63 protein-coding genes and 2 pseudogenes (2 of these 65 cut by a window edge) are annotated in these 55,709 nt (G+C 39.3%); 28 read left to right on the forward strand and 37 right to left on the reverse strand.

From position 1 onward, the window contains the following. The 7 genes from GNE10_RS00245 to hypB form a co-directional block, all read left to right on the forward strand. Positions 1-160 carry the end of a hypothetical protein gene (locus tag GNE10_RS00245; protein ID WP_185563126.1) on the forward strand. Its footprint begins 1,052 nt before the window's first position, so 160 of the gene's 1,212 nt are visible here — the last part of the coding sequence; the start codon falls outside the window, past its left edge; the stop codon is at positions 158-160. 24 nt (positions 161-184) lie between these two features. Continuing rightward, entirely contained in the window at positions 185-2,560 is a 2,376-nt protein-coding gene (hypF, locus tag GNE10_RS00250; RefSeq protein WP_185563127.1) for a carbamoyltransferase HypF, read from the forward strand. A 33-nt stretch (positions 2,561-2,593) separates the two neighbouring features. Continuing rightward, complete coding sequence (locus tag GNE10_RS00255) at positions 2,594-2,854, forward strand: HypC/HybG/HupF family hydrogenase formation chaperone (RefSeq protein WP_099066402.1); 261 nt, start codon at positions 2,594-2,596, stop codon at positions 2,852-2,854. 117 nt (positions 2,855-2,971) lie between these two features. Continuing rightward, positions 2,972-4,156, forward strand: a complete 1,185-nt coding sequence (gene hypD, locus GNE10_RS00260) for a hydrogenase formation protein HypD (protein WP_185563128.1) — start codon at positions 2,972-2,974, stop codon at positions 4,154-4,156. A 61-nt stretch (positions 4,157-4,217) separates the two neighbouring features. Then, complete coding sequence (gene hypE / locus GNE10_RS00265; protein ID WP_185563129.1) at positions 4,218-5,270, forward strand: hydrogenase expression/formation protein HypE; 1,053 nt, start codon at positions 4,218-4,220, stop codon at positions 5,268-5,270. Positions 5,271-5,290: 20 nt separating this feature from the next. Then, positions 5,291-5,632 (forward strand): hydrogenase maturation nickel metallochaperone HypA, encoded by a 342-nt coding sequence (gene hypA / locus GNE10_RS00270; RefSeq protein ID WP_185563130.1) that lies wholly within the window; start codon positions 5,291-5,293, stop codon positions 5,630-5,632. After that, a complete protein-coding gene (gene hypB / locus GNE10_RS00275; RefSeq protein WP_185563131.1) occupies positions 5,623-6,480 on the forward strand; it encodes a hydrogenase nickel incorporation protein HypB in 858 nt (285 codons plus the stop codon). The genes hypA and hypB overlap by 10 nt, the downstream gene beginning before the upstream one ends. Before the next feature lie 41 nt (positions 6,481-6,521). Here hypB and GNE10_RS00280 read toward each other — a convergent pair whose 3' ends face one another. The 7 genes from GNE10_RS00280 to GNE10_RS00310 form a co-directional block, all read right to left on the reverse strand. Then, positions 6,522-7,370: an Rpn family recombination-promoting nuclease/putative transposase gene (locus GNE10_RS00280; RefSeq protein WP_185563132.1), complete on the reverse strand. Its 849-nt coding sequence runs from the start codon at positions 7,368-7,370 to the stop codon at positions 6,522-6,524. Between the two features lie 249 nt (positions 7,371-7,619). Continuing rightward, on the reverse strand, positions 7,620-7,994 hold the full coding sequence (locus GNE10_RS00285; protein WP_099066396.1) for a hypothetical protein: 375 nt from the start codon (positions 7,992-7,994) through the stop codon (positions 7,620-7,622). Continuing rightward, positions 7,984-8,991, reverse strand: coding sequence for an LLM class flavin-dependent oxidoreductase (locus GNE10_RS00290; RefSeq protein ID WP_185563133.1), 1,008 nt, complete (start codon positions 8,989-8,991; stop codon positions 7,984-7,986). The genes GNE10_RS00285 and GNE10_RS00290 overlap by 11 nt, the downstream gene beginning before the upstream one ends. Before the next feature lie 228 nt (positions 8,992-9,219). After that, positions 9,220-9,555 carry a hypothetical protein gene (locus GNE10_RS00295; protein WP_099066475.1) on the reverse strand — a complete coding sequence of 112 codons (336 nt, stop codon included), beginning with the start codon at positions 9,553-9,555 and terminating at the stop codon, positions 9,220-9,222. 485 nt (positions 9,556-10,040) lie between these two features. Further along, the gene (locus GNE10_RS00300) at positions 10,041-10,352 is read right to left on the reverse strand and encodes a hypothetical protein (RefSeq protein WP_099066394.1); all 312 of its coding nucleotides are present in this window, start codon (positions 10,350-10,352) and stop codon (positions 10,041-10,043) included. Positions 10,353-10,354: 2 nt separating this feature from the next. Then, on the reverse strand, positions 10,355-10,621 hold the full coding sequence (locus GNE10_RS00305) for a hypothetical protein (protein WP_185563134.1): 267 nt from the start codon (positions 10,619-10,621) through the stop codon (positions 10,355-10,357). 83 nt (positions 10,622-10,704) lie between these two features. After that, positions 10,705-11,112 carry a hypothetical protein gene (locus GNE10_RS00310; protein ID WP_185563135.1) on the reverse strand — a complete coding sequence of 136 codons (408 nt, stop codon included), beginning with the start codon at positions 11,110-11,112 and terminating at the stop codon, positions 10,705-10,707. A gap of 971 nt (positions 11,113-12,083) precedes the next feature. On the opposite strand from GNE10_RS00310, the gene cysK reads away from it, so the two are divergent. Then, on the forward strand, positions 12,084-13,043 hold the full coding sequence (gene cysK / locus GNE10_RS00315; RefSeq protein WP_099066391.1) for a cysteine synthase A: 960 nt from the start codon (positions 12,084-12,086) through the stop codon (positions 13,041-13,043). Between the two features lie 179 nt (positions 13,044-13,222). Here the strand turns inward: cysK and GNE10_RS00320 are convergent, their stop codons facing one another. The 9 genes from GNE10_RS00320 to fdxB form a co-directional block, all read right to left on the reverse strand. Next, positions 13,223-13,735: an ArsC/Spx/MgsR family protein gene (locus GNE10_RS00320; RefSeq protein ID WP_185563136.1), complete on the reverse strand. Its 513-nt coding sequence runs from the start codon at positions 13,733-13,735 to the stop codon at positions 13,223-13,225. A gap of 99 nt (positions 13,736-13,834) precedes the next feature. Further along, the gene (locus GNE10_RS00325) at positions 13,835-14,446 is read right to left on the reverse strand and encodes a cupin (protein ID WP_185563137.1); all 612 of its coding nucleotides are present in this window, start codon (positions 14,444-14,446) and stop codon (positions 13,835-13,837) included. 5 nt (positions 14,447-14,451) lie between these two features. Next, positions 14,452-14,619, reverse strand: coding sequence for a hypothetical protein (locus GNE10_RS00330; protein WP_185563138.1), 168 nt, complete (start codon positions 14,617-14,619; stop codon positions 14,452-14,454). Between the two features lie 206 nt (positions 14,620-14,825). Then, on the reverse strand, positions 14,826-15,308 hold the full coding sequence (locus GNE10_RS00335) for a hypothetical protein (protein ID WP_185563139.1): 483 nt from the start codon (positions 15,306-15,308) through the stop codon (positions 14,826-14,828). A 153-nt stretch (positions 15,309-15,461) separates the two neighbouring features. Beyond that, positions 15,462-16,058 (reverse strand): heme-copper oxidase subunit III, encoded by a 597-nt coding sequence (locus tag GNE10_RS00340; RefSeq protein WP_185563140.1) that lies wholly within the window; start codon positions 16,056-16,058, stop codon positions 15,462-15,464. A 47-nt stretch (positions 16,059-16,105) separates the two neighbouring features. Further along, a complete protein-coding gene (locus GNE10_RS35315) occupies positions 16,106-16,447 on the reverse strand; it encodes a hypothetical protein (protein WP_221642681.1) in 342 nt (113 codons plus the stop codon). A gap of 199 nt (positions 16,448-16,646) precedes the next feature. Then, positions 16,647-18,338 (reverse strand): cytochrome c oxidase subunit I, encoded by a 1,692-nt coding sequence (gene ctaD, locus GNE10_RS00350; protein WP_185563142.1) that lies wholly within the window; start codon positions 18,336-18,338, stop codon positions 16,647-16,649. A 69-nt stretch (positions 18,339-18,407) separates the two neighbouring features. Further along, the gene (locus GNE10_RS00355; RefSeq protein ID WP_185563143.1) at positions 18,408-19,394 is read right to left on the reverse strand and encodes a cytochrome c oxidase subunit II; all 987 of its coding nucleotides are present in this window, start codon (positions 19,392-19,394) and stop codon (positions 18,408-18,410) included. Between the two features lie 603 nt (positions 19,395-19,997). Continuing rightward, positions 19,998-20,291 (reverse strand): ferredoxin III, nif-specific, encoded by a 294-nt coding sequence (gene fdxB / locus GNE10_RS00360; RefSeq protein ID WP_185563144.1) that lies wholly within the window; start codon positions 20,289-20,291, stop codon positions 19,998-20,000. Between the two features lie 1,063 nt (positions 20,292-21,354). Here fdxB and GNE10_RS00365 point away from each other — a divergent pair. Beyond that, positions 21,355-22,944, forward strand: a complete 1,590-nt coding sequence (locus GNE10_RS00365; protein WP_185563145.1) for a helix-turn-helix domain-containing protein — start codon at positions 21,355-21,357, stop codon at positions 22,942-22,944. A 323-nt stretch (positions 22,945-23,267) separates the two neighbouring features. Here the strand turns inward: GNE10_RS00365 and GNE10_RS00370 are convergent, their stop codons facing one another. Then, the gene (locus GNE10_RS00370; protein ID WP_185563146.1) at positions 23,268-24,245 is read right to left on the reverse strand and encodes a sucrase ferredoxin; all 978 of its coding nucleotides are present in this window, start codon (positions 24,243-24,245) and stop codon (positions 23,268-23,270) included. 1,100 nt (positions 24,246-25,345) lie between these two features. Here GNE10_RS00370 and GNE10_RS00375 point away from each other — a divergent pair. From GNE10_RS00375 to GNE10_RS00390, 4 genes are all read left to right on the forward strand, one after another. Further along, positions 25,346-25,705 (forward strand): hypothetical protein, encoded by a 360-nt coding sequence (locus GNE10_RS00375; RefSeq protein ID WP_260446695.1) that lies wholly within the window; start codon positions 25,346-25,348, stop codon positions 25,703-25,705. Then, entirely contained in the window at positions 25,702-26,109 is a 408-nt protein-coding gene (locus GNE10_RS00380) for an HNH endonuclease (RefSeq protein ID WP_185563147.1), read from the forward strand. Before GNE10_RS00375 ends, GNE10_RS00380 begins: the two co-directional genes overlap by 4 nt. Positions 26,110-26,251: 142 nt before the next feature. After that, positions 26,252-27,013 (forward strand): Mut7-C RNAse domain-containing protein, encoded by a 762-nt coding sequence (locus GNE10_RS00385; RefSeq protein WP_185563201.1) that lies wholly within the window; start codon positions 26,252-26,254, stop codon positions 27,011-27,013. Continuing rightward, positions 27,004-27,945, forward strand: coding sequence for an ROK family protein (locus GNE10_RS00390; RefSeq protein ID WP_185563148.1), 942 nt, complete (start codon positions 27,004-27,006; stop codon positions 27,943-27,945). Before GNE10_RS00385 ends, GNE10_RS00390 begins: the two co-directional genes overlap by 10 nt. An 11-nt stretch (positions 27,946-27,956) precedes the next feature. Here the strand turns inward: GNE10_RS00390 and GNE10_RS35645 are convergent, their stop codons facing one another. Then, on the reverse strand, positions 27,957-28,082 hold the full coding sequence (locus tag GNE10_RS35645) for a hypothetical protein (protein WP_260446696.1): 126 nt from the start codon (positions 28,080-28,082) through the stop codon (positions 27,957-27,959). 187 nt (positions 28,083-28,269) lie between these two features. On the opposite strand from GNE10_RS35645, the gene GNE10_RS00400 reads away from it, so the two are divergent. Beyond that, positions 28,270-28,692 (forward strand): hypothetical protein, encoded by a 423-nt coding sequence (locus GNE10_RS00400; protein WP_185563149.1) that lies wholly within the window; start codon positions 28,270-28,272, stop codon positions 28,690-28,692. Positions 28,693-28,765: 73 nt separating this feature from the next. Here the strand turns inward: GNE10_RS00400 and GNE10_RS00405 are convergent, their stop codons facing one another. Continuing rightward, the gene (locus tag GNE10_RS00405) at positions 28,766-29,512 is read right to left on the reverse strand and encodes a GNAT family N-acetyltransferase (protein WP_185563150.1); all 747 of its coding nucleotides are present in this window, start codon (positions 29,510-29,512) and stop codon (positions 28,766-28,768) included. Between the two features lie 55 nt (positions 29,513-29,567). Between GNE10_RS00405 and GNE10_RS00410 the strand changes: the two genes are divergently transcribed. Genes GNE10_RS00410 through GNE10_RS00420 form a run of 3 tightly spaced genes read left to right on the forward strand, consistent with a single transcriptional unit; the run spans position 29,568 to position 30,793 of the window. Further along, entirely contained in the window at positions 29,568-29,804 is a 237-nt protein-coding gene (locus GNE10_RS00410) for a hypothetical protein (protein WP_185563151.1), read from the forward strand. Further along, positions 29,801-30,271 carry an HNH endonuclease gene (locus GNE10_RS00415; protein ID WP_185563152.1) on the forward strand — a complete coding sequence of 157 codons (471 nt, stop codon included), beginning with the start codon at positions 29,801-29,803 and terminating at the stop codon, positions 30,269-30,271. Before GNE10_RS00410 ends, GNE10_RS00415 begins: the two co-directional genes overlap by 4 nt. A 27-nt stretch (positions 30,272-30,298) precedes the next feature. After that, entirely contained in the window at positions 30,299-30,793 is a 495-nt protein-coding gene (locus tag GNE10_RS00420; protein ID WP_185563153.1) for a hydrogenase maturation protease, read from the forward strand. Positions 30,794-30,867: 74 nt separating this feature from the next. Here GNE10_RS00420 and GNE10_RS00425 read toward each other — a convergent pair whose 3' ends face one another. From GNE10_RS00425 to GNE10_RS00440, 4 genes are all read right to left on the reverse strand, one after another. Further along, positions 30,868-31,245 carry a hypothetical protein gene (locus GNE10_RS00425; RefSeq protein WP_099066366.1) on the reverse strand — a complete coding sequence of 126 codons (378 nt, stop codon included), beginning with the start codon at positions 31,243-31,245 and terminating at the stop codon, positions 30,868-30,870. Positions 31,246-31,263: 18 nt separating this feature from the next. Next, the gene (locus GNE10_RS00430; RefSeq protein WP_185563154.1) at positions 31,264-32,550 is read right to left on the reverse strand and encodes a SagB/ThcOx family dehydrogenase; all 1,287 of its coding nucleotides are present in this window, start codon (positions 32,548-32,550) and stop codon (positions 31,264-31,266) included. Continuing rightward, entirely contained in the window at positions 32,537-32,989 is a 453-nt protein-coding gene (locus tag GNE10_RS00435; protein WP_185563155.1) for an ankyrin repeat domain-containing protein, read from the reverse strand. The genes GNE10_RS00430 and GNE10_RS00435 overlap by 14 nt, the downstream gene beginning before the upstream one ends. Before the next feature lie 255 nt (positions 32,990-33,244). After that, a complete protein-coding gene (locus tag GNE10_RS00440) occupies positions 33,245-33,841 on the reverse strand; it encodes a CBS domain-containing protein (protein WP_185563156.1) in 597 nt (198 codons plus the stop codon). 990 nt (positions 33,842-34,831) lie between these two features. Between GNE10_RS00440 and GNE10_RS00445 the strand changes: the two genes are divergently transcribed. Then, the gene (locus GNE10_RS00445) at positions 34,832-35,041 is read left to right on the forward strand and encodes a molybdopterin-binding protein (RefSeq protein WP_185563157.1); all 210 of its coding nucleotides are present in this window, start codon (positions 34,832-34,834) and stop codon (positions 35,039-35,041) included. A gap of 259 nt (positions 35,042-35,300) precedes the next feature. Here the strand turns inward: GNE10_RS00445 and GNE10_RS00450 are convergent, their stop codons facing one another. The 12 genes from GNE10_RS00450 to nifK form a co-directional block, all read right to left on the reverse strand. After that, positions 35,301-35,552: a FeoA family protein gene (locus tag GNE10_RS00450; RefSeq protein ID WP_185563158.1), complete on the reverse strand. Its 252-nt coding sequence runs from the start codon at positions 35,550-35,552 to the stop codon at positions 35,301-35,303. Positions 35,553-35,652: 100 nt separating this feature from the next. Beyond that, positions 35,653-35,952: a 2Fe-2S iron-sulfur cluster-binding protein gene (locus tag GNE10_RS00455; protein WP_099066361.1), complete on the reverse strand. Its 300-nt coding sequence runs from the start codon at positions 35,950-35,952 to the stop codon at positions 35,653-35,655. Positions 35,953-36,026: 74 nt separating this feature from the next. Beyond that, positions 36,027-36,398: an iron-sulfur cluster assembly accessory protein gene (locus GNE10_RS00460; protein ID WP_099066360.1), complete on the reverse strand. Its 372-nt coding sequence runs from the start codon at positions 36,396-36,398 to the stop codon at positions 36,027-36,029. A 151-nt stretch (positions 36,399-36,549) separates the two neighbouring features. Next, the gene (locus GNE10_RS00465; protein ID WP_185563159.1) at positions 36,550-37,353 is read right to left on the reverse strand and encodes a HesA/MoeB/ThiF family protein; all 804 of its coding nucleotides are present in this window, start codon (positions 37,351-37,353) and stop codon (positions 36,550-36,552) included. A 10-nt stretch (positions 37,354-37,363) separates the two neighbouring features. Beyond that, the gene (gene nifW / locus GNE10_RS00470; RefSeq protein ID WP_185563160.1) at positions 37,364-37,681 is read right to left on the reverse strand and encodes a nitrogenase-stabilizing/protective protein NifW; all 318 of its coding nucleotides are present in this window, start codon (positions 37,679-37,681) and stop codon (positions 37,364-37,366) included. Next, positions 37,678-37,896, reverse strand: a complete 219-nt coding sequence (locus tag GNE10_RS00475) for a CCE_0567 family metalloprotein (RefSeq protein WP_099066473.1) — start codon at positions 37,894-37,896, stop codon at positions 37,678-37,680. Before GNE10_RS00475 ends, nifW begins: the two co-directional genes overlap by 4 nt. A 179-nt stretch (positions 37,897-38,075) precedes the next feature. Continuing rightward, positions 38,076-38,552 (reverse strand): NifX-associated nitrogen fixation protein, encoded by a 477-nt coding sequence (locus GNE10_RS00480; RefSeq protein ID WP_185563161.1) that lies wholly within the window; start codon positions 38,550-38,552, stop codon positions 38,076-38,078. Beyond that, positions 38,549-38,962 (reverse strand): nitrogen fixation protein NifX, encoded by a 414-nt coding sequence (nifX, locus tag GNE10_RS00485; protein ID WP_099066356.1) that lies wholly within the window; start codon positions 38,960-38,962, stop codon positions 38,549-38,551. Before nifX ends, GNE10_RS00480 begins: the two co-directional genes overlap by 4 nt. 287 nt (positions 38,963-39,249) lie before the next feature. Continuing rightward, entirely contained in the window at positions 39,250-40,587 is a 1,338-nt protein-coding gene (gene nifN / locus GNE10_RS00490) for a nitrogenase iron-molybdenum cofactor biosynthesis protein NifN (RefSeq protein ID WP_185563162.1), read from the reverse strand. Further along, a complete protein-coding gene (gene nifE, locus GNE10_RS00495) occupies positions 40,588-42,027 on the reverse strand; it encodes a nitrogenase iron-molybdenum cofactor biosynthesis protein NifE (RefSeq protein WP_185563163.1) in 1,440 nt (479 codons plus the stop codon). 235 nt (positions 42,028-42,262) lie between these two features. Beyond that, a complete protein-coding gene (locus GNE10_RS00500; RefSeq protein WP_099068248.1) occupies positions 42,263-42,610 on the reverse strand; it encodes a Mo-dependent nitrogenase C-terminal domain-containing protein in 348 nt (115 codons plus the stop codon). A gap of 157 nt (positions 42,611-42,767) precedes the next feature. After that, positions 42,768-44,303 carry a nitrogenase molybdenum-iron protein subunit beta gene (nifK, locus tag GNE10_RS00505; RefSeq protein ID WP_185563164.1) on the reverse strand — a complete coding sequence of 512 codons (1,536 nt, stop codon included), beginning with the start codon at positions 44,301-44,303 and terminating at the stop codon, positions 42,768-42,770. Positions 44,304-45,022: 719 nt separating this feature from the next. Here nifK and GNE10_RS00515 point away from each other — a divergent pair. Then, positions 45,023-46,333 (forward strand): annotated as a pseudogene (locus GNE10_RS00515) (site-specific integrase); the annotation flags it as partial. Between the two features lie 109 nt (positions 46,334-46,442). On the opposite strand, the gene GNE10_RS00520 reads toward GNE10_RS00515, so the two are convergent. Further along, positions 46,443-46,754, reverse strand: coding sequence for a TRADD-N-associated membrane domain-containing protein (locus GNE10_RS00520; protein WP_185563166.1), 312 nt, complete (start codon positions 46,752-46,754; stop codon positions 46,443-46,445). Between the two features lie 206 nt (positions 46,755-46,960). Between GNE10_RS00520 and GNE10_RS00525 the strand changes: the two genes are divergently transcribed. The 6 genes and pseudogenes from GNE10_RS00525 (at position 46,961) to GNE10_RS00550 (ending at position 51,553) form a co-directional block, all read left to right on the forward strand. Then, positions 46,961-48,880, forward strand: coding sequence for an RNA-directed DNA polymerase (locus GNE10_RS00525; protein WP_185563167.1), 1,920 nt, complete (start codon positions 46,961-46,963; stop codon positions 48,878-48,880). A 362-nt stretch (positions 48,881-49,242) separates the two neighbouring features. Continuing rightward, entirely contained in the window at positions 49,243-49,659 is a 417-nt protein-coding gene (locus GNE10_RS00530; protein WP_185563168.1) for a XisH family protein, read from the forward strand. Further along, a complete protein-coding gene (locus GNE10_RS00535; protein ID WP_185563169.1) occupies positions 49,647-49,982 on the forward strand; it encodes a XisI protein in 336 nt (111 codons plus the stop codon). Before GNE10_RS00530 ends, GNE10_RS00535 begins: the two co-directional genes overlap by 13 nt. 89 nt (positions 49,983-50,071) lie before the next feature. Next, positions 50,072-50,332 carry a hypothetical protein gene (locus GNE10_RS00540; protein WP_185563170.1) on the forward strand — a complete coding sequence of 87 codons (261 nt, stop codon included), beginning with the start codon at positions 50,072-50,074 and terminating at the stop codon, positions 50,330-50,332. After that, positions 50,325-50,727: pseudogene (locus GNE10_RS00545) on the forward strand (retroviral-like aspartic protease). Before GNE10_RS00540 ends, GNE10_RS00545 begins: the two are co-directional and overlap by 8 nt. A gap of 457 nt (positions 50,728-51,184) precedes the next feature. Then, complete coding sequence (locus GNE10_RS00550) at positions 51,185-51,553, forward strand: hypothetical protein (protein WP_185563171.1); 369 nt, start codon at positions 51,185-51,187, stop codon at positions 51,551-51,553. 67 nt (positions 51,554-51,620) lie between these two features. On the opposite strand, the gene GNE10_RS00555 is transcribed toward GNE10_RS00550, so the two are convergent. After that, complete coding sequence (locus GNE10_RS00555; RefSeq protein WP_185563172.1) at positions 51,621-52,160, reverse strand: DUF2267 domain-containing protein; 540 nt, start codon at positions 52,158-52,160, stop codon at positions 51,621-51,623. A gap of 413 nt (positions 52,161-52,573) precedes the next feature. Here GNE10_RS00555 and GNE10_RS00560 point away from each other — a divergent pair, with 413 nt between their 5' ends. The 3 genes from GNE10_RS00560 to GNE10_RS00570 form a co-directional block, all read left to right on the forward strand. Next, complete coding sequence (locus GNE10_RS00560) at positions 52,574-53,371, forward strand: dienelactone hydrolase family protein (RefSeq protein WP_185563173.1); 798 nt, start codon at positions 52,574-52,576, stop codon at positions 53,369-53,371. 529 nt (positions 53,372-53,900) lie between these two features. Then, the gene (locus GNE10_RS00565) at positions 53,901-55,571 is read left to right on the forward strand and encodes a patatin-like phospholipase family protein (RefSeq protein WP_185563174.1); all 1,671 of its coding nucleotides are present in this window, start codon (positions 53,901-53,903) and stop codon (positions 55,569-55,571) included. Between the two features lie 76 nt (positions 55,572-55,647). After that, on the forward strand, positions 55,648-55,709 hold the start of the coding sequence (locus GNE10_RS00570) for a hypothetical protein (protein ID WP_185563175.1). The gene runs 814 nt beyond the window's last position; 62 of the gene's 876 nt are visible here — the first part of the coding sequence; the start codon lies at positions 55,648-55,650; its stop codon lies beyond the right edge, outside the window.

Raw genomic sequence — 55,709 nt, forward strand, 5'->3', positions numbered from 1 at the left:
ACAAATTAGTTTTCAAAGTAAAAGTGAAAATCGTGATTTTGGATTACCAAAACGAGATAGTTTAAATTGGTGTTACGGCATAAAAATTTCTGGCAAAACGGGAGTTATAGCTGATTCTGGAAATAATCGAATTTTACTGTGGCAGTTTGGTAATTCGTAATTTTTGAAAGTCAGATTTATATGTATGGTGGCTGAAGAAATTAGAGTTCGTGGTATTGTTCAAGGAGTGGGATTTCGTCCTACTGTATATCGTCTGGCTAAAATTTGCGGTTTGGGTGGAGATGTTTGTAATGATGGCGGAGGTGTTTTAATTCGCGTATCTGGTAGTGAAGAAGCGATAACAGAATTTGTTACTAAATTACAAACAGAATGTCCGCCGTTGGCAAAAATTAATCAACTGATTAGAACTCCTTACACAGGTGAATTAAACGCTGATAATTTCGTGATTTCTAGTAGCGTCAATAGTGCAATTAAAACAGAAATTGCTCCTGATGCAGCAACTTGTAAAGAATGTCAAAAAGAAATTTTCGATCCTTTTAGCCGCTTTTACCGTTACTCTTTTACTAACTGTACTCATTGTGGCCCTCGCCTGAGTATTATTCATGCCATTCCCTATGACAGATGCAATACCAGTATGTCTGCGTTTGTCATGTGTTCGGAATGTGCAAAGGAATACCATGATGTCGAAAATCGCCGTTTTCATGCCCAACCTGTAGCTTGTCATACTTGCGGTGCTTCAGCTTGGTTAGAACGTGCTGATGGGAAAGCGGTTACTGCTTCTATGTTCTCGATGTTAGATGATGTTGATGCAGTTTGTACTCTATTACAAAGAGGTGAAATTGTCGCAATTAAAGGTTTGGGTGGTTTTCATTTAGCTTGTGATGCAACTCAAGAAGCTGTTGTAGAAAAATTGCGATATCGTAAAAGACGTTATCATAAACCTTTTGCTTTAATGGCACGAGATATTGAAGTAATTGAACGATATTGTACTGTAAACGCTAAGGAAAAAGAATTATTAAAAAGTCCTGCGGCCCCGATTGTTTTATTGGATAAAAAGGCACTGGAAAGGGACGCGGGGAAAAATGTTTCTCAGAATTTTCAGATTGCGATTTCGGTTGCACCTGGGCAAAATCGTCTTGGTTTTATGCTACCTTATACGCCATTACATCATTTAATTTTGCGGCGGATGAATCGCCCAATTATTTTAACTAGTGGCAATATTAGTGATGAACCGCAATGTGTTGATAATCATGAAGCCAAAGAAAAATTAGGGACAATAGCTGATTATTTTCTTTTTCATAATCGAGACATTATTAATCGGGTAGATGATTCGGTGGTACGGGTTGTTGGCGATAAGGTGCAAACAATTCGACGTGCTAGAGGATACGCACCGGCAGCGATTAGTTTACCGCCTGGATTTGAAAATGTGCCGCCAATTTTAGCAATGGGTAGTGAGTTAAAAAATACCTTTTGTTTATTGCGAGGAAAAGAAGCAATTCTTTCACAACATCTGGGAGATTTAGAAAATGGTGCGGCTTTTAACGGATATCAAAAAGCTTTGAATTTATACTTTAATTTATTTGAACACAAACCAGAAGTAATTGCTATCGATAAACATCCTGAATATCTTTCCAGTAAAATTGGGAAAGAAATCGCTGATAAAAATCAAATTAAAATTAGTTCAATTCAACATCATCACGCCCACATTACCGCTTGTATGGTGGAAAATAATATTCCTCTAGATTCGCCTCCAGTATTAGGTATTGCTTTAGATGGTTTGGGTTATGGCGAAGATGGTAATCTGTGGGGTGGAGAATTTTTGTTAGCAGATTATCGAAAATTCCAGAGACTTGCAACATTTCAACCAGTGGCGATGATTGGCGGCGAACAAGCAATATATCAGCCGTGGCGTAATACTTATGCCCAATTAATGAGTGCTAATCTCTGGAATGAATGTGAAGAAAAATATGCCGATTTAGAAATAATTAAATTTCTGAAAAATAAGCCAATCAAATTACTTAATCAACTGATTGAGAAAAGAATTAACTCTCCTCCAGCGTCTTCAGTAGGGAGATTGTTCGATGCGGTGGCGGCGGCTATCGGTATTTATAGAGATGAATGTAGCTATGAAGGACAAGCAGCGATCGCAATGGAAGCTCTAATCAATGTTCACAACTTAAATAATGATAAAGAAATACTAATATATCCTTTTGAATTTAGCTTTTTAGATAGTATTTATTGTATAGACCCGCGTCCAATGTGGCAAGGTTTACTTGATGACTTGCAGCAACAGATTCCGCAAGCAGTTATAGCAGCTAAATTTCACAAAAGTTTAGCTGATGTAATTGTGGAGATGGTTAAACGTCTGTGTCAAAAAAATGTAATTCATCAGGTTGTTTTAACAGGAGGAGTATTTCAAAATTGTGTATTGTTAGAGCTAGTTAGTCAAGCATTAGAAATGTTGGGTATAAAAGTATTGACTCACAGTTTAGTTCCAGCAAATGATGGTGGGTTATCTTTAGGGCAAGCAGTGATTACAGCAGCACAATTAATAGGATAAATTTACTCACGCAAAGGCGCGAAGAAGATAAAAATGTGTTTAGGAATTCCTGGGCAAATTATCGAAATTACCAATGTTAATCATAAGTTAGCAATTGTTGATGTTGGTGGGGTGAAGCGACAAGTAAACATTGCTTGTATCGTTGATGAAGAACATCCACCTGAAGCTTGTATTGGAGATTGGGTGTTAGTGCATGTTGGCTTTGCGATGAATCGAATTAACGAACAAGAAGCAGCAGAAACGTTAGAGTTGTTGAAAGAGTTAGCAGCAGCACAGGTGGAGATTAGTAATTGAGGGGAAGAATTTTTCTCACGCAGAGGCGCAGAGAGAAGAGAGAGAATTTTCCTAGTTTGAAAACTCATTTCTTTTCTTTCTTTGTGGTTCGTTTTAAAAAACTATGGTTCTATTCCTATGAAATATGTTGATGAATTCCGTGAAAGAGAAAAAGCTGAAGCGTTACGCCGGGAAATTGCAAAATTGTGCGAAGAAATAGAAAAACCTCTCAAAATTATGGAAGTATGCGGGGGGCATACTCACTCTATATTTAAATATGGCATTGAAGAAATTTTACCCGATCGCATTGAATTAATTCATGGGCCTGGTTGTCCAGTATGTGTAATGCCAAAGGGGAGGTTAGATGATGCGATCGCTATCTCTCAAAATTCTAACGTCATCTTTACCACATTTGGCGATGCCATGCGAGTTCCTGGTTCCAAAACAAGTTTACTCCAAGCCAGGGCCCAAGGCGCAGACATTCGGATGGTGTACTCTCCCCTAGATAGCCTGCAAATTGCCAAAGATAACCCCGACAAAGAAATAGTTTTCTTCGCCTTAGGTTTTGAAACCACAACCCCCAGTACCGCCTTCACCATTTTGCAAGCCGCAGCTGAAGGAATTGCTAACTTCAGTATGTTTTGCAATCATGTTCTTGTAATTCCCGCCCTCAAAGCATTATTAGATAACCCCGATTTACAACTCGATGGATTTGTCGGGCCTGGTCATGTCAGCATGGTAATTGGTACTGACCCTTATGAATTTATTTCCCAACAATATCATAAGCCAATTGTTGTTTCTGGATTTGAACCTTTAGATATTCTCCAATCAATTTGGATGCTGTTGCAACAGCTAGTAGAAAATCGTTGCCAAGTTGAAAACCAATATAATCGAATTGTCCAAAAAGCTGGGAATAAAGTAGCATTAGAAGCCATCAACAAAGTATTTGCTGTAAGAGATACATTCGAGTGGCGCGGTTTAGGCGATATTCCCTATTCAGGATTAAAAATTCAACCTGAATATGCTCAATTTGATGCCGAACTTAAATTTACCATTCCTAACCTCAAAGTACCCGACCATAAAGCATGTAAATGTGGAGAAATTCTCAAAGGAGTATTAAAACCTTGGGAATGTAAAGTATTTGGTACAGCCTGCACCCCCCAAACACCAATTGGTACTTGTATGGTATCTTCTGAAGGCGCTTGTGCAGCCTATTACAAATATGGACGCCTCTCTACAATGTCTAAAAAACTAATAGCTGAAAAACCAAAAGCAACCATCACCCAAGAACCTCTCCCCGCCTGTGGCTTCTCCCTAGACTAACACCAAATCCTCTGCGAACCTCTGCGCTTTCCTTTGCGTTTAAAAAATCACCCACTTTAACATGAATCTTTTCCCCCATCGCCATAAAATCCAAGACACTCACATAACCCTCGCACATGGTAGCGGTGGTAAAGCCATGCACGATTTAATTGATGACATCTTTATTAATACCTTTAATAACCCAATTCTCTCCCAACTAGAAGACCAAGCAACCTTCAACTTAGCCCCACTTTTACAACAAGGAGACAGACTCGCTTTTACCACAGATTCCTATGTCATAGACCCTTTATTTTTTCCCGGTAGCGATATCGGAGAATTAGCCATCAACGGCACAATTAATGATTTAGCCGTCAGCGGCGCTAAACCTTTATATCTAACTTGTAGCGTTATTTTAGAAGAAGGATTACCAGTAGAAACATTGCGACGTGTTGCAACCAGTATGAAAGCAGCTGCCACAAAAGCTGACGTTCAAATTGTCACCGGCGACACAAAAGTTGTACATCGTGGTGCTGCTGATAAACTATTTATTAATACTGCTGGTATTGGTATCATTCCAAGAGGAATTAACATCTCTGCCCACAATATTCAACCAGGAGATGCTGTAATTATTAACGGTGAATTAGGTAATCATGGGGCAGCAATTTTAATTGCCCGTGGAGAATTAGCTTTAGAAACTAATATTGAAAGTGACTGTCAGCCTTTGCATGATTTAGTACAACATATCCTCAATATCTGTCCCCAAATTCATGCAATGCGGGATGTGACACGCGGAGGTTTAGCGACAGTTTTAAATGAATTTGCTGTTACTTCCCATGTAGGAATTCGGCTGTACGAAGAATCTATTCCAGTGCGTGAAGAGGTGAAGGGTTTTTGCGAAATTCTAGGTTTAGATCCATTTTATTTAGCTAACGAAGGTAAGTTAGTTGTAATAGCTAAAAGAGAATATGCCGAATCTATCTTATCAGCGATGAAATCTCATCCCGCAGGGAAAGAAGCTTGTATTGTTGGGGAAGTAATAAGTTCACCTCCAGGTATTGTGTTATTAAAAACAATTTTTGGTGCTGAACGTATTGTTGATATGTTAGTAGGCGACCAGTTACCACGAATTTGTTAATATTTAAGATACTTTTTTATATGCATGAACTAGGAATTACCCAAAATATCGTAGCAATTGTAGCCGAACACGCCAAAGGTGCAAAAGTACAACGAGTTTCCTTAGAAATTGGCAAACTTTCAGCTATTATGCCCGATGCTATTCGATTTTGTTTTGATATTTGCACTCAAGGTACAGTTTTAGAAGGGGCGACATTAGAAATTTTAGAAATTCCTGGTATGGCAAGATGTCAGCAATGCGGTGCAGAAATTTATCTAGATAAACCATTTGGTATTTGTAATTGCGGTAGCGTGGAATTACATTTAATATCTGGCGAAGAACTCAAAATTAAAGAAATCGAAATAGAGGAATTATGTGTGTAACCTGCGGTTGTTCTGATGATGGCGAAACCAAAATTACAAATTTAGAAGTAAGTGAAACCGAACACAATCATCACCATACTCACACTCATACTTTAGCTGATGGCACTGTGATTACTCATTCCCACAGTCACGATACTCATACAGAAGCATCTCAAATTCATGCAAAAATACATGGCACAACTATATCATTAGAACAAGATATTTTAGCAAAAAATAATTTAATCGCCGCCCAAAACCGTGGCTGGTTTAAAGGTCGCAATATTCTTGCTTTAAATTTAATGAGTTCTCCAGGCGCTGGGAAAACAACTCTTTTAACTCGCACCATCAATGATTTAAAACATCAATTATCTATTAGTGTCATTGAAGGCGACCAAGAAACTACTAATGATGCTCAAAAAATTAAAGAAACAGGTTGTAAAGTCATCCAAATTAACACCGGAACAGGCTGTCATTTAGACGCATCAATGATAGACAGGAGTTTGCAACAACTAAATCCACCACTAAATTCCGTTGTGATGATTGAAAATGTGGGAAATTTAGTTTGTCCAGCTTTATTTGATTTAGGAGAATTTGCTAAAGTAGTAATTCTCTCGGTTACCGAAGGCGAAGATAAGCCGATAAAATATCCCCACATGTTCCGCGCTAGTGACATCATGATTCTGACTAAAATTGATTTGCTACCTTACGTACAATTTGATGTACAAAAGTGCATAGAATACGCGAAACAAGTTAATCCGAAAGTTCAAATTTTTCAAGTTTCTGCAACTACTGGGGCGGGGTTAGATAATTGGTATAAATGGCTGACTGAAAAATTCGCAAATTTGTCAACTGGGGCTACACACTTTTGATGAAACTACAAAAATAGCCGCCAGTGTTGTTCACTAGCAAATTACTCACAAATTCGCTGTAATTCTTCCACTGTACTCACGGTTTTAATAGCCTGCTGAATTTCTTTTAATCGCTGTAAATCTGTAATTTGGTAAATCATTGGCATTAAATCTAAGCCAGGAGTTCCAAATTTAATTTCCAGTGCTAATTCAATACCGGAATATAATTCCTCTCGTCGTCCTCGCGCTTCTCCTTCACGTAAAATTTCTTGATACCAAGGTGACTCACGCAATACAGTCATATCCCACCTCATAATTTCTTGGACTAAGGCACTCTCTATTACAAACGTAGCAAAAAACGCCAAAACTGTTTCTAGTTGATTTAGTTGTTCGTCGGCACGCAGAACTTGTAAGGCTTCTCGAATTATAACTTCGTTCTCACCACCTTTGAGGATGGGTACAAAGGGAAGTAAGGAAGGTAATGGCGTATCAAATACAGTATTTACATCAACTTCCCAAAGGTTAATTACTCGATAATCTTGAGTTGCTTTCAAGCCTGCGAAATTTGATGTATATGTTGTCGGTATTTCTGTGTTAGTTCCTTTAAGAATGTTAATTAATACTGGATAGGTAGGTAAATTATATTTTTCTTCAGCGAGTGCTGTATAAGCACGCATCCGTCGTGGCATTTCGGGTTTATAACGCAGTTGTAATTCATTGATAACAAGAAACTTTCCATACTGCGGATTTTCCACACGGATGAGTACATCACTTTGTCTACTCAGCCATTGAAATTCTGAGTTGAGAATTTCGCCTACGATAACGTCAGGTATTTGTGTTACCCATTTCACCCAATTGTCGGGTGCAAGACTAATTAGGCGTTTAGTACTAATGTCAGCAGGTTTGGACATAAGCAGATATAAAGAAAGTAGACGCACAAAAAATTTTATAACTTGGAAAGGTCAAAATATCAAAGTAAATAATTATTTTAAAATGGCAACACCCTGCACTCTAAGAGTACAGGGTGTGAGACAATATGATGTTTATTAGACTTCTTACAGAAGTCGGGAAAAGGGGGAAAGGTTTGTTATTTTCCCTTTCCCCTTTAACCTTTTTCCACAAGAGTGCAAAAAGCAATTGATTGCAAGAGGTCTATTGACCTAAAGCCAATCTCGATAAGCAGAGATTTCATTGACGCCAATTTCAAAGGGCATTCCTTTGCCAAATGGTGGATAAACGCGAATTTTGGCGTTAGTGGAAAACCTTTCTAAGCGATTACCTAACTGGGGAATATTGCTAACAATATGCCAGTAGGATACTATGTCAGGACAATCAATAATTAATGTGAGAATGTTAGCGTTTGTTGTCAGATACCACTGACAATTAGATAACAGTACTCGCGTAATGCGATCGCAGGCTAAATAAAAGCATTTGCCTACGGACTGTTCTAATTCCATCTGCAACATTCCATCCTCTCTTGTCACCTCAGTTGGAGGCAAATCATCGGGAGGTAGCAGGTGTAATTTAGAAGACATAATTTCGCACCTCTTGGTTGTAGCGCGTCAAACTCTCCAGGTTTTTTTCCACATCTAAAGATGAGGGTTTGAGTGCTAACGTACCTAAGTTTAATTCGTCCTGAAATTTCTTGATTTTGTCTCGACAAGTCTCCACATCACCAATAATTGAATTCTCAATCAAATAATCTTCATCGAAACAAATATTCGTGCGATCGAATGGTTTTTGGTTGGGATTCGCACTATTTTGCATGACTTCGGCCGAATTAGCTTTCATTTTTTGGCTGAATTTGCGAATGAAAGGTAACGCTTCACTCACTGCCTCATCATTAGTTTTGCCAACATAAAAGAAGCGTGCCAGCACAAAATTTTCTGCACCCCTAGCATTTAACGCTTGATATTTGGCAATGGTATTCTTTAATCTCTGTAGGGAAAACGGCGGGCCACCCATCAAACTGAAGGAATGTTTGGCGGCAAACTCAATACCATCATCACCACCAGTGGCAACGTAGACGGGAATTTTTTGTTGCAATGGTTTGGGATAAATTGTTAGGCGATCGCATTGATAATATTGCCCGTTAAATGATACGTTAGTTTCATATAAAAGCTTTTCAATCAATGCCATTGCCTCTAACATTTTCGGACGCGATTCATTAGTTGGCGTTGCAAAATGCTTATTTTGTTGAGGGAAAGGCCCTCCTTTCGCAACTCCAAATAATAATCGTCCATTGCACAAGTTATCTAAAGTAGCGATGTCCTCTGCTACCCGAATTGGGTTATGAAATGGCAATAACACCGCCGCCGTGCCTAATTTGATACTTGAAGTCAATCCCGCCAAGTGTGCCATTAACACTAACATGGATGGGCTAAGATTGGATTCACTAAAATGATGCTCACTCACCCAGGCTTCCTCAAAACCTAAGCTTTCTGCCTGTTTTATCAGCTTTACTTGCTCAAAAATGGCACGATGAGCATTTTGGTGATGATTGTCGTAATTGCAGAAAATTCCAGTTTTCATTACTTGCGTTAATACTTTTTACCCACCGTGTGTGCTGGCTATCTTAGTAGTCTAGTCAGAATTCAGGAGTCAGGAGTCAGAATTCAGGAGTCAGAATTCAGGAGTCAGAATTCAGGAGTCAGAATTCAGGAGTTAGAATATCGTATTGGACTCCTAGTAAATTCTGATTTCATGTCCAACTAATCACTTGTGATTCAAATCTCTCCCTTGTCAGAACGTCAACTTCTGTTAAGTAGCAACCCACTGCAACTCTAACCATAGGCGTGGATTATTTTCTTTGAGTTTCGACATTGGGTCGCGTAATAATCGCTTGCTATTGATGCAAACTACTTGCACTAGACCCATGTTGTCTGCTACTTCTCGCAGTATTTCTTTTTGAGCTTGCACATAAGGAATCATTTGATCTGAGCAATAAATTCCTATATATTGCAAACGTCTTGCAGGTCGTCCCCAAAAACAGGTAATCACTTTCACATAACACCCGTCTAGTAATTCTCCAACTTTGGGATAGTAGTGGTTGACGACTCTTGTGAATTCTTTAGCTAAGATGTCTTCAGCAATCATTTCAACTGATATTTCTGTAGCGTCGGTCACTCTAATTTAATATAACATAATCTTGTCAATTAAATATGACAATTTACGTTATGTAATGGAAAAAAATATTAAATGAGAATTCTGAATTCAGAATTCAGAACTCAGAATTTAGAATTCAAAATTTAGGTTGTATTTTGTAATAGACCTCTTGCAATCAATTGCTTTTTGGACTCTTGTGGTCAAAGGGATACATCTTTATTGGGGAAAGGGAAAATACCAAACCTTTCCCCCTTTTCCCGACTTATGCAAGAAGTCTAATGAGTATTTATTGATGTGCGTTAGGCTACGGTATAAGTAACACGCCTTCAATGTTCTGGCTGCTAAATTCTAAATTTTGTTGCATATTAAACAAAAAGAGATATACCGATGTGGTACACCTCTTTTTAATTCTGATTGTTGAATTCTGGATTCTGAATTCTGAATTCTGAATTCTTCTTTTTAATTTTTAATTGTTATTATCTTGCATTGCGTTCGCAAACTAAAACTTCAGCAACAATATCCGGCAAATTTACTAAATCTGTAAATCCTTCAGAGCCATGAATTGGTGAAATAAAGGTATAGTTTGGATCGCAAACTCCATTGTCATACACTTGAATAAACCAGCGATCGGGAAATCCTTCTACACCTAGTTCTACAATGTACCAACTCTCGCCCATGAGACGAGAGTTAAAGATTGTAAACCACTCTCTATTTTCTTCTGAAATGTTCCAATCTGCCATAAGTAGCTCTAAAGCTATTTGTCCGGCATCAGTTGAAGTCAACAGCATTTTTACTCCTTATTAGCAACTTCCGAGTTGGGAACTTCAGGATATAAACCTAATTGTTTCGCTAGTTCGCGGGCTACAAAAAATAAAAATTTTGCACCATCTTGATTGCCTTCATGGGCGAACATCGTTGCTACTTGTAGCATTGTTTCTACTAAACCAGCATCTATTAATTCTGGCTGAGTTTCTAAAATTTCTGGTTCTTGACCATTAGGGCATCTTAGTAATTCATCGATTAGGTTAAAATACAAGTGTTGGCGTTGTTCTGTCATGATAATTTTCTAGATTTGAAGGGAAAAAATTGAAGCTTTGCCAGAGGATTAGAAATATTTACATAAATCTAATAATGCCCAAACTACTGTTCAATACTTTGCTGCCACAGTCTTTCCAACATTTCAACTTGTTCTTTTAAAACAGCAGCGCGATAAACAAGATATCTGTCATAAAAGATAATAGCTAACCCAACACAAATAGGGGTTAACACGAAGAACCATTGTAGGATTGTGCCAAGTTTATATTGCTCAGTAACAGTCAGCATTTTATTAACTAAATTTGGCTCAGAAGTATGTATCTTAGTCTGAGGTAATGGTATATTTTTTGTTTGGGTAGCTACACCAGTTTTGCTTACTTCACATGTTTTATTTTGTGATTCTAATAACTCAATATGTCGCTCCCAAATAATGCCAAATACTACTAGCTCTGGAGAAAGCACCGCTAAAGTAACTACACAAACTGTAAGAAAATTTAAAAATTTGGCTTTCATTTTGGCTCTCCCTTGCTAGGTAGTATGCACCCAGTAAGAAAATATCTTTATCAAGCAGGGAACAGGCAACAGGCAACAGAATTAAAAGTCACTTGAGATTATGGCTTTGTTCTTAAAACTTGTATCTTGTTTACCTGTAATCTGTTATATTTCTACTTTTCAAACAATTCTGATGCTAAAATATGTGTAGAAGGTAATTTTCTAACTATTAATTGTCAGTTATTTGTCTAATTATCGCTGACCATTAATCATTGAGAAACTACCAAGCTTTTCACAAAAAATAGGAATTTTTACTGAGAAATAACGCCCTCATATCCTGGAATGTGTTTTTATCTTCCTCTCAAAGAAGAGATTAAGAAGTCCCCCCTAGTTCGCTAAGCTTTCGCTTAGGAATGTTGGGGGGTAGAGGGGAATCTCTGCGTAAATCCTATACGATTTATATCAGCCACCTTCCCATAAAATAGTTTATCCCAGCCTCGTTAAGATTATTAAATTCATTAAAATAGTACTCAACGCCTGTAACGATTGCCTGATGGGAATTTTAAAAATTCATTGGGGTATGGGTGCTAGTGTTTTTGGGATGGGGTTCTAGTATTATCGAGGTGGGGTGCTGGTGTGTGGAGTACTCAATGATAAAGCAATGTAGATAAGGATTTCAGGCTGTTTTTTTCACATTTTGAGTGAATTAAATTTGTACTCAAAACAAAAGATTAATGTCTGTTGATAAGGATAAACTCAATCAATCAAAAAAACAATTAAAATTTTTGAGATTAATTTATATTTTCATAACAAACTGAATTATCTTGACTAAACATCTTGGAAAAGTTCTTCTGAAACTTATATATTGTGTGTTTTAGTTAAAATACATAGCATATACACTCACTTGCACTCAACTACAAAACCAATACACAAAAGCTTATTGTTATAAATAGATACTTTGCACTAGGATTTAGGATTTTAGGAGTTAAATAATGCGGATTGCTAAAGACGTAACAGAACTCATCGGACGAACTCCTTTAGTTGAACTGAACAAAATTCCCCAAGCCGAGGGAGTCTTAGCAAGAATAGTTGTCAAACTCGAAGGTATGAACCCAGCGGCTTCAGTGAAAGACCGTATTGGCTTAAATATGGTACTCGCGGCAGAAGCAGAGGGTTTCATTCAGCCAGGAAAAACCATTTTAGTAGAGCCTACCTCTGGTAACACAGGAATTGCTTTAGCAATGGTGGCAGCTGCGCGGGGCTACAATTTAATTTTGACAATGCCAGAAACCATGAGTAGCGAACGAAGGGCTATGCTCAGAGCTTATGGGGCATCTTTAGAGTTGACACCGGGTGCTGAGGGAATGCGAGGAGCAATCAGAAAAGCCGAAGAAATTGTAGCTAATACCCCCAATGCTTATATGCTGCAACAATTCCGCAACCCTGCCAACCCCAAAATTCACCGCGAAACCACCGCGGAAGAAATTTGGGCTGACACAGACGGACAGGTAGATATTCTGATTGCGGGAGTAGGTACTGGTGGGACGATTACTGGGATTGCAGAGGTAATTAAAAGCCGCAAACCGAGTTTTCAAGCGATCGCAGTTGAACCCAGCAACAGCCCAGTTCTCTCAGGTGGTGAACCAGGCCCCCATAGAATTCAAGGCATTGGAGCCGGATTTGTTCCAGATGTTCTTCGTCTAGAATTGATTGACGAAGTAATTAGAGTCAGCGACGATCAGGCGATCGCATTTGGGCGACGCTTAGCAAAAGAAGAAGGCCTATTATCTGGAATCTCCTCTGGTGCAGCCTTGTGTGCTGCAATTCAAGTAGGTAAACGCAAAGAAAACGCCGATAAATTAATCGTGATGATTCAACCTTCCTTCGGCGAACGCTACCTCAGCACCCCAATGTTTCAAGATTTATCCTTAGAAACAGCCACAGCCCGTTAAAAACAGTAAAGGCTAGTAGTCTGGTAACTCAAAAATGCGCTTGTGAGGACTGGGGAAAGGGAAAGGGGTAAAGGGTAAGGGATTTAAAACCTTTGCCCTTTCCCCTTTGCCCTTTCCCCAATAAAGATGCACCCCTTTTCCCATCTCTTGCAAAAAGCAATGAAAGCAAGAGAAGAGGTCTAATGACTACAACTACCTTGCTTTTGCTGTTCTTCACCATGATGCTTACAACCACCTTGTTCGTGATGATGGTGATGACCGTGCTTACCATTGTGGGCGCAGCCTTGTAAATCCTGACTCATGAGATTTTCGCTCATTTCTCTGAAAGATTCATCCACAGGCTTCAAGCCAATCCAAGCATCAATCTTTTCAACATCAAATCCTACCTCACGGCGATCGCCCACTTGTAACAAAGGACGGCGAATCAACAGCGGATCTCTCAACATCAATATTAAAGCGGTTTGGGCATCAATTTTTTCTGGAACTATCTCACCAGATTTTACCCGTGGAGAAGAACGATTGAACCATTCGGCTACGGGGCGATCGCCAAAAAATGAACGCAATCTCTCAACTGTCCAAGGTTCTGTTAGCAAATCGTATGCTATCACTTCATGACCAGCAGCTGTGAGCAAAACTTTTTGCTTAGTACCACCTTGACAGCCTGGTTTACTATAAAAAATTACTCTTGCCATGCAACTACCTCTTTAGTAATTCGTAATTTGGGTGAAGTGAAGACGCGATTCATCGCGTCTCTACAATCTGAATTCTGAATTCTGAATTCTGAATTCTCTTTAAAATTTCCTCACATTATTGCTAACTGGGTCAAACTCAAATCTTTCTTTTGGATCTGTTTCACCGTAAACATTAAAAGTCACAGTGGGTTCGTTACCCAGTGCTTCTACACAGTGAATGGCATCGGGAGTAAAGCTAATAATATCTCCTGGAGATAGAATTAATTCTCCCGCATATTCAATTTTGTCTGGAGATTCTGAACTTTGAGTGCGTTGCCAAAAAGTATTTTTTTCCTGACCTTTTAACACCGCTACTACTCCCCACGTGCCATGATTATGAATATTTGATTTCGTTCCTGGTGCAAATGTTACTGTTTGCACCGTCAACGGAAAACCCAATTCATCATATAGGAGTAAAACAGAGGTTCCCGTTTTGGGAGAAGGTTCTAAATACTGACTCCGCACCCAGTAGGAATTAACAATCAAGCGCCTAACGAGCATCCGAATTTCTGGCAAACAACTAGATTCATCTTCTACATTATTGAGAACATCTTCCACCTCAGTTAAAAACCGATAAACGCGGTAATTATCTCTCAATAAATCCCATGCCCTCACAGATTTACAAGCTTGATACCGACCGTCTCCCGTTAATAGCCAATCCCTACCTTGCATAACTTTTAAAATCTCATCTGAGAAGATTGGATGATAATAATCGGCGAAACATTAGGAAGACTACCTATCGGTGGCGTAGTAGGTATGTAAATCGGAGGAAATATTGGGTTATTATTACTCGCATTTCCTAAAAGAGAATAAGACGAAGATGAAGTAGAAAACCAATTGTTCATGAATGTTCACCTTGATTGGAAAAAGGGCATTGGGCATTGGGCATTGGGCATGGAAACAAGACACGGGGACACGGGGAAGGAAGAAGATAGAGAGATCGAAGGAAAAGACTTGTTGCAAGTTGTCTGTTTGTCTCCCCATCTTCCCCTGCTCCCTCACTTCCTCATCCCTATGCCCCATGCCCCATGCCCTATTCCCCACACATTAATTAATCCTCTTCTGCTGGACGAGTCAAAATATCCAGGAGAATTCCGGCTCCGAAATCATGCTTTTCATCTATCTCTTTGACTCTAGTGCTGATTTCTTTTGCTTGGTCTATTGCTCCTAACTTTGCTAGAACTAATCCAGAAGCAGCATAAGCATTTAAGTACAATCGAATTTGTGGATCTTCTTTGCGATTGACTAATATGGGCTTAAGTTGCTCCCAGTCATCAGGGAATTTTTCTAGTTCTTTAATTTTATCTAATAATTTCGTTGTTGTTTGCAGTGCGAGAGAATAATTATTTTTATAGTAAAAAAATCTATAGGCTGCTACTAATACATCTGTATTTTCACCAGTTTTAGCCAAGGCTTGTTGAATATATTTTTCCGATTCTGATGTATTTTCCCAATTTTGTGCAGCTAGAATTAATAAATTTTTGACATCATCAGGAACCTGGAACCATGAGAATTTGTTTGTATTGACTTGCATAATTAACTCCTGGAGAGTGAGTAATTAGGAGTTAGAAGTTAGAAGTTAGGAGTTAGGAGTTAGGAGTTATGAATTATGAGTTAGGAGTTATGAATTCTTAATTCCTCACTTCTCACTCCTCACTCCTAACTTTCTTCTCACTCCTAACTTTCGTTAAAACAGTGTCAGAATGTACACTAAAGTGAACAGCACAATCCAAATAATGTCTACGAAGTGCCAGTAAATTTCTGCCATTTCGATGAAGGTGTGATTTTTGGCAGTGTATAGACCGGGAATACGCGATCGCCACAACACAGCTAATATTAATAACAGTCCCACAAATACGTGCAAACCGTGGAAGCCCGTCATTAAATAAAAGCAGTTGGCGAACACATTGGTAGTCAGACCATAGCCCAAAGTTGCGTACTCATAAGCCTGACCAATCAAGAAAATTGCTCCCATGATGGCAGTAATTGTGTACCACAGTTGCATTCCCTTGACATTATTCTTTTTAATCGCTGTATCACCGAAGTGAATCACGAAACTACTAGACACCAGAATAATGGTGTTAATCGTCGGTACAAATAACTCAACTTCCGTTCCTTCCGGCGGCCAAACCGCCGTAGTACCACGGAAAAACAAATAGGTGGCAAAAAATCCGCCGAACATCAGCGATTCAGAGACGAGGAATGTCAACAGTCCCCAAACTCTTAAATCTGGATGTTCCTCGTGATGTCCTGCACTTTCATGTTCTGTTGTCGCTATAGTCATAGATTTGTTGGCAAAAAAGTATTGGGGACTGGGGACTGGGAATTGGGCTAATATCTTCCATGATTTTTAACTAGCCCACCCAGAAATAAATCAGGGGTTGCGAGTTTTAAAGCTGGAGTTCCGAGTTTTAAGCTTGGAGTTCCAAGTTCTAAACGAGAACATTCTGGTTTGAAACGAAAACCTTCTAGTTTGAAACGAGAACATTCCGGTTTGAAGCGAGAACATTCTGGTTTGAAGCGAGAACATTCTGGTTTGAAACGAGAACATTCTGGTTTGAAACGAGAACATTCTGGTTTGAAACGAGAACATTCTGGTTTGAAACGAGAACCTTCCGGTTTGAAACGAGAACCTTCCACTTCTAAGGGATTACCAACAAATAAATTACCCAATCTTGTGAGATAAACATCTTGTCCGCCCCTCCTTACAGGCGGGCGAGACGCCCACCCCACAAGAAAAGTTGAATTTTTTTGATTTGCAAATCCCTAAGCTTGAAACTCCAACTTCTCAAATTACTCTGCGTACCTCTGCGCTTACCTCAGCGCCCCTTTGCGTTTAAATTTCAACCTTCAATTCACCACGAAAGCTTCACTAAACACTAGCTTCCGGTGTCACAGCTGGTTCTACTTCATGACTATGACCATTACCGTAGTCATAAGGGCCATGAGTCACAACTGGCAACACTTCCCAGTTTTCAATGGCAGGTGGCGAAGTAGTTGTCCATTCCAAAGTCAAACCATTCCAAGGATTATCCCCTGCTGGCTGTCCTTTAATCCAACTTTGAATAATATTGATGGTGAAGGGAATCACTGATATCCCTAAAACAAATGAACCAAAGGTACAAATTTGATTGAGGTCGATAAATTGGGGGTCGTACATTGCGACTCTGCGGGGCATTCCTTGTAAACCCAATTCATGCATCGGTAGGAAAGTTAAATTCGTGCCGATGAAGGTGAGGAAAAAGTGAATGCGTCCCCAGGTTTCATTCAACATCCGCCCGGTCATTTTGGGGAACCAGTGATAAATACCGGCGTAAATGCCAAACACGGAACCGCCAAAGAGAACATAGTGGAAGTGCGCGACTACATAATAGGTGTCGTGGACGTGAACGTCAAAGGGGGCTGTGCCCATTGTGACGCCGCTTAAGCCGCCCATCACAAACATCGACAACAAGCCAATGGCGAAAAGCATCGCGCTGGTGAAGCGAATTTTGCCGCCCCAGAGGGTAGCAACCCAGCCGAAAATCTTGACGCCAGTGGGAACGGCAACCAATAAGGTGGAAATGGTGAAGAACATCCGCATCCAACCGGGTGTACCACTGGTAAACATGTGGTGTACCCAGACAAATAAACCCACGACGCAAATTGCCACACTGGAATAAGCGATCGCTTTATAACCAAAAATCGGCTTACGGGCGTGAACTGGAATCACTTCGGACATAATACCGAAGATGGGCAGAATCATTAAATATACTGCCGGGTGGGAATAAAACCAGAATAAGTGTTGGTAAATTACTACATTACCGCCTGCATCTGGTTTAAAAAAGGAAGTACCAAAGTTGAGGTCAAACAATAGCAGAATTAAACCTGCTGCTAACACAGGTGTGGAAAGTAGTGCGAGGATGGAGGTTGCTAAGATTGCCCAGCAAAACAAAGGTACTTGATCCCATTTCATGCTGGGAACCTTCATCATCAAAATGGTGATGACAAAGTTCAGCGAACCCAAAATTGAAGAAGTTCCCACCAAAACGATCGCCAATATCCACATGGTTTGGGCGATGGGTGCTGTCACCAAGCTCAAAGGAGGGTAAGCTGTCCAACCCGATTGCGAACCGCCAAACAGAAAACTACCTAATAACAGTAATCCGGCTGGTGGGTTTAACCAAAAGGCGATGGCATTTAGCTTCGGGAAAGCCATATCCCTAGCACCCACCATCAGCGGTACTAAGAAGTTACCAAAACCCCCAATGGCGCTAGGCACAATCCACAGGAAAATCATAATTGTCCCGTGGTTGGTCATGAAAGCGTTATACAAATTGGGATCGAGTAAATCTGCGTCAGGTGTTGCTAATTCGACGCGGATAGCCATCGCCATCAGTCCGCCGATGAGGTAAAACACAAACGCCGTCACCAGGTATTGAATACCAATAACCTTGTGATCGATATTAAATGTAAAATAGTCTTGCCATTTCCACGCCTGTTGATGAGAGGTGTGGGCCATGGCCAGAGTTTCCGATTTCTTTTCCTCTGGTGGAGTGTTCGGTGGAAATTCTACCTGTGTCATATTTTTTCCTGCTATGCAGAGTTCACGGTCAAATGTCCAAAGTGTTGACTGTTGACTGTTAACTGTTGACTATTGCTTATTGCCTGCCATAACAACTGACTCTAGAGTTACAGCACTAATCCCCATATCATGTACATGAGGAGCAAGAAACTCTGATGTTGATAACTCAGCAGGCTTAACAGCAACCACTTGATGTGGGTTTTGCTTTTGAGCAACTTGGTTTTCTGTCAACCAGGTTTGATATTCTTCTGGTGTGTGGACAATTACCTGTGTCCGCATTGAACCGTGGTAACCACCGCACAATTCAGCACAAACTACGGGATATGTACCTGGTTTGGTGGCGACAAATCGTAATTCGGTGGGAATTCCAGGAAGCGCATCTTGTTTGATGCGGAAGTTTGGCACCCAGAATGAGTGAATTACATCAGTTGCTGATAAGTTGAGTTGCACATCAGCACCCACGGGAATGTGCAATTCTCCCGAAGTAATGCCGCTTTTTGGATAGTTAAAAATCCAAGCGTACTGCATACCTTGGACATCAACAACTAAGTCAGCTGGTTTACCTTCAGCAGAAGGAGACGCGCCAAAACCAATTGTTGGGGCTGTTGTGGCTTCGGGGGTATCATTGAGGGTAGCTGCAATGGCACTTCCACTCATCTGATGAACATGAGCTACTGAATGGGGATGACCCGCAGGCTCAAAACCTCCCATGCGGTTAAAAACATCTACACTGTAGATGCCCAAACACACGACAATAATTGTGGGAATTGCTGTCCAAAAAACTTCTAAAGGCAAATTGCCTTCCACTGGTAAGCCATCGGTGTCATCTCCTTTGCGCCGACGATACTTAACCAAAAAAATCACAATTGTTCCTTCTACCACCAAAAACAAAGCAATGGCGATGGTAAACATGACATTGAAAAAACCATCTACCAAAGGCGCTTGTTGTGATGCTTGTACCGGTAGTAGAGTGTGGTTTTGACCAATCCAAATGCTAATTGCTGTGACTACTATCCCAGCAACCAGAGTCCATAGTGAAACAGGAACTTGTTGCATACATACTACCTGCTCTGTAAACCGTCTTTCAAGGTGTGATTTTCTGGGTATTGAGCATTGGGCATTGGGCATTGGGCATTGGGCATGGGGCATTAATTATTCTCCGCGTCCCCGCGTCCCCGTGTCCCCGCGTCTCCCTTACTCCCACCCTGCGGGTTCGCGCTAGCGTCTCCCAAAGAGAAGCTAAAGCTACATTTCCCGATTCCCTTTCACAGGGCAGTGTTTTTTGTTTTCACTTAATTAACTTTCTAACGTGTAGCTATAAAAAATGGGGGAAACTTCCAGATTTTTTTCATATCTTTCCCCCAGAAAATTTTCAATTATATTTCAACTTCTATGACAAAGAAAGCTCGCAGCTTCTACAAACAGCTAGTTGTTCGAGAGGACACTGTTTGTCTTCATATCAATGGGGTCATACTACTAGCAAGTTTAAATTTGTCAATAACTAACATATTACGATTTACGCGTTTGTCTACTATGAACTTTTTATCTAGTCCAAGTAAATATATACATTACCCTCTAGTTACCTTGCTAAGTATATTTGCCCTTTCTACAAACAGTACCTCCTGAAACGAACAACAATATTTACTAATCCCAAAAACCTTAATTGTTTAATGCAACATGGGTGTAGCAATTCTTAGGACAAATCCGCGAACAAGCTTCACAACCAATACAGTTTTCTGGATAAGTAACTGCCATTACTTTCCGTTCAATTTCTTCATCATCTTCGTCTTCTACAAATTCACCTTCTTCGTTGAGTGCTTTCAAACCTAGTACATTGTAACCGCATACTTTAATACATCTGCCACAGCCGATACATTTATCTTTGTCAATTTCTTGAGCAAATTTCGGTGTCCAACTCTTACCACCAAATGTCAATCCTGTTAGTTGTGCCATGAATTAATCCTCGGCAATTGCGCCTGAAAATTTGTTCCTACTTTAATCATTATATTATCCTAATATTTTGTTTTTTTGATGTTCAATAATGATTTATTCCATCAATATTTGATGACTTTTAAATACAAAAACACATTGCCTTTGTTTAAATTTTTATAAATGCAATTTATTGCCAATAATTACTCACCTATATTTATGAATTAAATATCTGTTGAGTCTGGCTCACAGATATTTATTGTTTACTAGATAGAAAAATCTGAGTGTAAAAGCGATGATATTTATTTGCAAATATTTTGATATTTAAGCAATAAAATATATATTTGTCGTATCAACATATACAAAATCTAATGTTTATGAGTTACATTTTGATATGTAGAATATGTATTTTTCAAAGCAACAATTTTGGATTTATCTTTTTATTCAATATTTAGATGAATGCTGACAAAGTAAAGATTACTTGTGTTCCATAGTTATCTAGCAGAAATAGAGATTATCATGAAGAAACTGTAAAGTTGATGGCAGAATTTTATAAAGCAATAAATATTAAAATTATTAATAAATCAGTCGCAAAGGAACTGCTGCAAATTGAAATGATGACTAAAAAGACTTTGGTTAAGGTTTTATGGTTAAAGATAATATGTTCGTTTGGTACATATTTCCATAATTGTTAAGATTTTTTCTAAGCTCATTACGAACAACTTAATTATTTTATTTATGAAATGTATAGTTAATAAAGAAGTAATCTTAGGCTCGGCTTGAAAGCCTTACATAGCTTTCAATTGGATGCAAAGTCAAATATGGATGTGGGGAATTTAGTGTGGTGAGAAAAGATTATTCTCGCCATCAAGATAATTGGTAGCGACTGATAAAACAAGAGGGGAAAAGGTTAAAGGGAAAAGGGAAAAGGAATGAACTCTTCTCTTACGAGACACTAGCGCAAATCCACACAACGAGCGAGGTTTTTACCTTTTCCCCTTTCCCCTTCCCGTTCTTGATAAACAGGACTCATCCAGGGGAGACCTGAGCCAGACATCTCAACGATTAGAGTGGGAACAGAGCCATTATGCCTTACACGATTCCTAACAACAGTTGCGTTGGATGTGACAACTGCCGCCCCCAATGTCCTACGGGTGCAATCAAAATAGAGGACGATGAATATTGGATCGATCCTTATCTTTGTAACAATTGTGAGGGTTATTATCCAAAGCCACAATGTGTAATTGCCTGTCCCACTAATTCTCCCATTCCTTGGCAGGCAAAAAAGGGGAGATGTAAAGTTGAGCCGAGAGAAGCTAGCAGCTTAGATTTGTTTTCTAACGGCAAGAATAATCCATTTGCTTCAGCGATCGCCATTTGGGAAGCTTGCAATGTATTGGCCCAGCGTACATCCTTAAATTGGGAAATCGACGAACAAGGTTACTTATCCTACAACAGACTAGTCAACCAAGGCAAAGGAGCGATCGCTTTTCATATCCAAGATCCCTTTAAGGTGAATGACAAAGCCACAGATTTAACTGCAATTGAGGGACTGGATATTAGAGCCGCTTGCATACATCTAATTTTTGCGGCTTATGCCACAGCTTTAGATAAACCTTGGGAACAAGAATTTACCATCGATGAACGCCAAATCGAGAAGTATTTGGGGATGGAGAAACGCAAAGATTTAAACAAAGCTGCCAAGCTGGCTTTAATGAAAAATCTTGTACAGCAAGCTTGCTCGTTGATTATCTCCATCGACTGGCCTCAACAAGGCCGAGTTAACGGATTTTCTATCACACAAAGTCGTTTATGGCACTTAGTGGACATTCAACACCACTTTCAAGAAGATGCTCTGGGATGCAAATATCTCATTGGACTAACTTTTAAAGTCAAAGCCGGTATTTGGGCGCAATATTTCTTAAACAAACAAGCACTTACTGAACGAACCGCATTCTATCAATATGGTAGTCTTCCTAAAACTCTGCTAACCACAGTCATGAGCATTTGGCAACAACATGAAGGAGCAGTGCGACTCATGTTGTGGTTGTTGTTCAAAACCAAAATGGGTAAAGAACAACGCATCACCGTTCCGACATTAATGCGTATTGCTTACGGTGAAGAAAAAATCGCCGTTGCATCCAGACAACGCGAAGAACGCAAACGCCTACTACGAACTTTTGAAAGCGATTTGGAAATCCTCAATCATTATGGAATGAAACCAATTTTCGATCCAATTACTTACCCACCAGAAATTCAACCTTTGTGGGCCAAGTTAATGGATATTCCCGAAGATCCAGATGAAGCGTTAGAATTTTGGACTAATGACGGTGGTGCTGAAACTCGCCTCACAGACACAGGCCCTCGTGGGAAGTGGAATCTACTCATGAATGCGCGGATATTGGCTTTTGAACTTCCATCAGAATGGGAACAACAAATCTCAGAATCACACAAAAAGCAGCGACGAAGTGTTAAGAATAAAAGAAAGTCCCCAGTTACAGGCGATTTGTTGGGGGAACAAATTTTAGAAGCGCGAAAAAATTTGAATCTCTCCCAAAGAGAATTAGCCAAGCTAGCAGGTAAAAGCCAAAGCTGGATTCGAGATATCGAAAATGGTCGTTTAAAAGCCAAATTAGAAGACCAAGCACTATTGCGAAAAGTCTTGAATATGGGTTAAGGAGAAGAATTCAGGAGTCAGAATTCTGAATTCAGAATAAATTTTGTGTGACTTGTGGATAAATAACAGCTGAAATATCACACCAAATCAAAAATTTGGTGGTGCTTCTAGCTGTTAAATCTAAATTTCCTGCTTCCAGCATTCCTGACTCCTAACTCCTGAATTCTGACTCCTGACTCCTAACTCCTAACTCCTAACTCCTAACTCCTAACTCCTAACTCCTAACTCCTAACTCCTAACTCCTAACTCCTGAATTCTGACTCCTGAATTCTGAATTCTGAATTCTGACTCCTGACTCCTGACTCCTGACTCCTGACTCCTTTTTATGCACTATAAGTCATTACCTTAGTTGAAGTCAGCCAAAGACTCGCTACAGTGTATTTACTAATCACTGTCTCTTGTGCAGCATTGCATGAACTTTTAAGTTTTTGAGTCTTGGTGATATCTTTTACAAGTTTCGCCTGGTAAGTATAGAGAGAACCAGAGGTTTTTTCAAAACTTAGTTCAGCTAGAATCGTATTATTGTCTAAACTTTGTTCTAAAACTTTACCTGCAACTTTGTAATTAAACCAATCCCATCCTTGACTCAGGATTAATTCTCTTTCCAAAATCTGAAGTGCAGCAGGTAAAATTCCCCAACCTCGATAGACTTTTTGCAAGCATTGAATATCACCAGTACGAGTCAAAATCGATGTGAATGAATCTCCATCCACAGCTCCATAGTATCTTCCTTCTGGCATGTCTATAAGTGTTGGCGCAAATCTATGTCCGCCAAAGTGTGAGGATCTCCAAATCCGCACATTGTCTAAATCTAAATTGGAAATAGTTGCTGTAGCGTGAAAATAAAAGGGATTTCCGTATCTGGCACAGCACTTATCATGGCTACCGTGGGTACACACTAAAATATCTCTAGTTGCAGTAGTTTCAACTTCCGAATTAGAGCCGATACCCCATAACCATTTTTGTACAACGGCTGCTACCTGCTCAATATTTTGTAGTATAAACTCTTGTTTATGATATCCATTGGTTAAACCCTCTTTTTTTTGATAAATCAAAAGGGTAGTCTGATTAACTTTGTGTGATAAATCATTGGCAATTAAGAGGAATCTAATTGGCAGTTTGGCACGTTTGACTTCCTCTATTAATATCCTCAAATTCTCAGGCACCCATTTAGAATTAAACGCTTCTGATGTCCAAGGCGGAGGACACTCGACTAAAATATAAGTTTGGTAATTGGTGGCGCTACCAATAATATCTTCTCCCGCTTGCCGTGAATAATCAGAACAAAAAAAGGTATTCATCTAACTATACTCATTAGTGTATTTTATGGACAAAATGTGTTGGTCACTACAGTTGTGTTCTTCGCTACAATATCCTTGATTTCAGGAAATAAAAAAGAACAATATGTATTTCCTAGTTTTAACTAGGTAGCCACTTCATAACATCATTGTTGATTAATGTGGTGGCAATTAATCAATTCTCTCCAATAGAGATAAACAGTGTCAAGAGACATTTTTCCGTAGGAGCAACGTTAATTTTGTATTTAGTTTTATTGTTATTTGGTATTTCATTTATTTTCCCTTACTGAAACTCAGCTATTGTCAAGTTCATTTTTTCTAGCAAAATCAAATATTCTAATGTATCTATCTAGGTATACATATTGCGAATTATTCTCAATATTTTTAGAAAAATAAAAGTAATTAGCCTTGGACTAGTCAGCCGACTAGGAGCGATAGATTGGGTAGCCTTTGCCAACACAATAGACTTCTAAGAGAAGTCAGGAAAAGGGGAAAGGTTTTAAATCCCTTACCCTTTACCCCTTCCCCAGCCTTCACAAGCGCATTTTTGGGTTGGCAGACCACTGTTCGCCAAGTCAACTTAGCGGGGTAAAGGGGAAAGGTTTTAAATCCCTTACCCTTTTCCCCTTTCCCTTTCCCCAGTCCTCACCCAGCAAAGATGACTTGCCAGACCACTAGTATTTACCCTGTTACCTAATCTAACTTCCTGAAAATCACATCAGGATTTGATTTTAGGTGTATGCCTTGACTCTAAACTGAAGTCAATAATAAATGTAAGCACTTGACAATTATTATATTTTCTTTACAGTTGTTAGTCTCCAGCAGGTTGCTGAAATTAAGGTAAATTGCCAATTCATCTTAGGGAAGTGTCGCTAAAACAAGGATTGATCTTTATTAAAGAATAGATAATTTTTCTCAATAATGTCAACTCTGACCAAGGACAGCCTTACAAAGCCTAACTAAGCGACCTTTGATTCCTTGATAGATACTATACTTACTAGCAAAGATTGAATTTATACTATTTACTTATAAAATTAAACTAATAGATAAATTTGTAGCTAGACTTATAGCTAATAGATAAATTTAAAAAACAACAGGGCTAGATGATGCAAATCACTGTTGAGGTATCTGAGGAGCTAGGACAAAAATTACAGCAGTTCCAAGACCGTTTACAAGAGATAGTAGAACGCGGTCTACAAGAGTTATTGAGCGAACAGTTTGGCAATTTTCTTGATGAGAAACAGATTATTGCGTTGCTGGCCAGTCAGCCCACACCACAACAAATTCTAGCAATCCGACCTTCACCAGAATTCCAGACTCGTGTGAGTGATTTACTAGCAGAAAGTAAAGCAGGGACACTTTCAGCGAAAGGTGAAGCTGAACTAGAACGCTATCTGACCATAGAACATTTTGTCCGTATGGCAAAAGCTCATGCTTTCAAGCAATTACGCCAAAATCCATGACTTATGTATCAGCCCAATTACGGAAACTCGTAATTGAAAGAGCCAAGCAAAGGTGTGAGTATTGCTTATTTCCTCAGAGTGCGGCACTATTGAGCTTTGAGATGGAACATATTATTGCCGAAAAACATCGTGGCACTACTGAAGCAGAAAATTTAGCTCTTGCCTGCCCGTATTGTAATCGTGCAAAGGGTACTGATTTGGGGTCACTCGATCCTGAAACTGGTAAACTAACACCCTTTTTCAATCCAAGGACTCAAAAATGGAGCGACCATTTTCAGTTCAATGGAGCAGAGATAGCACCATTGACAGCAGTTGGGCGAGTAACTGTTGCAATTCTCCAATTTAATCAATCAGAGCGGTTAGAAGAACGGGACAGGTTGATTTGGGTAGGTGAGTATTCTTAGGTTTACTGTTCATGCCCAAAGAGCTACGCTTCTTGTCGCCAGACATCGCTGATTTGACATAGTTAGTTAGTGGATTTATTCCCGAAGGCAATCTAAAATCTAAAATTCTTGCATTGATTTGGTTAATCCAAGATTTCTAGCTATGGCGATCGCATACTTCTACTTTCACGCAGAATTGAATCATTTTTTACCACGGCATCAAAAACAAGTCAGAATTTCCCATGCTTTTGAGGAGAGGGCCTCGATTAAGGACACCATCGAGTCATTGGGCGTTCCTCACCCAGAAGTTGATTTTATTAAAGTTAATGATGAGTATGTAGATTTTTCTTACATCGTTACAGATGGAGATATTATCGATGTTTATCCAATTTCTAGTAGGAGTAATATTACACCAAGTATTTATTTGTTACCAGAAACCCTCAGTAATATTCGCTTTGTTTTAGATATTCATTTAGGTAAACTAGCAACATCTCTAAGACTTTTAGGGTTTGATACTTTATATCGCAATGATTACGAAGATGAGGAATTAGCAAAGATATCTTACAACCAAACACGGATTCTCTTAACTCGTGATAAAGGTTTATTGATGCGTAGTTTGGTAACCTATGGGTATTATGTGAGAAATACTAACCCCGAAAAACAAATCCTGGAAATATTACAGCGCTTCGACTTATTTAAATTAGTTTCGCCATTTAAAAGGTGTTTGCGCTGCAATGGATTATTAGAATCTGTAGATAAGCAATTGATTATTGAACAACTACCAGAAAATGTGCAATCGCAGGTTGATCAATTCCAACGTTGCCAAAGTTGTCAGCGAATTTATTGGAAAGGTTCGCATTATGAACGATTGCAACAGTTTATTGATGGAGTACTCAATTCAAAACAGGTGAATGAATGTCATTAATTTTAGCTCTCGATTTTGGCGGAACTAAACTAGCGGCTGCATTAGTAAACATCGGTTCGAGAAACTGGTTGCGTTACCAACGCCACCTGTCGCCAGGGAATGCAGATGCTAGCACTGACTTGGAAATAATGCGATCGCTAATTTACTCTTTACTAGAAGATACAAAACCAAGTGCCATCGGTGTCAGTTTCGGCGGCCCTGTAGATGCTTCCACCGGCACAGTGCGACTATCTCATCATGTCCCTGGCTGGGAAAATATTCCCCTGAAAAACCTATTGGAAGAGGAGTTTGGCGTGAGTGTTGGTGTCGATAACGATGCTAACGTTGCTGCTTTGGGAGAACATCGCTTTGGTGCAGGACAAGGTTACGATAGTTTGTTTTACATAACTGTTAGTACCGGCGTGGGTGGTGGTTGGATACTCAACGGCCAGCCTTGGCGGGGTGTAGGCGGGATGGCTGGTGAAATTGGACATGTGGTTGTAGATCCTGCTGGGCCGATATGTTTGTGTGGAAAGCGGGGATGTGTGGAACGGTTGGCTTCAGGGCCTTATATGGCGCAAAACGCCAGGGAAGTTTTGGAAAATCAACCTCACAAAGTTGGGAAAGTATTGAGAAATTTAGTCGCGGATGATTTAACGCTACTGACTGGACAGTTAGTGAGTGAGGCGGCGGCGGCTGGGGATGATGTGGCTAAGGAAGTTTTGTATAAAGCTGCTTGGGCGCTTGGTGTGGGTATTGGGAATGTGGCGAATTTAATAAATCCACAGCGCTTTGTATTGGGGGGTGGTGTCACGAAGGCGGGGGAAGATTTTTGGCGTGTGGTGCGACGAGTGGCGCGGGAAACGGCTTTACCGGAAGTAGATTTTGAAGTTGTACCGGCGGCGTTGGGTGATGATGCGCCATTGTGGGGCGCTGTGGCCATGGCTGCGTGATGAATACCCGTCTAAGTGGATTTTTGTTGAAAATCAAAATAAGGAAGATTTACCCGCGCCACCATTGACACCATGTTAGCGATCGCTCCACCTCCATTTTGTTTTAAAATTGGCGCAAAAGCACGACAGATAATCAACGTCCCAGATTATGAACCGGGGAGATGAGGGAGACGTAAAGACGCGGAGAATAACCAATGCCCCATGCCCCATGCCCAATGCCCAATTATTCAAAACTCGTAGCGTAACACACTAAAACTTATAGAAACAGTGCGTTAGGCTTGCTTTAATGCACTTGCATAAAACATAAATTTACACGGTAAGCTTGTGTCTGATTTAGCGCTACATAACTATTTTCCTCGCGTTCCCGATGCAGCATTGCAAGAATTCATAGAATGGTGTGTTGTCGAACAGGCAAAAGCCGCAGCATGTAACTTTACTCCAGATAAAAGTAAGTTGAATAATTTGCCACCAGCAGATTATATTCCCAAGCTTGTGGATCAGTTTATGAAAGTTAAACCCGATCCCATTAAAGCAGGTTTAGTAGCAGCGATCGCTGGTAAGGAAGCTGACAAACATGGTTTATCTGGTATGGCTGTCGTAGCTGATTTTGTGTCACTTTATGTAAAATATTTAATTCCTAAAGAAGGCACTCTTCCAGAAGATGCACAAACCATATTAACTAAAGCATCACAACATCAGTTGGAAAAACTGACTGAAATTGCCAAAAAACATGGTGTAGAACTATGATTTTTGTCCGCTGAACAATTATTTTCCAGAGGCTTTGTCTGTACTATTACTCAAAGCCTCTGTTTTAGTAATTTCAATTAAAGCCTACTCGATACCAGTATTCATAAATTGGTTCGTAGCCAAGTTTTTCATACAAGCTACGAGCTGGAATATTCGCCTGCACTACTTGTATGTAAGAAAAGTAAGATCCTTTATTAATACCCCATTGAAGCAAACCTTGAATAATTGCTGTTGCATAGCCGCGTCGCCTTTGCGTCGGACTCGTAACAATGTCAAAAATCCCTAAATAACCGCTTTCTAAAATGCCTATTCCACAAGCAACAATTTCATCGTTTTGTTTGTATGAAGCAAATAAAGTTTCTGACTTAATTGCTGCTAATATCATTCTATGAATAGCTGATGGCTGTTCTCTCGAAGCTTTTAAGTTATGATAAGCAACCAACCAATCATCTAAAGTTTCCTGATTAATAGCAGGGAGAATATTTAGCGATCGCTCTGATAATCTCATTTCCATTACTAGCGATGGCTCAATTATTTCATATCCCCTTGCGGCTAGCTTTTTATCTAACACCTCTGGATTAGTAAATGAAAGCAAACGGAAAATAGGGTTTTGTTTGCGCGTTCGATATTGAGACTCGCAGTAAGCAATTTTTTCCTCAATATCTAAACCAATTTCATCCAAAACTGTCACTGAATTTGCACGTTTGGTGTAGCCATCAGCAAAACGCATCACCCAACCATGATGATTGATAGCTTCAAAAGCTGGCCATGCTTTTAATGATATTTCTTCAACTGTTCTATGTATGGAATCTAGAGTCATCTATAATAAGCAAATATCATAGTATAATACTATTATACTGAATCGTAATAACACTATGAATCAAGTAGTAATTAAACCCTCATCTTTATTAACGACTGGTATCAGAGTTGAAAAAGTCAATAATCTCAATCTTTTCAAATTTACTGAAGAACTAGGTTCGCGTTTGCAAGAACTTCTGGATAAGAAAAAAGCTGATTCACTGACATCAGAAGAAGCCATTGAACTAGAGGCTATTGGAGAATTAGATACAATTTTTAGCTATATAAATGCCACTATTGCATCTGAGTCGTGACAATTCCTAACAGTATCCAAGAATTTGTACGAAATCGTGCTAAATTTAGGTGCGAATACTGCCATTATCCAGAATTTTTCAGCACCTCTCCCCTGACAATCGACCATATCAAGCCGCAATCTTTGGGGGGTTCGGATGATGTGGATAATTTGGCTTCAGCTTGTCGTCGGTGCAATGAACGTCACTATAATTTTACAGTAGGAATCGACCCAGAAACAGAACAAGAAGTTTTCTTATTTAATCCTCGTCAGCCGCAGTGGGCTGAACACTTTATCTGGTCAGCAGATGGTACAAAAATTATCGGTATCACACCTACAGGTCGAGCTACTTGCAACCGAATTGATTTAAATGATGAACGGCGGAGCGATCGCTTCATACAAAAATCTCGGCAACTTTGGGTAAAAGGTGGTTTTCACCCTCCCCGTTCTGACCCGCGCCAAGAAGTTCAGAATCGAGAATTAGAATAAGAATCAAAAAATATAAAATATTATCTCATGCTAACTATTATTGGTTGCGGAAACCTCAATCGCAGTGACGATGCTGTAGGTGTAATTATCGCTCAACGCCTACAAAAATATCTAGCCCAAAACCCTTATCCTGATGTGCGAGTTTATGACTGTGGCACAGCAGGAATGGAAGTCATGTTTCAAGCTAGAGGTAGTAAACAATTAATAATTATTGATGCTAGTTCAACTAATTCTGAGCCTGGTGCTGTATTTAAAGTTCCAGGAAAAGAATTAGAAGCTTTACCAGAACCTAGTTATAATTTGCATGATTTTCGTTGGGATAATGCTTTAGCCGCCGGACGGAAAATCTTTCAAAATGACTTTCCTGAAGATGTGACAGTTTATTTAATTGAAGCAGCAAATCTTGATTTAGGACTAGAATTAAGTCCTGTTGTGAAACATTCAGCTGATTTGGTCTTTGAAGAGGTAGCTGCACTGATTAAAAATGTGGGCATAGGGCATGGGGCAAAACCCTTCGGGTAGGAAAAAGGAACAAGGAGGGATCTTTCCTTTCCCCTTTCCCCTTTCCCCTTTGCCCTTTGGCGTTGCCATCTCCCTCATCCCGCCATATCACGGTACACAGACAATTCATCTACCCTCATTTCAAAAGGTACGCCTTGTCCTTCTGGGGGACAAACGCGGATTTTGGCGCTGCTGATAATTTGGTGAAGTAATGTTCCCATGGGGACGATTTTTTGTAAGATGCGCCAGTTGGTAACTTGGTCGGGACATTCAATTACTAATGTCATAGCGCTGGCGTGGGTTGTTACGTACCACCGGCAATTAGATAACAGACTTTGAATTGTGCGATCGCAACCATCGTAAAAGTATCTACTAATAGAATACTCTAGTTGTTGCCGTAATATAATATCTGCCGATGTCGGTTGTACTGGATGCGAATCATCACCATTTAAGTAATACATATTTCTAGCCATATCTTTTTCCTTCCTTGCTTATATTCCAATTACCATTGCGTAAAGTACATCTTTATTTGTCTCTAATAATTCTTGGGTTTCGTCATCGTAGAAAGCACCAATTCCGCTACATCCAATTCCCAAATAATTACTAGCTAAATAAAGTCTCTGTCCTAGAAAACCAGCTATTTGCATAGCAGTTTGGTAGTTTAAATAATCAGAAACAAAAAATAAAGTTACAGCGCTATCTCTGGCAATAGCTTGATTAATACATAAGTAACCAGTCTGCTCGCTAAAATCACCCGTCTTAATCAAATGCGTACCTTTATATAATCCGCATGGCATTTCTTCTACTCGATGTACCACCGAGTAAATATCTATTTCCTCATGATTTTCTGTTGGTATTGGCTGCTGAAGTTGCTGCATTATATATAGATAATCTTCTGGAGAAATAGATTTTTTCCGGAAACGTCGAATAGAACGCCTATGCAAAATAGTGTGAAGAAATTTATCCTTGTCAAAGCTAAAGTGAGGCTGTTTGAGTGTTTGCTGATTACTCTTTTGTACAGCCGTAGCTTGATAAGTATCTTCAATGAATTGATTAGCTTCAAAGTAATCAGTACCGCAAACAAAAGGAACTTTCATCCTTAACGGTCTGACTTGCTTTTTCTGTAATTCTCCCGACACCGCACAAGCTGTGATAAACTCTTTATTCTCAAATCCCAAAGCTAAATTGAGACCAAGTTTATCAAAATCAAAAATTACTTGTATATCTTTTTCATGGAGATAAGCCGAAGCTGCGATGGCACCTAAATGGTGTCCGCTATCTAAAAAGCAATATCTCGCGCTTCTATTTTGATATTTCCAGCTAGACCTATAATAAACACAACTAATTAAAAATATGAATCCGTTGATACTTTTGTTCGGTATAATATAACTCTCTAGCCCATCATCAATTAATTCATAGATAAGTGTTAGACAATTATTCTCAACTTCTAAGTGATAGATTCCATCTAGTATTCCCGGAATTTTGCGAAGCTGTACGTAAACTTCCGTAGGATATAGAGCGCCTGCTGATGGATTCACCCGCAATTTATCGAGACTATCTTTATACATTTTTTCTAGTGTTATTGCACTAGTTAAAGATATAAAAGAGTGAACGGGATTATTGACATTTAATTTCACTCTTCGATAGAATTTTGGATAGAATTTAAATGCAGATGGTTGAGTTACAGCATCCACATAATTTGGATTTATCTGTACCGATAAGTAAGAATGCTTGGTAGCCTCATGAAAGGCATTGCTCGATATTTTATTTTGTGGCATTTTTGAGTATCCTTAATACTTCTACGTTGCTGGCGAAATCAATTGCTTTATAGTCGTCTAAGTTTTGTAAATTTAAGTTAGGATGGTATTGTAAGAGCAACTTCACGACTTCTGTCTTTCCTGCTGATGCTGCATACATTAAAACAGTTGCACCGTTATCATTTTGGTTGTCAATGTTAATGTTGTGAGCCAGCAGCAAATGAATTAAATCGTAGTGATTGCCAAAACAAGCGAACCATAAAGCATTATTGCGATCGCTATTTCGAGCATTGATATCCGCACCCGCATCAATCAGTTCTTTAACGACAGCATACACTCCTTCTCTCGTAGCCTTCATTAAAGCTGTATCGCCATTTTCACCTGCTTGATTTAACTCTTCAGAATTGTAGCCCTTTGCTATTAACCATTGGGTTGTTCCTTCACTCAAATCTTGACTCATAATTACCCTTCAAATCCCGCAAATTTGACTAATTAACAAGCAAAAATTTGCTTGCAAAACGTAATGGTGGGCAATGCCCACCATCATTTCACAAGCTATGTAATAGCCTAAACTTGAGCTTTGTGATTAGTAAATCAATGCTCTAATTTTTGCTAATTGCCTAAGACAGCAGATTTCCACAAAAGTGAAATAACTCCTGACTCCTGAATTCTGACTCCTGAATTCTGAATTCTGAATTCTGACTCCTGAATTCTGCTAAGCAATAGCGACTAACTCTTCTTTATCAGAGAATAATTCTCTTGCTGATTTTTCAGGTTTTGGTGCGCCATAGAAACCAGCTTCTGCTTCTAGTTCATCTACAAAATCCCAAGCTTCGATCGCTCGTTTAGACATTGAACCATAATTAGCAGAAATTGAGCGAGCATTAGAAATAGCTTTTTGGAGTTCTTTGTGTAAGAATGTTAGTTTTGGTTTCTCTACAAAGTCACCTTTAGTGATAATATCAGTTACAGAAATAATACCAAGTAACTCACCTTGAATCACAGGCGCACGCCACACACCAGCATTAGCAAATAACCGCGCAACATATTCAACATCGAGGTCAGGATTTACAACAATGCAGGGTTTACTCATTATTTCGTAGACATGCACCTTTTCGGGGTCTTTTCCATAAGCAACAACCTTGCTGGCTATATCCATCTCAGTAACCATACCGTAAGCATCGCCACTGTGACGGGGTTCTACAACCAACGCCCGTAATTGCTTGAGCCGTAATAATCTAACTGCTTCAGCTACACTGGCGGAACCGCGAATAGTAGCTACATCTTGAGTCATGATCTGTTTGGCTCTCATAATTGCTGCTCCTTAAATTCGTTGTTGCAAGTAAGCGAATTTGTTCTAAACTGCTGCAATTCTTCCCAAACTGCATTGCTTAGTCTGCGCGGAACGCAAAGATGCTTAACTCAAATTCAAGTTGAATTGTGAGGAATTATATTTGCCGCCGTCAAAAGCGGTTAGGGAAATTAGACATACCTATTTAGATGTATTGAACCTATTTGATACCTTAATAAATCTGGCTAGTTTCTGCGAACTGATTTACGCTTTTCCCGTTGTTTTCCTGTTGAGTAAATCTTACTTCCTACCATTCTTAGGCTTTACCAGAATTAAGGCAGGGATGTCTGAAATCACCCTGTAATCGCTTTGATTGAAGTCTAGGTTGACTAGCAACAATTTAGCTTATCTATATATTATCACTATGATAAGTTTGAATTATGAATCATTTATAAAGATCCCCAGACATATTGAAAGGAAAAGCTTAAAAAATTGTGAAAATACAGAAAGGTTGAGTATTTTTAATAGTCTTATTTTAGAAATTAGATTATTAGCAGATAGGTGATATAACTATATATTGTAGGCAAGTAGCTTTTAGCAATTAAACGCGTTGATGTCAATAGTAAAAAATTGAAGAAGAATTCAGAAGTCAGAATTCAGGAGTCAGAATAAAGACGCTCTCTACGAGACGCTACGCGAACGCGGACACGGCTTAGCTGCGCTATTAGTCGGGGATTCAGACCCGCGACTGATTAAAGACCACCAAATTTTCAATTTGGTGGGGGTACAAAAACGCCGATTATTCATCCGCCAGTCATACAGAATACCTAACTGAATTCTGACGACTGACTCCTGAATTCTGTTTGATAAAAATCAATATGCCACAGAGATATGCTAATGGATTTTTGTGTATTTTTCTTATACCTTATTAAGAAACACCAAAAAATTTGATTTTTCAAACATCATTTGCTACATTATCTGGGTATCCATAATAAAAGAAACACAAGAAAAATGGAAATTAGCGCTCGTAATTCTCTCAAAGGAACCGTTAAAAAAGTTGTACCCGGTTCAGTTAACACTGAAGTAACCCTAGAACTAGCACCAGGAGTAGAGCTAGTGTCAATCATCACAAAATCCTCAGCAGAAAAGCTGGGACTTGCAGAAGGTAAAGAGGCTTATGCAGTGATTAAATCATCAGATGTAATAGTCGCTGTTGATTAAAAAATAGCCAATTCACTTCTGATATCGAATTACATTCATCATCTATAAATTAGTGACCTCACTCCTAAAATTAGTTAACAAAGGAGTGAGGTCGAAAATTTATTAGAGCTTATTTTTAGATGTAGGGTGTGTCACGGCTAAAATGTTGCAATAAACAATGTTTTTAGTTGCGCCTTAGCACCTCCCAAACAATAAAGCTAATGCACAACTTTAGTCTAGACACGCCACTACAATTTGACGTATTTTGATTACAAATAATTTAATGATGAATGATTCTAACATATATAGTACGGGCAGTTTCCGTATCTACTGATAGAGACGTATTTTCTACTTTAATAATTAACGAGGGAAACCTTTGTTGTACAGTAATATATTTTCCTGGTGTTATGCCCTTTGATAGCAATTGATTGAGACTTTTTTTATCCTTACTTTTACAGAAAGTAATAATTCCTTGTTCCCCTATTTTCAACAATTCTAACGAACAGCCAGTTACATTAAAAGGTGTAAACATAAATGAATTATAAATTATTAATTATAAAAAATGAAGGATGAAAATATACTCCATCCTTCATTTTTATTTAATTGCTAAGAACAGCAATCAAAGTAGAAATTTAGACCAAATACGCTTCTTGATGTGTTTTAATCGTGCAATTAGAACGAGGATAGGTTACACAAAGTAAAGCGTATCCTTTAGAAACTTGGTCATCATCTAAGAAGTTTTGATCGTCTTGGTTAATTTCACCTTCAACAACTTTACCAACACAGCTAGAGCAAGAACCTGCATGACAAGAAAAAGGCAATTCAATACCATTTTCTTCTGCTGCTTCTAAGATAGTAGTATCTTCATCAACTTCGATTGTGGCGTCGATGTCTTCTTTTTTGTTGATTAATCTAACTTGGTAGGTAGCCATTTTCCGGTTCTCCTCAAACGTTATAGGATTAGGTTAGTTATCGCTGTGCAATGCGATCGCTCAACACAATGGTGTTAGCTGCAAGGTACACCGTTAGGCGTACAGTCACCTGTTTTGAAAGACTTTCCGCAACCGCAGTTTTCAGTTGCATTGGGGTTGATGAACTTAAAGCCGCTTTCCATCACACCCTCAACAAAATCAACTATTACTCCTTCCAATAACGGCGCACTTTTGGCGTCAACGTAAACCAGTACTTTCCCTTGCTGGATTACCAAATCATCTGGTTGGGGTTTGCTAGTGATATCCATTGCATATTCGTAGCCACTGCAACCACCATCTTTGACAGAGAAACGGACACCTTTAGTTGCGCCATTAGCTTCCGGTGCGGAACCTCTAAGAAATGCCCACAGATGAAATTCTGCTTTTTCTGATAAAGTTACAGACATTAGATCTCCTAATTTTTTGTTCGTCCTCTGGGAATTTTGGATTTTAGATTTTAGATTTTGGATTTCTCTTTCAATCCAAAATCCGTCTTGAAAAGCTTTGATCGCCGGAAGCCGGCGCTCAAACTTTTCGCAAAATTAAAAATCTAAAATATTAGCCATTCTGTGCAATACTGCTGGCTTCCATTGAATTGGGTTGAGCGTATCTCCAGGGCGCACTATTACCGCATACTGGACAAGAGCGATCGCGGTAAGAACGGCGTTTAGCAAATTCCAACCGATTCAAGTCCATAGTCAGCAATTGCGACAATAAAGGCTGACTAAAACCAGTGATTAACTTAATCGCCTCCAGTGCGGTTAAACAAGCCAGCGTCCCAGAAACAGCACCGACAACCGAAAAGCCGCGCCGATCCCAATCAGGCTTTTCTGGAAACAAACAGGACAAACAAGGAGTCACACCAGGAATAATCGTTGTCAGGTAAGCTTCCATCCCATCCATTGCAGCTTCCACCATTGGCTTACGCCAACGCACGCAAGCTTCATTTAATAAATTGCGCTCCGTGAAATTATGGGCGCAATCAAGAGCCATATCAGCGGATTGCACCAGCGCGTCCACATTTTCCGGGGTGATATATTCATGAACTGCTTCCACCTGGACATCAGGATTAATTGCATCCAGAGTTTCCTTAGCTTTAAATACCCTTGGCTTACCTACCCAATCGTCCGTCATCAAAACCTGACGATTCATATCATCCAGCCGCAAGTCACCACCCCGGACTAAGATTAGCCGCCCAACGCCCGCTACTGCTAAGTAAAGCGCCGCCGTACCGCCCAATCCCCCCACACCCGTAACCAAAACTGTTGCTGACTTCAAACGCTTCTGGGCTGCTTCGCCAAAATTAGGCAGCATCATTTGGCGATGATAGCGTTCTAATTCGGTAGGCGTTAGGTTTACCAATTTATACCTCCTAATCAGAAGTGAGTTCTGTCAGTGTGACTACATTTTTCGGCTTGTCGTTAAACACTTTGAACAACTTTTGTTCGTGTGGTGTTGACTCGATAAATACCTGATAAGCTTTTTGCAAAGCCAAAGAATATTGATTTAGCCTTTCCTGAGGACTCAAATCGGGAGAATTATCATCAACTTCCCGAATATATTGAGAAAACTTTTTCAATATATGTAGACGATTTACATTCACAAATTGTTGGTCGTAGGGCAAATTAAAGAACTGCAAAAATTCTTCTGCATCTACAAGTTTCTTGAATTCTTCCAAAGTTCCAGTCATTTAGCGTTCTCCAATTCTTTCAGCTGTTGCTTAAGTTCATCTAACTGACGAAAGATTTCATAAGTTGCAGCTGCAACATCCATAAGTTGTTTGTAATCTGTGGGCAAACCTTCTGCTAAATCATGCAGATCCATCTTCATTTGACCTGCTTTACTATTTAGCCGTCTAATTTGTCCCTTCAATTCTTCAATTTGTGTTTCTTTGGCTTGCACCATCAACAACCCCACAATCAATTTTGGATTTCCGATTTTGGATTTTCGATTTTGGATTGGATAATATTGCTTTGCAAACACTCAATATTTCTCTCAGCTTTCCTCTCTGCGTGAGAAAAATCCACGTTAGCAACATGAATTTGATATTCAATCCAAAATCCAAAATCTAAAATCTAAAATTTTTACAACTTGCCTACTTCCGGAAACCGCTTCGCCAAATTAATACCTTTTTGGACGTAGCTTTCTCCTTCTTCGGCTAATTTCTCCAGCGAATCAAAGCCAAATCTTTGAGCATCGCGTAAGGTTTTTACAGCTAACAAAAGACGACCAGAAAATACCAACGCCCAGCCAAATCCCTCATGACTCAAATCAATTACCACTTGGGAAATCAAACCTGTTTCTTGTTCAATGCCGGCAGCTACAGCCCGAAAAAATGCCATAATCCGAGCTTGAGTTATTGGATCTACTTCACCTTCCACGGAAATTTCCCGTTTCTTTTGTTTGGTAACAATAAAGGGTTTGAGAATTAACTCATCCGACCAACTACGATAAACTCCATAGCTGTCTTGACCCCGAATTTGTTTGATTAATACCTTAATAAAAGGCGAGTTCAAGACTTCAGCAGCAGCAGTTCCGTTCACACTATTATTTATAGTCATACTGTGGCTTCATCTCCAACTTCATCTGTAAAGGTTGCAGGTTTTTGTTGTAAAGCTTTACGCAACCAAGGTGGAGGATTACCTTTGAGGGTTTGCACTAATTTATTTAGCACTTCACTAATTTCTTCTTCTTCCGATCGCGCCTTCACCGGGGTAACACCTTTTTTGATTAACCGAGCCGCAGCACTACCGCCAATTGCTGTGACATAAACAATAGTACAATCAGCTAACGCATCAAGTTTGGGTGTGATTTTATCTTCATTTCCATCTTCTTTGAGTTCACCTTCAAAGTTGAGGGTTTCTACAAAATGATATCCCTCATCGGAAATTTCATAAACATCAATTAATCTCGCCCATCCAAAATGAGCGTTAATATGAACTCGGTCGCTCGTAGTGAAGGCAATTTTCATCGTATTTCTCCTCTTTATGTCCAGAATTCAGGAGTCAGAAATCAGGAGTCAGAATTCAGAATTCAGAATTCAGAATGGGCTACGTCCCGCTGCGCTAATAAAAGTCAGTAGTCAGAATTCAGGAGTAAATTGTGGTGAAGAATAAATCTAAAAACTCACACTAAATATGCATATTTAGTGGTATAAATTTTAGAAAAACTACTCCTAAATCCGTGCGATCGCATTCTGCATTCTGTCTTCCCTCTTCTGAATTCTGAATTCTGAATTCTGAATTCTGAATTCTGATTTCAAAAATCCGCGCCCACAATTCCTAATTCTTGTAACTTCTTAACTCTTGTTTCTTCTGCTTCTAATAACAAGTTGCCCATGCCATGCAGAAGTTCCATTGTGCCTCGGTAACCAACTTTGGTAAATTGACCATTACCTAAGCGGTCGTAAATGGGCAATCCCAGGCGATAAAGAGGAACATTAAGGCGTTTGGCGATCGCATTCACGTTTGAGTTACCAACTAGCAAATCCGAACCTGCTGCTAAACTCTCAAAGTCTTCTAAATCGCCGATGGTAATGCTTTTAACTGGGAGTTTTTCCAGTAAAGGCGATCGCGTCGTCGTCACCGCAGCATGAATCTGCGCTCCCATTGATTGCAGAAAATGGACTGTTGACCACAACAAATCGGGTTCCAGTGCTAAAGAAATTCGCTTTGCACCAAAATAAAAGTGCGTGTCTAACATCGCATCTTGCAACTGGCGGCGTTGGCGGCGGTATTTTTCCGGTACGCTGTTACCACTGAGAATTGCCAATGCTTGGAGAAATTCGTCTACTGGTTCTAATCCAGTCACTTCCCCAAACACCTCGTAAGGAGTGCCAAACCTTTCTTCCAAAATCTTGGCAGCACCGCGCATACTCTCGCCTAAAGCCAAGGTGAAAGCAGAACAACCAACTTCTCGTAGCTGCTTTAAAGTAGTTCCGCTAACTGTAACTGCGCTGTAATTATCTTCCAAGTGTCCATCAAGGGAAGCGCCAATGTCTGGTACAAAGATAGGCACTAAGCCAAAAGCTGTTACCATCTCTTTGATTTCCTGGACATCCCCTGGCGTAAAAGCCGCACTCGGCAAAATCGTTACTTGTTCGGTTTTGATTCCACCTGGGCGGGGAATTTCCTTAACTATGCTTTCCACAGCCACGGCGAAACCATCTTGCAACGCGCCTTTAAAATCGGGAGTCGGCGCAAATATAATTGCTAAATCATGCAATTCTGGATGGCGTTCCCGGATTTCCTTGAGAAAACCTTCAATGTCATCTCCCCTAGTTTCCGTCAACCCGGTGGTACATAAACCGATAATTTCTGGTTTCGCCTTTTCCACCAAAGTCAGAATTGCCTGTTCCACATTTTCTTCGCCACCCAAAATCGTAGTGACTTCCGTCATCGCCGTGGTAGCCAAAGGAATCGCTTCCCTAAAATGCCGCACCAGCACAACTTTAGCGAAAGCAGTACAACCTTGAGAACCGTGGAATAAAGGCATCGTCCCCTTCAATCCCAGAAAAGCTAAAGACGCGCCTAAAGCTTGGCTTTGCTTGAGAGGATTAACCGTCAGTGATTTGTTAGAAACAGTAACGATCGCCATTTAAATTACCTCCTCTTCAGAAGCGGAGAAAAAACTCGCCGCGTCCCCGCGTCCCCGCGTCCCCGTGTCTTCTTCTTCCCACGGAGCCGGTTTGCGTACTTGCTCCCAAATCGGGCTATAAAGAGCTTCGTACAATTCCCGCGCCATCTCAATCATTCCTACATAACCTGCATAAGGATGGTGGCGTTCTTGGTTGATATCCAAGAAAGGAATCCGAGCTTTTAAGGCGGTGTATTGGTTACGACCTCCGGCAATCAACATATCTGCTTGAGTATCTCTCACCAGCTGTAACAATTCCTTGGCGTTGCCTTTTTCTAGCATGATGCCATCGTTACCTAGCAACTTCTTGATTTTGGCTTTATCTTCCTCAGTACTTTTGCGAGTACTGGTAGCAACAACTTCAATACCCAAGTCCTTTGCAGCGGAGATAATCGACCAACTCTTGACACCGCCAGTATATAATACGACACGCTTACCTTTGAGTCGAGCGCGATAGGGAGCCAGTGCCAAATCTAAAGCCGCAGTTTCTTCAGCAATTAGTTTTTCTGTGCGTGCTTGCAAATCCGGGTCGCCTAATTTAGCAGCAATATTTCGCAGACAACGATTCATGTCATCGATGCCATAGAAAGATTCTTCAATATAAGGAATGCCGTAACGCTCCTCCATCTTTCTCGCCATGTTCAGCAGCGCCCGCGAACAGATCATTACATTCAGCTTGGCGCGATGGGCATAGCGAATTTCATTGTACCGAGCGTCGCCGGTAATTTTCGACAAAATGCGGATGCCTAATTTTTCTAACAGCGGCGTGACTCCCCACATTTCCCCGGCGATGTTGTACTCGCCTATTAAGTTAATATCATAAGGCGTTGTGTATTCCGGTTCTGCTGTCCCGACAACATAATCTAATAAAGCTTCACCACCAAAACGGTTGCCCAGATTTTTACTGCCAATGAATCCCGGAGCAATTACCGGGATTACTGGAGTGCCAAGTTTTTCAGCTGCGGCTTTACAAACTGCATCCATATCATCGCCAATCAAAGCAGTCACGCAAGTAGCGTAGACAAAAATTGCTGCTGGTTGGTAGCGTTCCTTGAGTTCCAGAATTGCTTTGTAGAGCTTTTTCTCGCCACCAAAAATGACATCATTTTCACTCAAGTCAGTTGTAAAGCCCATCTTGTAGAGTTGCGGCCCAGAAGAGAGACTACCACGACTGCCCCAGGAATTACCAGCACAAGCGATCGGCCCGTGGACTAAATGAGCCGCATCCGCAATGGGTACTAAGGCAATCATCGCCCCATCAAAAGCACAGCCCCCTTGAGCAGCGCCAGGTTGTGCTTGTTGGGTGCAAGACTTGTTTTTCTTTTCTGATTGTTTATGCTGATTATGCTCGCATCCTGACTCACTGAGCAGCTCGTTAATTTTGCCTTGGGTGCTTTTCATCTCTCTTCTCTTGGTGGATGGCAGTTTTTCGACAGACAATTTTGGATTTTAGATTTTGGATTTTAGATTTTTAGCAAAAATTCAACAGCGAGGAATCAGAAATGAGAATTTGTAATGAGTCTAGTATGATTAATATCTTTATTCATTAAATATTCTCCTAACTCCTGACTCCTGAATTCTGACTCCTGAATTCTGTCAATCCAAAATCCAAAATCTAAAATCCAAAATCCATTGACTAACAAATATATTTCGTGACATCTTCCCCACACACATCGGCGAGATAAGATAAAGCACGAAAACGCAATCCTACAAATTCATCATATAAAGGATTGAGTTTACACAATGCCGGAATATCAAAAACCCGCCCAAATAATCTTATTCGGCGTTCAAAGGGACAACAGCAAGGAATTGTTTGGCAAATTAAATGAGCAAGACGATTATTTTTAACCTGAATTCCATCCACAACATTACGTAAAGGATTAAGAATATTGTTTAATATTCCACGTTTTTGATAATTAGGTGGATGGTAATTAGGATGGGGATGAGTATGAGTATGGGTGTGAGTGTGATTAATAGTTTCCATTGATTTCATGCCTCAGGTAAATGCTAAATTTGCGAGTGGGTATAGGGTATGGGGCATTGGGCATTGGGGATTGGGAATAATTAAGTTCCCAGTCCCCAATTTTTAATCCCCAGTCCCTATCCGCTAGTTCCTAATAACTTGCGTTTGCGTGTAATTTCTAACGAATCAAGTCGTAGGAAATATCGGTCTTAGAAGGAATGTTGGTGGTGCGGTCGATTTCCTCGAAGATTGTATTTACAATCCAGTTGAGCAAGTTGATTACACCTTGGTAACCGATGGTGCTGTAGCGGTGCAAGTGGTGACGATCCATAATAGGATAGCCAATTCTTACTAAGGGAATCTTGGTATCGCGCCACAGGTACTTACCGTAGGAGTTACCAATCAACAAGTCTACGGGTTCGGTGAACAACAGAGAACGCATGTGCCACAGGTCTTTACCACCCCAAACTTTTGCATTTTGACCGAAGGGGCTAGAAGCAAGCAATTCTTTGATTTCTTTTTCAAATTCTTCGTTGCTGTTGTGAACCAAAATATGCACTGGTTCAGCACCCATTTCCAGCATGAAGCCCACAACGCTGTACACTAAATCGGGTTCGCCGTAGATAGCGAACCGTTTGCCATGAACCCATGCGTGGGAGTCAGTCATTGCGTCAACTGCACGACCGCGTTCGATTTCCAATTCTTCAGGAATGGGCTTACCAGATAGTTCGCTGAGTTTCATCAAGAACTCATCAGTAGCTTTAATACCCCAAGGACGGGAAACAACGGTTGGTTGCTTCCATTCTTTTTCGATGTACTCGCGGGTCTTGACTGTGGAGTGTGATTGCAAGAAGACTGTAGCTTTACCATTAATTGAATCTGCTGCATCTTCCAGCTTTGTACCACCTGGATACATATCGAACTCACCAGTGTTGGGTGAATCCAGGTAATCGCTGTTGTCAGCTAGAATTGTGTAGTCAAAGCCAAACAGAGAAGCAATGCGTTTGATTTCGCGGTTGTTGCCAACGTAGGTGTCAAAACCTGGAACGAAGTTGATTTTGCCATTGCTGGTTTCTTTCTTTTGACCTGCGGTCAAGTTAGAAAGAATACCCTTCATCATGTTGTCGTAACCAGTGATGTGGGAACCAACGAAACTGGGGGTGTGAGCGTAAGGAACTGGGAAATCTTGAGGAACTGAACCAGCTTTCTTAGCGTTGTTGATGAAAGCTTGTAAGTCATCACCAATTACTTCTGCCATACAGGTGGTGCAGACAGCAATCATCTTGGGCTTGTAGAGTTGGTAGGAGTTCGCCAAGCCGTCAATCATGTTTTGCAGACCACCGAACACCGCAGCATCTTCAGTCATGGAAGAAGATACACCAGAGAATGGTTCTTTGTAGTGACGGGTTAAGTGGGTGCGGAAGTATGCAACGCAACCTTGGGAACCTTGAACAAAGGGCAGAGTGCCTTCAAATCCAACAGCAGCGAAGATTGCTCCTAAAGGTTGGCAACCTTTAGCAGGGTTGACGGTTAGAGCTTCACGAGCGAAATTCTTTTCGCGGTAATCCCAACTCTTAGTCCATTCTGCAACCCGCTTTACTTCTTCGGGGTCGTGACCGTTTTCAAATTCTTTCTTGTTTTGGAATAATTGTTGGTATTCCGGCTGGTGAAACAGCTCTACGTGGTCTTGAATTTTATCTGGATTCTGAGGCATTTCTGATCTCCAAGCTTGCTGAGTTAATTACTAATGGAGGAATCGGCAGTGAAGGGAGAGGGAGTGGAAATGTAACTCAAAACTCAAAATGCAAAAAGCAAAACACATCATTTTGAATTTTTAATTTTGAATTTTGAATTCCCGACTCCCTCCTGGGGTATTAACCCCAGATACTTATGTCTCTCTCGTTTTTTTAGGCGGTTGCTTTAGCTTTGGTTTTAGCTTCAGCTTTTTTGCTCCAGGGAGCGCCAATTAATCCCCAGGTTGGGCTGTTGAGTGCCAAATCCATATCGCGAGCGAAGATAGCAAAGCCATCATAACCGTGATAAGGGCCGGAGTAATCCTTTTAATGCTTTTATTTTTTTAGAGGGGTTAATGTTTGCAATGAGCAATGTCAGAATTAAACATTGTTCGTTGAGAACGCATTTATTTTTAGACTAAATATAGGCTAAAGGAGAATTCATAGTTCGTAATTTGTAATTAGGTGTTGCTGATTTAAAATATGAGTTTCCTCACGCACAGACGCAGCGAAAAGTCGGAGCGCCGGCTTCCGGCGTAGACCCGAAGGGGCTTGCCGCAGGCATCTGAACTTTTCAAGAGAGAGTCGCAGAGAGTAAGAGTTGAGAAGAGTCTTTAAATCTCATATTCAAATTCAGCAATGCCCGCAATCAAGAGTCTTAAATTACGAATTATTTCGCTTCAAGTCTGCAAAGCTGTAAAGAGAACACATGAAATCAAAAGTACTATTGGAATTAGAGACGGTAAATCTGCGTTTGAAGTCTGCAAAGACAAAGGTAACAATTAGAGAATCTAATGGAAGTCTGCAATTACGCGCTACGTTACCGATTAAACCTGGGGACAAGGATAAAAATGGCACTGGTAGAAAGCAATACAATCTCAGCTTGAATATTCCTGCTAATTTGGATGGGTTAAAAACGGCTGAGGAAGAAGCTTATGAGTTAGGAAAGTTAATTGCTCGTAAAACTTTTGAATGGAATGATAAATATTTAGGCAATGAGGCAATTAAAAAAGATTGTAAAACAATTGGTGAATTGCTGGAAAAATTTGAAGATGAATATTTTAAAACTCACAAACGCACAACCAAAAGCGAACATACTTTTTTTTATTATATTTCCCGAACTAAGCGATTTACTAATCCTGCTGATTTGGCGACTTCTGAGAATTTGATAAATGCGATTGAAAGAATCGATAAGGAATGGTCTAAGTATAATGCAGCAAGAGCGATCGCTGTATTTTGTCAGACGTTCAAAATCGAAATCGATTTATCAAAATATTCCAAAATGCCAGAGCAAAATTCCCGTAGTATCCCAACTGATGCAGAAATATCTGAGGGAATTGGCAAGTTTGAACAATACTTAAATACCAGAGGCAATCAAGTTAACCAAAATGTCCAAGATAGCTGGCAACTTTGGCGCTGGGCTTATGGAATGTTAGCAGTTTTTGGTTTACGACCGCGCGAGCTTTTTATTAATCCTGATATCGATTGGTGGCTAAGTCAAGAAAATTTAGATTTAACCTGGAAGGTTCATAAAGATTGTAAGACTGGTGAAAGGGAAGCTTTACCGTTATATAAACAATGGATTGAAGAATTTGATTTAAGAAGTCCTAAATATTTAGAAATGTTGGCAACGGCAATTAGTAAAAAAGATAATACTAATTATGCAGAAATCACGGCTTTAACACAGCGAGTTAGTTGGTGGTTTCGTAAGATAGGCTTAGATTTTAAGCCTTATGATTTACGTCACGCTTGGGCAATTCGAGCGCATATTTTGGGAATTCCAATTAAGGCTGCGGCAGATAATTTAGGGCATAGCGTACAAGTTCACACGCAAACTTATCAGCGTTGGTTTTCACTAGATATGCGAAAGTTGGCTATGAATCAGGCGTTGAGTAAGAGGAATGAAGTTGAGTTGATTAGGGAAGAGAATGCTAAATTGAGAATGGAAAATGAAAAGTTGAAGTTAGAGATTGAGAAGTTAAGAATGGAGTTAGCTTATAAGTATAGTTAAATTTCTTAACAAATTTATATGGTGCGTTATGCTATGCAAGACGCACCTTAACTACTGAAGTTTGTCACACCAGTAGAACGCCTTATTACAAATAGGCATTGCAAAATTTTTAATCGGGGGTTGGATGAATAGACTTCAAATCTTTGGCAAGTCTCTCTAGCTTATCAGTAGCGTCTTTAGCAATTTGGGCACAAAAGGTAGTAGAAATTAATCCTGATGCACCAGTGACAGCTCCTTCTGAAGTTCTGCCACTAAATAGCAATGCTGCTCCTACAACACTGATGCTAATTGAAAAGGCAACTGCTGCTGTCGAAAGGTCAAAAGTTAACCTAGCCTGCCGCAGTTGTTCTTGAAGATACGCTATCTGAATTTCACGGAGAGGATCGGGTTGATCATTACCAAACAATTTTAACTTTACCATTTTATTAGGTTTCGATTGTGATAGTGCTATGTTAGCTTATGTTAGTTTATGTTAGATTATTTTTTCAAATTTCTAACTTTTTTCTAACAATGTGATGTAAAATTACGATGTAGTAGTTCTGCTAGGTTCATGAGTGCTAGACATACAGTTGCGGATGCTAGTGTCTATAATCAGCCGGGGTACTACCGTACTTTGTGGTTAAAACTATGCTTACTAAGCAATTTCTATTGGCAATAGCGCGTGAATATAATCTTTCTCCTGCTGAAACAGAAGCATTTGTACTCGTTTTCGGTAATGAAAAGGGTATGGAGGCTGTGGCTGATGAGCTAGAAATTTCACCTACAGCTTTGAGAGTTAGACTTAGTGCGGTTTACAAGAAGTTTAATATTAATGAGAGTGGTTCCAGAAAACTAACTAAGTTACAGCAGTTTCTAGAAGGAAAGTACATCGAATTTGATAAAAGAGGTATTGATAGTGTTAAGCCAGAATATTTTTGGCTAGGTGAACCTCTATCTGAGAATAGAACAGACCAACTAATTCTTCAGCAAGAAAGCCTTGACTGGGCACTTGAACATGCTGTAAGAATTGGTGATACTGATTTACTACCAATTCCATTTGAATATCAAGCAATTAAATATAATTGGCCTGCAATACGTCAGTATTTGTTAGACCAAAATCTGTTTGAATGGGAAGTTCGTCCCTACATAACACTGCTGGCACCTAAAAAAGGTTATAGGTATGCTTTTCGTGATATTAGCCAAATAGATCCCTTAGATTTTATTATTTTTGCTGCAATAATTAAAGAAATTGGTAGAGATATAGAATCGATACGAATACCTATTCAAAATAAAATCGTATTTTCAAATAGATTTTTACCTAAAAAAAACGGACAGATATTTGATATACAAATTGGATATCTACAGTTTGAAGAAGAAATTCAAAATATTATAGAACAGCAACCTGATTTTACCCATATTTTATTAGTAGACATCACTAGTTTCTATCAGCGTATTCATTTGCCTTCATTACAAAAAGTACTAAGTTATATTTCTAAATTTTCTATGCACATAAAAGTACTAATGAATATGCTTAAAGGTTGGAGCATCACCGAAGATTATGGAATTCCTGTTGGTACTGCTCCAGCAAGACTTTTAGCAGAAGCAGCCATATCTAAAGTAGATGAAGCGTTACTTGCTAATGGTGTTAAGTTCGTAAGATATGTTGATGATTTCCGCATATTTGCCTCAAGTCGTACTGAAGCTTATCGTTATTTAGCTTTTATGACAGAAATACTCAAAGCTAACCATTTTGAAGTGCAATCCGAGAAAACTGATATATTGTCTATCAAAAGTTATCAAGAAGTATTCTCAAGGAAAAAAGAATCTCAGAAAAACAATGCTAAAATATTAGACAATATATATAAAGATGTAGACACAAATTCAAATACAAAAAATAAAGAAAAAAATATTGTTTTAGTAAATGAAATAGTTCAATTATTAAGAAAACAACTTAATAGCGAGCGCGAGAAATCCGACTTAGGTATTGTTAAAACAGGGCTAAGATCATTAAGAAAATTCAAAGATGATTCAATTGTTAATGAAATACTAGATGATGACAAACTAGTTCTGATTCTCCCTGCTTTTGGTGATATAATCAAATATTTGCAAAACCTTGAATTAGTGTTGAACTTGGCAAGAAGAGAAGAGATTGGCTCCCTTATACTTGAATTAGTTGAAGACTCAATCATTAGTGAACTAGAGTATTATCGAATATGGGCACTTGACTTATTTGCAATCTCCGATAGGTGGGGCAATCACAAAAAGCTAATTAGTCTTCTTGGTGCTGATCTTGAAATTAGTCGGCGACAATTAATTCTAGCTTTAGGTATAGCTAAACAGCGAGATTGGTTACTTCATATTAAGCTGAGAAAGTTGTCTAATGAATCTCCTTGGACGCGACGTGCTTTGCTTGCAGCAGCTAGATGTTTGCCAGATGATATTCGAGAACATTGGTTTAAATCTGTTGAGTTACAACTAGGCGATGTTCTTGATAAAGCTGTGACAAAGTGGGCAATGGAGAATCCATTACCTAATAAAATAACGTCTGATGACTCCAATCCTTATTAGGCGTTTTAACAAATAGCAATGCACAGTTAGCATATTAAGCTAATGGGTAAGTCTGCGGTTAGATAAAATGATAAATGCTTGAAAGAACAAGTTGAGCGATCGCCTCAATAGATGCTGGAGTAAAAAAGAAAGGATATTCATAGGCGCGCGCTCGGCAATAATTAAACATGATTTAGCGCGATCGCGTAGTGGAAAAAATAAATTTAGTATAATCGCATCTCTGATGTAAGGTGTGTGTCACAAAGGACAACGCACCTTCATTGTATCAGCAGGCGATCGCATCCCTCCCATAGTTATCCCAAAGTGCAACGCCCCATAATCATAGTTCGGTATCATAAGGTTATTGGGTTCTGGTTCTGTCCGTGTCTGCAAAAGACATTTTTCATGAAGCCGTTAAACGGGGACTGCAAAAAGAAGGGTGGATTATTACGCACGATCCGCTAGTGGTTAAGTTTGGCAAAGATAAAATGTCAATCGATTTAGGTGCGGAACAAATCTTAGCAGCTGAGCGAGGAACAGAGAAAATTGCTGTTGAAATCAAAAGTTTTTTAGGGGATTCAGAACTTTTTGACTACCATGCGGCTTTGGGGCAGTTTCTCAATTATAGATTAGCTCTGCGACTCAGGGAACCTGAAAGAGTTTTGTTTCTAGCTATTCCACTCTCAACTTATAGATCGCTATTTAGCCGGGACTTTGCCCAAAGTTCAGTACAAGAGTATCAAGTTAAATTAATAGTTTACGATCCAAATGATGAGGTGATTGTCCAATGGCAAAACTAGACCAATATCGTGAATATATTCAAAATTTATTAACTAAATATAGCAGCTTCCAACCTTCAGAGGAAGATGTTGAAATTCAACTAATATTCGATACAGCGCGAGACCATTACCAGATTTTAGAGATTGGCTGGAATGGATACGATCGCATTTATAATTGTGTGATACATCTCGATATTAAAGATGAAAAAATATGGATTCAGCGTAATATGACTGATATCCAAATTGCCCAAGAGTTGACTGAAATGGGAGTACCCAGAGAGGATATTGTTTTAGGACTACAACCATCACACTTCCGTCAATATACGCAATATGGCGTAGCTTGAGAAAATAAACGCGATCGCATCTCTCCTCTAGCTAGAATAAGATATTACGTTAAACTCAATTCATTCCTTACCTATGCATAATTAGCTATATGCTTTTAAATGATTTGCTACAAACTGTTAGTAAATTATCCCATCAAGATAAATTGCGCCTGATTCATTTTCTATTGCTAGAGGTAGCAAAGGAAGAAGGATGCAATCTAGAATTAGCCGATAATCAAGAGCAGGAAAATGCATTGTTAAAACAACTGGAATCTACTGAAGCAGTTGTATGGTCTCCTTATGAATCTTATGAAGCAGCTCAGAAATTATCTGAGCTTCTGACAGCAGCACAACAGGAAGGTCATGCTTGAAGGTAAAAGATTTCCTTTCATTGAGCGCAGCAATGTTCTTGGTGTTTCCAGTACGATGCCTTATTTACCATTGACTTTGACTTATAAAAATCAGTCTATCGAAGTTATGGGTGGATACAGGTGCAAGTATTAATTTATTGCCTTACGAAATTGGTTTGCAACTAGGAGCAGTTTGGGAAGAACAAAAAGTTCCAATTCAGTTAAGCGGGAATTTAGCTCGTCAGGAAGCACGAGGATTAGTACTATCAGCTACAGTTGCAGAATTTTCTCCTGTCTTGCTTGCATTTGCTTGGACAAAATCCACAGAAGCGCCTCTGATATTGGGACACATGAATTTCTTTACAGAGTTTGATGTGTGTTTTTATCGTGCGGATTTGGCTTTTGAGGTAAGTTGAAGAAGACAGAAAATTCAACAATAATATCGCATCCCTAATTTAGGGTGTGCTGTGCAACAGCTTGTTCGTAAATCAAGTTTTGGACTTCTAAATCAAGTTTTGGACTTCTAAATCAAGTTTTGGATTTCTAAATCAAGTTTTGGACTTCTAAATCAAGTTTTGGATTTCTAAATCAAGTTTTGGACTTCTAAATCAAGTTTTGGACTTGTAAATCAAGTTTTGGACTTGTAAATCAAGTTTTGGACTTCTAAATCAAGTTTTCAATTCGTAAATCCCTTAATATTCAAAAATTTCAGCAAATATAACCGTATTTATGCTGTATTGTGAATGTTCTATAAATTATGTAGCTTTACTCAGGCTGGTGCATCTGCTAATTGCGTAATTTAGTGGTATATAAAGAACTCAGTGCCAAGGAACATTAGCGTTCTTTATAAATTAATCCAAAAAGGAAAACTTTATGCCGCAACGCAGACGAAACTCAGTTGCACTGACGAAAGCTGAACGACGGATTGAAGGAATGCAGGCGATTAAGCCTGACCTAGATTTTGGTAATGGGTTATCAATAACTAGTTACAATACTATGATTCAGGATTTGCGAGAAAAGCTAGCCGCCCATAATCAAGCACGAACGATGATAGATAAAACGCAGAATGCATTAGAAGAAGCTGAACGTGTGTTGAATGATTATTCTGAACACATGCTGCTGAGTGTTGCGTCTCGCTATGGCAAAAATAGTGATGAATATGGTATGGCTGGTGGAACGCGTAAGTCAGAACGAAAGAAACCACGCTTGGTGGCAAATCAAACGGTGAAGTCTGCGGAGTGATTTATATAAAAAGTCTGTTTGCAATTATCGTCAACTGCAAACAGACTTGACTTTTTCACACTTGTAATTAAGCTTGTTCCCAAAGCTGACGTATATAATCAGGTAGCCAACTAGCAATTTCTTCTATTCTTTCTTGGGAAAGTTCGTCTTTGGTGGCAGAAAATACCGCTTTTACTGCCTGTTCTCGGTCAACTGTTTCTGGTTTGCCCCCTTCATTAGCAACTCGGAACAAAAAGCGATCGGAATCGATTTTGAAAATTCCAGGGCCTTGCCAGGGTGGACGAACTCGGCTTAAAAATCCCACAATTGGATTGGTATCTTTCCAAAGATCGGCAATATCAAACTGGAGTGCTTTTTCATCGGTAGATACGGCTTCTTTATGCAGTTCTCCCTCGACGCGATCGCTTGCTTCTGTTGTCATCAAGTCACGCATGACGCGAAACACAACTTCGGTAAAGTCTCTGGCGTCATATATGTCTGCAAACCCACCTTTCACCATGACTTTTTCTAAAAATGAACGATGTTCGTCGGCGATCGCAGTTCGAGTATCTTCAATCTCCGTTGGGTCAACTTCTGGTATGTTTGCTCTAAATGTTTGATCTGGCATAGTTTTTTTGTGCTTGTTAATATTGAGTCTTTATGCTTACCTTTGTAAGGTCGCACAAATCAAAAACCCTTAGTATCATCCAGAAGTTCGAGATGCTGTCTATTCAAAAGTTATAAATTCAGTGTTGACTGTTGACTGTTGACTGTTGACTGAGAAAGAAATATTTTCAGGCCTTGGTTGTGTGATTTATCATACGACCGTCTAGCTTGTGGTTGCTGTGTAAACGGAAAAAATTAGCTTGTTGCAGATTATTAAACTTTTAAATTATACACTCACTCATACTGTCAATTGTCAACCGTCATCAGTCAACAATCAACACCAAAACATTTCTAACTTAAATGCAATGCCAGTTTATCATTCGTGTCAAAAAACAGCCAAAATAGAAAAGTTGGTATCAAATAACCGGAAAAAAGATGGTAGAAATCACAAACATCGAAATTAACACCGCAAAAGTCAAAATACCTAACAATAACTTAGAAATCGATGCTTACTTAGCTCAACCAGCACATGAAGGAACCTTTGCCGCCGTTATCGTTTTTCCAGAAATTTTTGGCATCAACAATAACATTCGAGACATCACTGAATTAATTGCTAAACAAGGTTATGTAGTAATAGCTCCCGCGATGTATCAAAGGATTGCTCCTGGTTTTGCAGCCGATCTTAGTGCCGAAGATGTTGGATTTAGTCCAGAAGCCTATCGGCTGGGATTGGAATACTATCAACAAGTAAAGTATCAAGATATCTTAAGTGATATTCAAGCGGCGATCGCCTACTTAAAAACTTTACCCAATGTTAAACATGATGCCATTGGTGTCGTTGGTTTTTGTTTTGGTGGTCATGTTGCTTACATCGCTGCAACTTTCCCGGATATCAAAGCTACAGCTTCATTTTACGGTGCTGGAATTACCACTTCTAGTTATGGTGAAGAAACTCCAACTATTAATCGCACTTCACAAATTCAAGGTACTATTTATGCCTTTTTCGGTACAAGAGATACATTTATTTCTCAGGAGGAAACCGAGCAAATTGAAGCAGAATTAAAAAAACATCAAATCAATCATCGTGTATTTAGATACGATGCCGGACATGGATTTTTTGCCGGATTTTTCAAAGACAAGTACCCATTTATGGAACAACATCCAAGTTACAATCCTGAAGCTGCTCCTGATGCTTGGCAACATGTTTTAGAATTGTTTAAAAACAATTTGTAAAACTAAATGATGTAGATTGTGGTGTCTTGTTCTCAAATGCAACGCACCACAATTTCATAAATTAAAAATTTTGATGACTTTGATGTATATTTTTTGTTTTTTATTAAGAATAATACTGTCTTGATTCTGAAAAGTGTTCATTTGTCAAGAAAACTTTATTTATTTTTACTTTATTAAATTACCTCTAGCTATATTTTACATCTACTAAAGCAGCTTTTTTGGATGTAGTAACCCAAGACTCTTTTTATTTATTTCATTAGAGAATATTTTAAACCTGATTTATCTATGCTTGTTGGCAAATAAGTTCCAGAGCGGCATCTTATTTTTCTATGTCCAGAGATATAAAAAAATTCTAAAATTTAATTTCCACTTATGTAATATTTTTTAATACATTTGTAGTTGTTAAAAAAATAATTGCTGATACAATCAGGAAATCTACGGAAAAGTATTAAAAAACCGCCCAAAAAAAGCATTTATACAAAAAAATTCCGTTTATTCTAAATTTTTAGACATGAAGTGAGGGAAATTAATGCCCAAAAAGCTTGCCGTTGTTATCAGTGGAGCAGTATCACTTGGCAGTTATGAAGCTGGCGTTATGTATGAAATTTTGGAAGCGATCGCCAGACATAACGAAGATATAAAAAATCATGAAGAACGCATTGAAATTGATGTAATTACAGGTGCTTCGGCGGGTGGGATGACGGCTTGTATTTTAGTCCAACATCTTCTTTGTGGCGATCAGCCTGCACCCTTTCGTCCAGACCAGTCTTTACGAAAACCATATAATAATCCACTCTACAATGCATGGGTTGATGAAGTTGATATTCGGGAATTAATTAAAGTTGAAAAAGAAGATCAAAAATACTCACTTTTACAAACAGCAGTTGTTGAAAAAATTGGGAATAAATATCTGCAAGATCGTGTTCAAATCAACCAAAAGCATCCGGCTGCTGCGTCTGAGATTTATGTTGGTATAGCTATGTCCAACTTGTCTGGCTATACTTTCCCTCTTACAACTGATTACGCTCGTGAAGGCCGAAAAGAAGGAACACTAAAGTTTGCATATACCCGTTATAAGGATCAATTTGTGTGTCTAGCTCGTCGCGATGGATTTGGGAATGTGACGCTTGATGAAATAGATCGAGAGACAATAAGAGATCCAAGAACAGGACGCGAGTCAATAGAATGGAAAAAACTTAGAGATACTAACTGGAGTGAGTTACGCGAAGCCGGTCTATCATCTGGTGCATTTCCCTTCGCTTTTAAACTTCGGAAAATTCGACGTTTTGGTGGATTTGGTAAGCGTCGCGATCGTAATGAGGAGTATCTGTACACAGATGGTGGAGTTTTTGAAAATGAGCCTATTGGTATGGCTAAGCTCCTCGTGGATCGCATCGATCAAAATCAAGATTTATCTGATAAAAGATATTACCTTTATATTGCACCAGGTCAACGCCAATTACCCGAAAATCCTTTTATCAAAAAAGATAACGATCTCTTGGTAACAGGAATTGCATTGCTGAGTTCAATTTTTCACCAGTCTCGCTTCCAAGATTGGATTATGGAAGAAATGGATGCTCCAGTATTTTCCATTACAGCTAATGATTTTGAGTTAATTGGCGATGTCTTCTCAGCCTTTGCTGGATTTCTTGAAAAGAAATTCCGGGCTTATGATTACAACATTGGTCGGGAACGCACTCAATTTGAACTGTCCAATCTTCAAGCGAAGAGTCAACTCCAAGATTTACTCAACCTTGAACTTAATAAAATGCCACCTCTTGAGTGGATAGTTAATTGTAAGGTTAACGATAAAAATTTAAATACTTGGGATGAAGCAAAAAAAGAGTTAAGCCAATTAGCAAAACCTCGTTCACCAAAAGGAGAACAACTACAAGATAATGACGCCATCAAACGAGATCAAATTGCAGAATTACGAAGGTTAATGGCAGAGGTTGACATAGAAACACGTCAAGAAATTGTAAATCAGTTAAGCTTCCGTTTAGAATCTTTGGTCGATCTAATCAATGACAGACTAGAACCGCTTGATATGAAAAATAATGGTTCTCGTTTATCTAAATTATGGAGTTTTATTAAGCTGAATGTCCGGATATTTATTGGAAAACCCTTAACAAAGTGGCTTTTAAAACGCATATTTAGATTGTGGATTCGACAAAATTTTCTGAATTTAAAAAATGGATAATTTAATCTATCTTACTATTTTTCAATCAAAAAATACATTTGATGCGATAATTTTTGGGCAACTTTGAAAACAATAGATGAAAAATAAAATTCACTTTCCAATAATAATTGCTGTAGCAATAGCCACAACTTGTTTGAG

The organism is Nostoc sp. 2RC, from assembly GCF_014222165.1.
Classification (GTDB): Bacteria; Cyanobacteriota; Cyanobacteriia; order Cyanobacteriales; family Nostocaceae; genus Nostoc; species Nostoc linckia.

What these genes read in the sequence shown, in the direction of transcription:
- hypF (WP_185563127.1), top strand. Translation starts at nt 185, where the DNA reads ATGGTGGCTGAAGAAATTAGAGTTCGTGGTATTGTTCAAGGAGTGGGA.
- GNE10_RS00255 (WP_099066402.1), top strand. Translation starts at nt 2,594, where the DNA reads ATGTGTTTAGGAATTCCTGGGCAAATTATCGAAATTACCAATGTTAAT.
- hypD (WP_185563128.1), top strand. Translation starts at nt 2,972, where the DNA reads ATGAAATATGTTGATGAATTCCGTGAAAGAGAAAAAGCTGAAGCGTTA.
- hypE (WP_185563129.1), top strand. Translation starts at nt 4,218, where the DNA reads ATGAATCTTTTCCCCCATCGCCATAAAATCCAAGACACTCACATAACC.
- hypA (WP_185563130.1), top strand. Translation starts at nt 5,291, where the DNA reads ATGCATGAACTAGGAATTACCCAAAATATCGTAGCAATTGTAGCCGAA.
- hypB (WP_185563131.1), top strand. Translation starts at nt 5,623, where the DNA reads ATGTGTGTAACCTGCGGTTGTTCTGATGATGGCGAAACCAAAATTACA.
- GNE10_RS00280 (WP_185563132.1), bottom strand. Translation starts at nt 7,370, where the DNA reads ATGTCCAAACCTGCTGACATTAGTACTAAACGCCTAATTAGTCTTGCA.
- GNE10_RS00285 (WP_099066396.1), bottom strand. Translation starts at nt 7,994, where the DNA reads ATGTCTTCTAAATTACACCTGCTACCTCCCGATGATTTGCCTCCAACT.
- GNE10_RS00290 (WP_185563133.1), bottom strand. Translation starts at nt 8,991, where the DNA reads ATGAAAACTGGAATTTTCTGCAATTACGACAATCATCACCAAAATGCT.
- GNE10_RS00295 (WP_099066475.1), bottom strand. Translation starts at nt 9,555, where the DNA reads ATGATTGCTGAAGACATCTTAGCTAAAGAATTCACAAGAGTCGTCAAC.
- GNE10_RS00300 (WP_099066394.1), bottom strand. Translation starts at nt 10,352, where the DNA reads ATGCTGTTGACTTCAACTGATGCCGGACAAATAGCTTTAGAGCTACTT.
- GNE10_RS00305 (WP_185563134.1), bottom strand. Translation starts at nt 10,621, where the DNA reads ATGACAGAACAACGCCAACACTTGTATTTTAACCTAATCGATGAATTA.
- GNE10_RS00310 (WP_185563135.1), bottom strand. Translation starts at nt 11,112, where the DNA reads ATGAAAGCCAAATTTTTAAATTTTCTTACAGTTTGTGTAGTTACTTTA.
- cysK (WP_099066391.1), top strand. Translation starts at nt 12,084, where the DNA reads ATGCGGATTGCTAAAGACGTAACAGAACTCATCGGACGAACTCCTTTA.
- GNE10_RS00320 (WP_185563136.1), bottom strand. Translation starts at nt 13,735, where the DNA reads ATGGCAAGAGTAATTTTTTATAGTAAACCAGGCTGTCAAGGTGGTACT.
- GNE10_RS00325 (WP_185563137.1), bottom strand. Translation starts at nt 14,446, where the DNA reads ATGCAAGGTAGGGATTGGCTATTAACGGGAGACGGTCGGTATCAAGCT.
- GNE10_RS00330 (WP_185563138.1), bottom strand. Translation starts at nt 14,619, where the DNA reads ATGAACAATTGGTTTTCTACTTCATCTTCGTCTTATTCTCTTTTAGGA.
- GNE10_RS00335 (WP_185563139.1), bottom strand. Translation starts at nt 15,308, where the DNA reads ATGCAAGTCAATACAAACAAATTCTCATGGTTCCAGGTTCCTGATGAT.
- GNE10_RS00340 (WP_185563140.1), bottom strand. Translation starts at nt 16,058, where the DNA reads ATGACTATAGCGACAACAGAACATGAAAGTGCAGGACATCACGAGGAA.
- ctaD (WP_185563142.1), bottom strand. Translation starts at nt 18,338, where the DNA reads ATGACACAGGTAGAATTTCCACCGAACACTCCACCAGAGGAAAAGAAA.
- GNE10_RS00355 (WP_185563143.1), bottom strand. Translation starts at nt 19,394, where the DNA reads ATGCAACAAGTTCCTGTTTCACTATGGACTCTGGTTGCTGGGATAGTA.
- fdxB (WP_185563144.1), bottom strand. Translation starts at nt 20,291, where the DNA reads ATGGCACAACTAACAGGATTGACATTTGGTGGTAAGAGTTGGACACCG.
- GNE10_RS00365 (WP_185563145.1), top strand. Translation starts at nt 21,355, where the DNA reads ATGCCTTACACGATTCCTAACAACAGTTGCGTTGGATGTGACAACTGC.
- GNE10_RS00370 (WP_185563146.1), bottom strand. Translation starts at nt 24,245, where the DNA reads ATGAATACCTTTTTTTGTTCTGATTATTCACGGCAAGCGGGAGAAGAT.
- GNE10_RS00375 (WP_260446695.1), top strand. Translation starts at nt 25,346, where the DNA reads ATGATGCAAATCACTGTTGAGGTATCTGAGGAGCTAGGACAAAAATTA.
- GNE10_RS00380 (WP_185563147.1), top strand. Translation starts at nt 25,702, where the DNA reads ATGACTTATGTATCAGCCCAATTACGGAAACTCGTAATTGAAAGAGCC.
- GNE10_RS00385 (WP_185563201.1), top strand. Translation starts at nt 26,252, where the DNA reads ATGGCGATCGCATACTTCTACTTTCACGCAGAATTGAATCATTTTTTA.
- GNE10_RS00390 (WP_185563148.1), top strand. Translation starts at nt 27,004, where the DNA reads ATGTCATTAATTTTAGCTCTCGATTTTGGCGGAACTAAACTAGCGGCT.
- GNE10_RS00405 (WP_185563150.1), bottom strand. Translation starts at nt 29,512, where the DNA reads ATGACTCTAGATTCCATACATAGAACAGTTGAAGAAATATCATTAAAA.
- GNE10_RS00410 (WP_185563151.1), top strand. Translation starts at nt 29,568, where the DNA reads ATGAATCAAGTAGTAATTAAACCCTCATCTTTATTAACGACTGGTATC.
- GNE10_RS00420 (WP_185563153.1), top strand. Translation starts at nt 30,299, where the DNA reads ATGCTAACTATTATTGGTTGCGGAAACCTCAATCGCAGTGACGATGCT.
- GNE10_RS00425 (WP_099066366.1), bottom strand. Translation starts at nt 31,245, where the DNA reads ATGGCTAGAAATATGTATTACTTAAATGGTGATGATTCGCATCCAGTA.
- GNE10_RS00430 (WP_185563154.1), bottom strand. Translation starts at nt 32,550, where the DNA reads ATGCCACAAAATAAAATATCGAGCAATGCCTTTCATGAGGCTACCAAG.
- GNE10_RS00435 (WP_185563155.1), bottom strand. Translation starts at nt 32,989, where the DNA reads ATGAGTCAAGATTTGAGTGAAGGAACAACCCAATGGTTAATAGCAAAG.
- GNE10_RS00440 (WP_185563156.1), bottom strand. Translation starts at nt 33,841, where the DNA reads ATGAGAGCCAAACAGATCATGACTCAAGATGTAGCTACTATTCGCGGT.
- GNE10_RS00445 (WP_185563157.1), top strand. Translation starts at nt 34,832, where the DNA reads ATGGAAATTAGCGCTCGTAATTCTCTCAAAGGAACCGTTAAAAAAGTT.
- GNE10_RS00450 (WP_185563158.1), bottom strand. Translation starts at nt 35,552, where the DNA reads ATGTTTACACCTTTTAATGTAACTGGCTGTTCGTTAGAATTGTTGAAA.
- GNE10_RS00455 (WP_099066361.1), bottom strand. Translation starts at nt 35,952, where the DNA reads ATGGCTACCTACCAAGTTAGATTAATCAACAAAAAAGAAGACATCGAC.
- GNE10_RS00460 (WP_099066360.1), bottom strand. Translation starts at nt 36,398, where the DNA reads ATGTCTGTAACTTTATCAGAAAAAGCAGAATTTCATCTGTGGGCATTT.
- nifW (WP_185563160.1), bottom strand. Translation starts at nt 37,681, where the DNA reads ATGACTGGAACTTTGGAAGAATTCAAGAAACTTGTAGATGCAGAAGAA.
- GNE10_RS00475 (WP_099066473.1), bottom strand. Translation starts at nt 37,896, where the DNA reads ATGGTGCAAGCCAAAGAAACACAAATTGAAGAATTGAAGGGACAAATT.
- GNE10_RS00480 (WP_185563161.1), bottom strand. Translation starts at nt 38,552, where the DNA reads ATGACTATAAATAATAGTGTGAACGGAACTGCTGCTGCTGAAGTCTTG.
- nifX (WP_099066356.1), bottom strand. Translation starts at nt 38,962, where the DNA reads ATGAAAATTGCCTTCACTACGAGCGACCGAGTTCATATTAACGCTCAT.
- nifN (WP_185563162.1), bottom strand. Translation starts at nt 40,587, where the DNA reads ATGGCGATCGTTACTGTTTCTAACAAATCACTGACGGTTAATCCTCTC.
- nifE (WP_185563163.1), bottom strand. Translation starts at nt 42,027, where the DNA reads ATGAAAAGCACCCAAGGCAAAATTAACGAGCTGCTCAGTGAGTCAGGA.
- GNE10_RS00500 (WP_099068248.1), bottom strand. Translation starts at nt 42,610, where the DNA reads ATGGAAACTATTAATCACACTCACACCCATACTCATACTCATCCCCAT.
- nifK (WP_185563164.1), bottom strand. Translation starts at nt 44,303, where the DNA reads ATGCCTCAGAATCCAGATAAAATTCAAGACCACGTAGAGCTGTTTCAC.
- GNE10_RS00520 (WP_185563166.1), bottom strand. Translation starts at nt 46,754, where the DNA reads ATGGTAAAGTTAAAATTGTTTGGTAATGATCAACCCGATCCTCTCCGT.
- GNE10_RS00525 (WP_185563167.1), top strand. Translation starts at nt 46,961, where the DNA reads ATGCTTACTAAGCAATTTCTATTGGCAATAGCGCGTGAATATAATCTT.
- GNE10_RS00535 (WP_185563169.1), top strand. Translation starts at nt 49,647, where the DNA reads ATGGCAAAACTAGACCAATATCGTGAATATATTCAAAATTTATTAACT.
- GNE10_RS00540 (WP_185563170.1), top strand. Translation starts at nt 50,072, where the DNA reads ATGCTTTTAAATGATTTGCTACAAACTGTTAGTAAATTATCCCATCAA.
- GNE10_RS00550 (WP_185563171.1), top strand. Translation starts at nt 51,185, where the DNA reads ATGCCGCAACGCAGACGAAACTCAGTTGCACTGACGAAAGCTGAACGA.
- GNE10_RS00555 (WP_185563172.1), bottom strand. Translation starts at nt 52,160, where the DNA reads ATGCCAGATCAAACATTTAGAGCAAACATACCAGAAGTTGACCCAACG.
- GNE10_RS00560 (WP_185563173.1), top strand. Translation starts at nt 52,574, where the DNA reads ATGGTAGAAATCACAAACATCGAAATTAACACCGCAAAAGTCAAAATA.
- GNE10_RS00565 (WP_185563174.1), top strand. Translation starts at nt 53,901, where the DNA reads ATGCCCAAAAAGCTTGCCGTTGTTATCAGTGGAGCAGTATCACTTGGC.